This is a genomic window from Corynebacterium sp. HMSC05C01, assembly GCF_001807155.1.
Taxonomy (GTDB): Bacteria; Actinomycetota; Actinomycetes; order Mycobacteriales; family Mycobacteriaceae; genus Corynebacterium; species Corynebacterium coyleae.
The window spans coordinates 58122-98915 of the sequence record NZ_KV787947.1 but is presented as its reverse complement, the minus strand read 5'-3'; the positions used below and the strand labels follow the sequence as shown (position 1 = coordinate 98915).

Annotated in this window: 38 protein-coding genes and 1 tRNA gene (1 of these 39 cut by a window edge); 10 read left to right on the top strand and 29 right to left on the bottom strand. The window is 61.1% G+C overall.

The window, feature by feature from the left end; genetic code table 11:
• Positions 1-101 precede the first annotated feature (101 nt).
• The 19 genes from HMPREF3145_RS03450 to rho all read right to left on the bottom strand — a co-directional run bounded on the left by HMPREF3145_RS03450 (position 102) and on the right by rho (position 16554).
• Positions 102-926, bottom strand: a complete 825-nt coding sequence (locus tag HMPREF3145_RS03450; RefSeq protein ID WP_070421852.1) for a tetratricopeptide repeat protein — start codon at positions 924-926, stop codon at positions 102-104.
• A gap of 1 nt (position 927) precedes the next feature.
• Positions 928-1230, bottom strand: a complete 303-nt coding sequence (locus tag HMPREF3145_RS03445) for an MTH1187 family thiamine-binding protein (protein ID WP_070421851.1) — start codon at positions 1228-1230, stop codon at positions 928-930.
• A 21-nt stretch (positions 1231-1251) separates the two neighbouring features.
• Positions 1252-1539: a hypothetical protein gene (locus HMPREF3145_RS03440; RefSeq protein WP_070421850.1), complete on the bottom strand. Its 288-nt coding sequence runs from the start codon at positions 1537-1539 to the stop codon at positions 1252-1254.
• A complete protein-coding gene (gene nucS / locus HMPREF3145_RS03435) occupies positions 1540-2232 on the bottom strand; it encodes an endonuclease NucS (RefSeq protein WP_070421849.1) in 693 nt (230 codons plus the stop codon). It lies immediately after the preceding gene.
• 31 nt (positions 2233-2263) lie between these two features.
• The gene (locus HMPREF3145_RS03430; protein ID WP_083279365.1) at positions 2264-2725 is read right to left on the bottom strand and encodes a DUF2550 domain-containing protein; all 462 of its coding nucleotides are present in this window, start codon (positions 2723-2725) and stop codon (positions 2264-2266) included.
• Between the two features lie 164 nt (positions 2726-2889).
• Positions 2890-3258, bottom strand: a complete 369-nt coding sequence (locus tag HMPREF3145_RS03425) for a F0F1 ATP synthase subunit epsilon (RefSeq protein WP_070421848.1) — start codon at positions 3256-3258, stop codon at positions 2890-2892.
• 8 nt (positions 3259-3266) lie between these two features.
• Positions 3267-4784 carry a F0F1 ATP synthase subunit beta gene (gene atpD, locus HMPREF3145_RS03420; protein ID WP_224212800.1) on the bottom strand — a complete coding sequence of 506 codons (1518 nt, stop codon included), beginning with the start codon at positions 4782-4784 and terminating at the stop codon, positions 3267-3269.
• 3 nt (positions 4785-4787) lie between these two features.
• Positions 4788-5756, bottom strand: coding sequence for a F0F1 ATP synthase subunit gamma (locus tag HMPREF3145_RS03415; protein WP_070421847.1), 969 nt, complete (start codon positions 5754-5756; stop codon positions 4788-4790).
• Between the two features lie 47 nt (positions 5757-5803).
• Entirely contained in the window at positions 5804-7468 is a 1665-nt protein-coding gene (gene atpA / locus HMPREF3145_RS03410) for a F0F1 ATP synthase subunit alpha (RefSeq protein WP_070421846.1), read from the bottom strand.
• Between the two features lie 8 nt (positions 7469-7476).
• Positions 7477-8310 carry a F0F1 ATP synthase subunit delta gene (locus HMPREF3145_RS03405; protein WP_070421845.1) on the bottom strand — a complete coding sequence of 278 codons (834 nt, stop codon included), beginning with the start codon at positions 8308-8310 and terminating at the stop codon, positions 7477-7479.
• Positions 8311-8315: 5 nt separating this feature from the next.
• On the bottom strand, positions 8316-8888 hold the full coding sequence (locus HMPREF3145_RS03400; protein WP_070421844.1) for a F0F1 ATP synthase subunit B: 573 nt from the start codon (positions 8886-8888) through the stop codon (positions 8316-8318).
• 46 nt (positions 8889-8934) lie between these two features.
• Entirely contained in the window at positions 8935-9180 is a 246-nt protein-coding gene (locus HMPREF3145_RS03395) for an ATP synthase F0 subunit C (RefSeq protein ID WP_042406503.1), read from the bottom strand.
• Positions 9181-9281: 101 nt separating this feature from the next.
• The gene (gene atpB / locus HMPREF3145_RS03390) at positions 9282-10076 is read right to left on the bottom strand and encodes a F0F1 ATP synthase subunit A (RefSeq protein ID WP_070421843.1); all 795 of its coding nucleotides are present in this window, start codon (positions 10074-10076) and stop codon (positions 9282-9284) included.
• 356 nt (positions 10077-10432) lie between these two features.
• A complete protein-coding gene (locus tag HMPREF3145_RS03385) occupies positions 10433-10864 on the bottom strand; it encodes a Cg1360 family ATP-synthase-associated protein (protein WP_070421842.1) in 432 nt (143 codons plus the stop codon).
• 6 nt (positions 10865-10870) lie between these two features.
• On the bottom strand, positions 10871-12064 hold the full coding sequence (locus tag HMPREF3145_RS03380) for an MraY family glycosyltransferase (RefSeq protein WP_070421841.1): 1194 nt from the start codon (positions 12062-12064) through the stop codon (positions 10871-10873).
• An 18-nt stretch (positions 12065-12082) separates the two neighbouring features.
• Positions 12083-12739, bottom strand: a complete 657-nt coding sequence (locus HMPREF3145_RS03375; protein ID WP_070421840.1) for an L-threonylcarbamoyladenylate synthase — start codon at positions 12737-12739, stop codon at positions 12083-12085.
• A gap of 23 nt (positions 12740-12762) precedes the next feature.
• Positions 12763-13626, bottom strand: coding sequence for a peptide chain release factor N(5)-glutamine methyltransferase (gene prmC, locus HMPREF3145_RS03370; RefSeq protein WP_070421839.1), 864 nt, complete (start codon positions 13624-13626; stop codon positions 12763-12765).
• Positions 13613-14692 carry a peptide chain release factor 1 gene (gene prfA, locus HMPREF3145_RS03365; RefSeq protein ID WP_070421838.1) on the bottom strand — a complete coding sequence of 360 codons (1080 nt, stop codon included), beginning with the start codon at positions 14690-14692 and terminating at the stop codon, positions 13613-13615. Before prfA ends, prmC begins: the two co-directional genes overlap by 14 nt.
• A complete protein-coding gene (gene rho / locus HMPREF3145_RS03360) occupies positions 14692-16554 on the bottom strand; it encodes a transcription termination factor Rho (RefSeq protein WP_256365572.1) in 1863 nt (620 codons plus the stop codon). The genes prfA and rho overlap by 1 nt, the downstream gene beginning before the upstream one ends.
• Positions 16555-16838: 284 nt before the next feature.
• Between rho and HMPREF3145_RS03355 the strand changes: the two genes are divergently transcribed.
• A complete protein-coding gene (locus HMPREF3145_RS03355; RefSeq protein ID WP_070421864.1) occupies positions 16839-18569 on the top strand; it encodes a long-chain fatty-acid--CoA ligase in 1731 nt (576 codons plus the stop codon).
• Between the two features lie 62 nt (positions 18570-18631).
• Here HMPREF3145_RS03355 and thrB read toward each other — a convergent pair whose 3' ends face one another.
• The 4 genes from thrB to argS all read right to left on the bottom strand — a co-directional run bounded on the left by thrB (position 18632) and on the right by argS (position 24037).
• Positions 18632-19561 (bottom strand): homoserine kinase, encoded by a 930-nt coding sequence (gene thrB, locus HMPREF3145_RS03350; protein ID WP_070421837.1) that lies wholly within the window; start codon positions 19559-19561, stop codon positions 18632-18634.
• Positions 19562-19575: 14 nt separating this feature from the next.
• Positions 19576-20928, bottom strand: a complete 1353-nt coding sequence (locus HMPREF3145_RS03345; RefSeq protein ID WP_070421836.1) for a homoserine dehydrogenase — start codon at positions 20926-20928, stop codon at positions 19576-19578.
• 83 nt (positions 20929-21011) lie between these two features.
• The gene (lysA, locus tag HMPREF3145_RS03340; RefSeq protein WP_070421835.1) at positions 21012-22376 is read right to left on the bottom strand and encodes a diaminopimelate decarboxylase; all 1365 of its coding nucleotides are present in this window, start codon (positions 22374-22376) and stop codon (positions 21012-21014) included.
• Entirely contained in the window at positions 22376-24037 is a 1662-nt protein-coding gene (gene argS / locus HMPREF3145_RS03335) for an arginine--tRNA ligase (protein WP_070421834.1), read from the bottom strand. The genes lysA and argS overlap by 1 nt, the downstream gene beginning before the upstream one ends.
• Positions 24038-24242: 205 nt before the next feature.
• Between argS and HMPREF3145_RS03330 the strand changes: the two genes are divergently transcribed.
• The 9 genes from HMPREF3145_RS03330 to HMPREF3145_RS03285 all read left to right on the top strand — a co-directional run bounded on the left by HMPREF3145_RS03330 (position 24243) and on the right by HMPREF3145_RS03285 (position 33457).
• Positions 24243-25925 (top strand): L-lactate permease, encoded by a 1683-nt coding sequence (locus HMPREF3145_RS03330; protein ID WP_070421833.1) that lies wholly within the window; start codon positions 24243-24245, stop codon positions 25923-25925.
• 88 nt (positions 25926-26013) lie between these two features.
• A complete protein-coding gene (locus HMPREF3145_RS03325; protein WP_070421832.1) occupies positions 26014-26799 on the top strand; it encodes a (Fe-S)-binding protein in 786 nt (261 codons plus the stop codon).
• A gap of 23 nt (positions 26800-26822) precedes the next feature.
• Entirely contained in the window at positions 26823-28346 is a 1524-nt protein-coding gene (locus HMPREF3145_RS03320; protein WP_070421863.1) for a LutB/LldF family L-lactate oxidation iron-sulfur protein, read from the top strand.
• Complete coding sequence (locus HMPREF3145_RS03315) at positions 28347-29027, top strand: LutC/YkgG family protein (protein WP_070421831.1); 681 nt, start codon at positions 28347-28349, stop codon at positions 29025-29027.
• 241 nt (positions 29028-29268) lie between these two features.
• Positions 29269-29342 (top strand) — tRNA-Arg (locus tag HMPREF3145_RS03310).
• Positions 29343-29777: 435 nt separating this feature from the next.
• On the top strand, positions 29778-30698 hold the full coding sequence (locus tag HMPREF3145_RS03300; protein WP_141740792.1) for a CPBP family intramembrane glutamic endopeptidase: 921 nt from the start codon (positions 29778-29780) through the stop codon (positions 30696-30698).
• A gap of 63 nt (positions 30699-30761) precedes the next feature.
• A complete protein-coding gene (locus tag HMPREF3145_RS03295; protein WP_070421828.1) occupies positions 30762-31295 on the top strand; it encodes a YceI family protein in 534 nt (177 codons plus the stop codon).
• Between the two features lie 17 nt (positions 31296-31312).
• Positions 31313-31771: a hypothetical protein gene (locus HMPREF3145_RS03290; protein ID WP_070450152.1), complete on the top strand. Its 459-nt coding sequence runs from the start codon at positions 31313-31315 to the stop codon at positions 31769-31771.
• A gap of 72 nt (positions 31772-31843) precedes the next feature.
• Entirely contained in the window at positions 31844-33457 is a 1614-nt protein-coding gene (locus HMPREF3145_RS03285) for an alpha/beta fold hydrolase (RefSeq protein ID WP_070421826.1), read from the top strand.
• 84 nt (positions 33458-33541) lie between these two features.
• Here the strand turns inward: HMPREF3145_RS03285 and HMPREF3145_RS03280 are convergent, their stop codons facing one another.
• The 6 genes from HMPREF3145_RS03280 to HMPREF3145_RS03255 form a co-directional block, all read right to left on the bottom strand.
• Positions 33542-33757, bottom strand: coding sequence for a PspC domain-containing protein (locus HMPREF3145_RS03280; RefSeq protein WP_070421825.1), 216 nt, complete (start codon positions 33755-33757; stop codon positions 33542-33544).
• Positions 33758-33828: 71 nt separating this feature from the next.
• The gene (locus HMPREF3145_RS03275; protein ID WP_070421824.1) at positions 33829-34302 is read right to left on the bottom strand and encodes a MarR family winged helix-turn-helix transcriptional regulator; all 474 of its coding nucleotides are present in this window, start codon (positions 34300-34302) and stop codon (positions 33829-33831) included.
• Positions 34303-34313: 11 nt separating this feature from the next.
• Positions 34314-36983 (bottom strand): AAA family ATPase, encoded by a 2670-nt coding sequence (locus tag HMPREF3145_RS03270; protein WP_070421823.1) that lies wholly within the window; start codon positions 36981-36983, stop codon positions 34314-34316.
• Between the two features lie 2 nt (positions 36984-36985).
• Entirely contained in the window at positions 36986-38134 is a 1149-nt protein-coding gene (locus HMPREF3145_RS03265) for a metallophosphoesterase family protein (RefSeq protein ID WP_070421822.1), read from the bottom strand.
• 58 nt (positions 38135-38192) lie between these two features.
• Entirely contained in the window at positions 38193-39008 is an 816-nt protein-coding gene (locus HMPREF3145_RS03260) for an SWIM zinc finger family protein (protein ID WP_070421821.1), read from the bottom strand.
• Positions 39001-40794, bottom strand: the 3' portion of a protein-coding gene (locus HMPREF3145_RS03255; protein WP_070421820.1) for a DEAD/DEAH box helicase. 1335 nt of this gene lie beyond the right edge of the window; the window shows 1794 of its 3129 coding nt (coding positions 1336-3129); its start codon lies off the right edge, out of view; its stop codon occupies positions 39001-39003. Before HMPREF3145_RS03255 ends, HMPREF3145_RS03260 begins: the two co-directional genes overlap by 8 nt.

The window sequence follows — 40794 nt, the reverse complement described above, 5'->3', positions numbered from 1 at the left end:
CACTAACACCTCGAACGAATTCATGCCCAAGACGCTAGACCAAACTCGCAACCCACCCCCGCGAGCCTGTGAAATTTGCGAATTCGCCCCTGTGGATAACTCTAAAACAGCGAGCTAGCGAGCCTAGTGCGCGCCGAAATCACGCGCGGGTCGTCGGGAGCAAGCAACGTCAACAGTTCGAGCAGACGCTCCTTCGCACGCGGCTCCGTCTTCACCATGCCGAGCAACAGATCAAAGGCGCCTTCCGGATCTCCACCGACAAACTGCGCATCCGCGGCGAGCAGCTGCTGCTCCACCTCATCCACCGCGTCGCCGTCGCCGTCCTGTTCGTTGAGACGCTTCAACACAGCGACGGTATTTTTGGCTTGTTTGACATCGGAGTTGGTGGGGTCGTCGGCAAGGATGGCGTCGTAAAGCGCAGTTGCGCGATCGAAGTCGCCGGCGTTGAGGGCGGCGGTGGCGTCGTCGAGACGCGGATCCTGCGCAGGCTCCTCGCCACCAAGCCCCTGGAGTTGGCCGCCAAGCTGGGCAACGATCTGGCCGATCCACTGCTCCAACTGGTCGGCCGGCTGATTGCCCTCAAAGTTGGCCACTGGGCGTCCTGCGGCAAGCGCAACCACGGTCGGCAGCACGCGCACGCCGAGCATCTGTGCCACCTGCGGGGTAGCATCCGCGTCGATGTAGGCGACCATAAACTGCTGCTGCCCCGCCGCGAGCCGCTCGAACGTGGCCTTGAGCGCGACAGAATCTTCAGAACGGTCCGTGCCCACCATGAGGATCACAGGGATCTGCTTGGACCGCTCAAACGCAACCGCCTCAACGTTGGTGGCGTTGACGGTGACAAACGGCTGAAAGTCGCCAGGCTCAGGCTGCTGCGACAGCGCGCCTAAGTCAATAGCGCCGCCGGTGAACTGCGGGTTGGTCATGCTAATCCTCCAGGTGCTTGTTCAGCGACTCGATCTTCTGGTGCAACATGTCCGTGTAGCCGGGGCGGATATCAGCTTTGACCACCAGCGACACGCGTGGAGAAACCTCCTCCACCGCCTGGGTGGCACGCTTAATCACGTCCATGACCTCGTCCCACTCGCCCTCGATGGTGGTGAACATGGCGGTGGTCTCGTGCGCCAGCCCGGACTCCCGGACGACCTTCACGGCGCGTGCCACGATGTCGGACATTTCGGCGTTGGAATTTTCCGTCAAGGTCGGTGCGACCGAAAACGCTGCAATCATGCGGCCCAGTCTAACGCCCGCTTATCGACGACCCCAGCAATGCTTATGCCAATGCCTCCGATCATCGACTCCCCTGCCGGAATCCCGCGGCCATGCCACCACATGCGACACACCGGGAGGAATGTTCTGGTTGCACCCTGGACAAATGTAGAACTTCGTTGCGGCTGCCGAGCCGATCTGGCGGACCTTGAATATCTCGCCATTCGTCCACTTCGGCCCCTCCATCTCCTGGGTGCCGATAAAGGTCGACCCGTCACGCGGCAGGACGTAGCGCGGCGACTGGTACTGGCGGCGATTCTTGCGTGGCATTTAGAACAATCGCAGTTCGTTCGATTCGATGCCGCGCAGTTCGTCGTAGTCGAGGGTCACGCAATCGAATCCGCGGTCGCTGGCAAGCGTGCGCGCCTGCGGCTTGATCTCCTGGGCGGCGAACACGCCACGCACAGGCCGCAGCAACTCGTCGCGGTTGAGCAACTCGACGTAACGGGTGAGCTGCTCGACGCCGTCGATGCCACCGCGACGTTTCACCTCCACCGCAACCGTTCCGCCACGCGGGTCACGGGCCAAAATATCGACCGGGCCGATCGCAGTTGGGTACTCGCGGCGGACAAGTTCGTAGCCCTCGCCGAGCGTCGAAATGTGCTCAGCCAACAACTCCTGCAGGTGTGCCTCGACGCCATCCTTGACCAGGCCGGGATCGACGCCGAGGTCACGTGATTCGTCGAGAAGCACCTCTGCGATGGTGATACGCAGTTGCTCGCCCTTCGAATTCTCGACGATCCACAGCTCTTCGCCCGTATCCTCGCCATCCATATCAACAACGTTTTCCACCCGCAGCGTGCACGGCGGCATCATCCAATTCAACGGCTTATACGCGCGGTCATCGGCGTGGACGGACACAGAGCCGTCCGCTTTCACCAGGATGAGACGCAGCGCTTCAGGCAGGTGGGCATCGAGGCGACCCACATAATCAACAGAACAACGGGCGATGACTAGACGCATGCGCCCAAGGGTACCGTTGCGACGAACGCCTCTAACGCTCGGTCTCTCGCTGGGCGCGCTCCTCAAGTGAGCGCATATCGGTGCGCTCGGCGCGTACGTCCGGGGCCGATTCAATCCACGAGATAAAACCCATCTGCGTGCGACGATCAGCAGCAAATTCGATACCGCCATCGGGCGAATCGACCTGCAGAATCTTCGCAATATCGGGCATAAACTGGCGCTCATCTGCCGTCACGTCCCGCAAGCCTGTGAATTGCAGCAGGCGTCGGTCCGCGACCATATCGTGCGTAAACGACAAAGAGCGCAGCTTGTAAAACAGCATGCGCTCCCCGTCGTACCTCAAGACACCATGGCGCCAGCCATGGATGCCTTCAGCCGGCATCTGGCGGATCATGGCACGGGAACCGCTACCGCGGACCATGCTGAACCGCCAAATGGCAGACGCCGCAAACGTGGCCACCACAAGCACAGCCACGGCAACGACGAACACCATTGTTTCAACCTCCAGACAGCGGGTAATGCGCAATATCTTAACGCCCTTTGTGTCTTTTATGCGCACGCTGCGCGAGTGGGGGCATAGAAAAACGCCCCCATCCGAATGTGTATCCGGATGGGGGCGCTGGTCAGGCCGGCGTTACGCCTTCCTCGGCGCAGCGACTAGTGCGCGTTGCGACGAACGGCCGCCAGCTCCGCCTCCGAGCGAGCCTGTACGACCCTGTCCTCGTTGTCGAGGTTGGACTCTGCGACGGCGGAGTCAACCTCGTCGGCGAAGATGGCGTAGTCCGCGAGGACTGTCACCTTGTCGCCGACAACGGAGAGGAACCCACCCTGTACGGCCGCGACGATACGCTCGCCGTCGATCGGGCGGATGGTTACCACACCGTTGTCCTTGAGCTGCCCCAAGAGCGGCTCGTGCCCAGGAAGGATACCGATCTCACCCTCCGTAGTCTGAGCGGTGACGATGCTTGCCGGACCTTTCCAGAGCAGGCGGTCAACCGAGACCAGTTGAGCGGTAAGTTCAGCCATGTTTCCTCCTACGCCTGCAGCTTCTTGTATGCAGCCTCGACGTCGTCCAAGCCACCCAGGCCGTTGAATGCCTGCTCTGGGTAGTGGTCGAACTCGCCCTCGCAGAGCTTGTCGAATGCGTCGATCGTCTCTTCGAGCGGGACGTAGGAACCCTCGTCGCCAGTGAACTTCTTTGCGACGAAGAAGTTCTGGCCCAGGAAGCGCTGGATCTTACGTGCGCGCTGCACGGTGATCTTGTCTTCCTCAGAGAGCTCGTCCATACCGAGGATGGCGATGATGTCCTGCAGTTCCTTGTTCTTCTGCAGAATGCCGATCACCTTCTGAGCGACGTTGTAGTGACGCTCGCCAACGATGCCCGGCTCAAGGATGCGCGACGTGGAGGTCAGCGGATCCACTGCCGGGTAGATGCCCTTCGACGCGATCGAACGGGAAAGCTCGGTGGTCGCATCGAGGTGGGCGAAGGTGGTTGCCGGAGCCGGGTCGGTGTAGTCGTCAGCCGGCACGTAAACAGCCTGCAGCGACGTAATCGAACGGCCCTTGGTCGAGGTAATGCGCTCCTGGAGCACACCCATCTCGTCGGCAAGAGTCGGCTGGTAACCCACGGCGGAAGGCATACGGCCCAGAAGGGTCGATACCTCGGAACCTGCCTGGGTGAAGCGGAAGATGTTGTCGATGAACAGCAGCACGTCCTGGTTCTGCACATCGCGGAAGTACTCCGCCATGGTCAGGCCGGACAGGGCCACGCGCATACGGACCCCTGGCGGCTCATCCATCTGGCCGAAGACAAGCGCGGTATCCGGAAGCACGCCCATGTCCTCCATCTCGAGGAACAGGTCGGTGCCCTCACGGGTGCGCTCGCCGACGCCGGCGAAGACCGAAGTACCGGAGAACTCGCGTGCAATACGCGTAATCATCTCCTGGATCAGAACGGTCTTACCAACACCTGCACCACCGAACAGGCCGATCTTGCCACCCTTAACGTACGGGGTGAGCAGGTCGATGACCTTAATACCGGTTTCGAGGATCTCGGTCTTACCTTCGAGGTCCTTGAAGGCCGGCGGCTCGCGGTGGATGCCCCAGCGCTCACCGGTCTGACCGACCGACGGGTCGTCCAGGCACTGGCCGAGTGCGTTGAACACGTGGCCCTTGACCTGGTCGCCGACCGGGACAGAAATCGGGTTGCCGGAGTCCGACACCTTGGCGCCACGGACGAGGCCGTCCGTCGGGGCCATGGCGATCGTGCGGACGAGGTTGTCACCCAGGAACTGGGCGACCTCGAGCACGATGGTGCGGGACATCTCGCCGAGGTCAATGTCGACCTCGAGAGCGTTGTACAGAGCGGGCAGCTCGCCACGCGGGAACTCCACGTCGACGACTGCACCAATGACGCGCACGACACGGCCGTTCTCAGAACCGCGCGGGTTCTGAGTGTTCTCGACCCGATCTGCGGTCTGGGTGTCGGCCTCAGGAAGCGCCGCACCCGCCAGATCGTCGTTGCGCTCATCAAAAGAGTGAGCAGTAGTCATGATTTAGTCACTTTCTCCACTCCCGGACAGCGCACCAGCGCCGCCGATAATCTCGGTGATTTCCTGGGTGATCTTCGCCTGACGGACCTGGTTTGCCTCGCGAGACAAATCGTTGGCCAGTTCGGTGGCGTTATCGGTCGCATTCTTCATTGCCGTGCGGCGCGATGCCGACTCGGCGGCCGCTGCTTCCAGGAAGATCGAGTAGAGCAACCTGGAAACGTAGACCGGCAGCAGCTCATCCATGAGCGTGTCCGGGTCCGGCTCGAAGTTCATGTCCGGGCTGACTTCACCAGAGTTGGTCAGCATGTCTTCCTGTTCGTACTTGAACTCTTCCAGGACCGGCTCGATCGGCAGAAGCTGATCGACGCGTGCCTCCTGGGAAAGCATGGATACGAACTCGGTGTAGACAACGTGGACAACATCGAACCCGCGGACAGACTCGCCCGTTTCGCCGTTCTGGCGAAGCGGGACGGTGGCTTCGGAGCCAGCCATGTAGCCGTCGATGATCTGGTGGCGCACGTCGTGCGTGTCCTCCCAAGACGGCTGCTGCGAGAATCCGGTCCATGATCCCGCGACATCCATGTCACGGAACTTGAAGTGCGTCACGCCCTTATTACCGGTGACGTAACGAACCACCTCGTAACCTGCCTCGGTCAGCATGCGCTCAAGCTGCGCAGCCTTCTTCAGCACGTTGTGGTTGTAGCCGCCGGCCATACCGCGGTCAGAGGTGACCACGAGGATTGCCGCGACCCGGCCGTTCTCACGCTCGTGGAGCATGGGGTGGGCCAGGGAGCTCGCGGACGCGAGGCGTTCCATGACGTCTTTGAGCTCGTCGGCGTACGGCTTAGCCGCCTCGACGCGCTGCTGGGCCTTGGTGATCTGCGCGGTGGCGATCAGTTCCTGGGCCTTTGTAATTTTCTTCGTGGAGTTGACGGACCTGATGCGGTCACGCAATTCGCGAAGCGTTGCCATGGTGTTTCCTCCCTTCCTTTATGTAGTAGTCCTAGAACCGACTGGCACTAGGAGCGGCTGACGTTGAGCTGGTTCTTCGCAACCTGGCCGGAGTCGAGCGGCTCGTGCTCGGCCTCGCGGACAATGCGCTCGCCGGAGGATGCCTGGAAGTTACGTGCCAGGTCCTCGTTGACGCGGCGGATTGCGGCCTGCGAGTCGTCGTCAAGCTGCTTGCCACCAGCGATCTGGTCATAGACCTGCGGTGCATTGGCCTTGATGGCCTCGTGCAGCTCGGTCTCGTAGCGGCGGACGTCCTCAACGGGAACGACGTCGAAGACGCCTTCGTTGGCAGCCCAGATCGAGATGATCTGGAACTCCACCGGCTGCGGCGCGTGCTCGGACTGCTTGAGCAGCTCGACCAGGCGCTGGCCGCGCTCGAGCTGCTTCTTGGAAGCGGCGTCGAGGTCGGAAGCGAACGCTGCGAAGGCCTCAAGGTCACGGTATGCCGCGAGGTCCAGACGCAGGTTACCGGCGACCTTCTTCATACCCTTGGTCTGTGCGGCGCCACCGACACGGGACACGGAGATACCCACGTCAATAGCCGGGCGCACGCCCTGGTTGAAGAGATCGGACTGGAGGAAGACCTGGCCGTCGGTAATCGAGATGACGTTGGTCGGAATGAAGGCACCGACGTCGTTCGCCTTGGTCTCGATGATCGGCAGTGCGGTCAGGGAGCCTGCGCCGAGCTCGTCGTTAAGCTTTGCGGCACGCTCCAGCAGGCGGGAGTGCAGGTAGAACACATCGCCCGGGTATGCCTCGCGGCCCGGCGGGCGGCGAAGCAGCAGCGAAATGGCACGGTATGCCTCTGCCTGCTTGGTCAGGTCATCGTAGATCACCAGGACGTGCTTGCCCTGGTACATCCAGTGCTGGCCCAGTGCTGCACCGGAGAACGGTGCGAGCCACTTAAAGCCTGCGGAGTCGGATGCCGGAGCAGCCACGATCGTGGTGTACTCCAGGGCACCGGCCTCCTCCAGCGTCTGGCGAACGCCAGCGATGGTGGAGCCCTTCTGGCCGACGGCGACGTAGATGCAGCGCACCTGCTTCGACGGATCGCCGGTCTCCCAGAACTCCTTCTGGTTCAAAATGGTGTCGATGCAGACCGCGGTCTTACCGGTCTTGCGGTCACCAATGACGAGCTGGCGCTGGCCGCGGCCGATCGGGGTCATGGCGTCAATCGCCTTCATGCCCGTCTGCAGCGGCTCTTCGACCGGCTGGCGGTCGAGAACGCCTGCGGCCTGGAGTTCCAGTGCACGCTCTTCGTCAGATTCGATTGGGCCAAGGCCGTCAATCGGCTGACCCAGGGGGTTAATCACGCGGCCGAGGAAGTTCTCGCCGACCGGGATGGAGAGGACCTCGCCGGTCCGCTTGACTTCGTCGCCCTCGGAAAGGGTCTCGAAGTTACCCAGCACCACGACACCGATGGAATCGGTCTCAAGGTTCTGGGCGACGCCGATGACGCCGTTGGGGAACTCGAGCAGCTCGTTCGTCATGCAGCCCGGCAGCCCAGAAACCTGGGCAATACCGTCTGCGGCCGAAGTCACCACGCCGACCTCCTCACGGGAGGCCTCCGCAGAGTAGCTCGAGGTGTAGTTCGCTATCGCGCTACGGATCTCATCGGAGGAGATCGTCAGCTCCGCCATGTTCTTCCTGCTCTCGGTAGTTTTATCCAGCATATTGTTAATTATTTAGCCGCCTGGGCTGCCATATCGGTACGGAGACGCTCGATCTTGCCGCGCGTCGAACCGTCGATGACTTCATCGCCCACGCGAACCACCATTCCGCCGAGGAGGCTGGGGTCAACCTCAGAGTGGATGGCGATCTCGCGGCCGTAAATCTGCTCCAGCTTGCGGGCCAGTGCGTCACGCTGAGTGTCGTTCAACGCCTCAGCGGTCTTCACACGTGCAACCGACTTGCCGCGCATCTCTGCAACGTTCTCCGCCAGTGCGGCGAGATCGTCGACAGGGTTGTGGTGCGGCCGGCCGATGACCTGCAAGGCCAGGGCCTCGGTGAACATTGTCACCTTGCCGTAAATCACGCTAGCTAGCAGTCCGCGCTTCTGCGCAGCGGTTGCGGTGCGGTCGGACAGGAGCTGGGTGAGCTCCTTTTCGTCCTCAAGGAGGATCGACAGTTGGTAGAGCTCGTTTTCGACCTGCTCCAACTGGCCCTGTTCCTGTGCACCCTTCTGCAGTGCGAAACGGCCCAGGTTGATCAGACCTGCGCGGAATTCGCGCGGGGTCGACCACTCCTGCTCCGCTGCTGCGGTGAGGATGTTCAGGGTGGGCTCCGCCACCTTGCCGCCGAAAACGTCCTTGACAATGCCGGCGCGCTGGCCTGCTTCAAGCGACGTGTCGGCGATTGCCACGCGCAGGGCACGTTCGGTGTCGAGCTGGTCCACGATGAGGAACAGTTCGGTACCGATCTGTGCTGCGGTGGCGACTGCGTTGTCGGCGCTGCCGATCAGCGATTCGAGCTGACCGGTGACGTGCGACTGTGCTTCGCGACTAGCTGCCTTCATCTCGCCTACTTTCTCGTCGAGACGTGATCGAGCTCGGAGAGGAACTCATCGATCGTGTTCGAGCGACGGGTCGTGTCCGACAGCTCGGTGCCCAGCAGACGCTCTGCCAGCGAGATGGAGTTCTGGCCCATCTCGTTGCGCAGTTCTGCGACAACCTGGTCGCGAGCTGCTTGCAGTTGCTTCTCGCCTGCCTCGATGATGCGGCGGGCTTCTTCCTCGGCACGGGCACGGGCTTCAGCCTCGATTTCCTTGCCGCGGGCACGCGCTGCCTCACGGATTTCAGCGGCCTCGTGGCGCGCCTCCGCAAGCTCAGCGTTGTTCTTCTCCAGGGCAGCCTTGGCTTCCTTTTGGGCGACTTCAGCACGCTCGATGCCGCCCTTGATTCGGTCTTCGCGCTCTGCCAGCACTTCCTGGAACTTCGGAATAACGTACTTCCAGAAAAGTAGGCCGATGATGATGAAAACGACAAGAGACCAAACCACGTCGTACGCGGCCGGGAAGAGAATGGATGGTTCATTCTCGAACGGCAGCTTCTCGGAGCCTTCTGCGGCTGCGAGGAATGCAGTGACGTTAGTCATTGGTTGCTCCTGATCTAAAAATGGACGGGGTTACTCGTTCTTGTTTTTAGAACAGGAAGCCGGCAACGAGGCCGATCAGGGCAAGTGCCTCAACGAAGGCGATACCCAGGAACATGGTGGTACGGAGCTGGCCAGCCATCTCCGGCTGACGTGCCATGCCCTCGACGGTCTTGCCGACGAGGATGCCGATGCCGAGGCCCGGGCCGATGGTTGCAAGGCCGTAGCCGATGGTGCCGAGACCCTCGTAGCGGTTCACGGTCTCCGCTGCCTGAGCAAGAATGATGTCGTTCATGTGAAAGTCGTTCCCTTTCTAGGTGCCTCCCCGCTAGGCCGCGGGAAAGCGTGTGACAGATGTTGGGGGTTATTCAGTTGGCCGTGTGTGGTCGCGCTTTGTTAGTGCGCATCCGCGTGCAGCGACAGCTCGATGTACACCGCAGTCAGCAGCGCGAAGATGTACGCCTGCAGGAAGATGATGATCAACTCGTATGCGGTGAACAGCAGTGCTGCGATCAGGGTCAGGCCACTCACTGTCGTCCATGCGTTCAGCTGCCAGAAGAAGAAGTTCGTGGCGGAGTAGAGCAGGACAAGAATGATGTGGCCAGCCAGGAAGTTCGCCATAAGACGAAGCGCCAGGGTGACCGGACGCAGAATGAACGTCGAGAAGAACTCGATCGGCACCACGAGAATGTGGAGCGCCGGCGGAAGGCCGGGGATGACGGTCGAGTGCTTGAAGTACGCAGCGCCATAACGCTTGACGCCGGCGTAAATCATTGCAATGTAGGCCGCAACTGCCAGCACGACCGGCATGCCGATACGCGCGTTAGGCGAGATGTTGAGGCCTGGGATGATCGTCGCCGCGTTCATGAACAGAATGGAGAAGAAGATGGTGCACAGCAGCGGCAGGAACCGCTTGCCGTCCTTCTTGCCCAAGGTGTCTTCCGCGATGTGAATGCGGACGAAGTCGACGCCGATCTCGGCGAAATTCTGCAGGCCCTTCGGAACCAGCTTCGGGTTCCTAAAGGCGATAACAAAGAGGAGCACCAGGATCGCCGCAATTAGGAGGCGGACGAGCATGATGCGGTCCAGTGCGAACCACCCATTGGCAAATTCCTCACCAATGATATGGCCGTACGTTTGCCCCGGGAAAAATTCTGGACCAAGCGCAGGTGCGTGAAACTCACCCTTCATGGCCAAAGTTGTAACGCTCAGCGTTCTCTCCCGTTCTCGGGCCGCTCCCCGGTTCCCCGGAGGGCGGTGCGATGGACGTCTTCATCAGGCTGCCTCCGCGGCGGACTCCGTCGCACATCTGCTTCCGCGGGGCAGGGGATGTCGTTCCCCGGCCGGTTTCGCCTGCACATCAGGGGTAACGCCAGCCTGGAACAAACCCAGCGGATATCCTAACAGGACATCAGGAGAATGTGGGTTTTACCTGTGCCATTGTCCCCCCACCAAGGTGACTTTTAAGGGTTTTTACCCCTAATCACCCAGCTTGCACGGCTTTCTAGCGGATTGTTAGGTCTGTCACAGGGTCCCCACACTCTGTGTTAGTTGAGGTACGTGGTGCGTGTGGTGAGCACACCCCAGGCTTCGGCGGCGAGTGCAACGACGAGTGCTGCGATCGTCGTCACGCCAAATGCTCGATGGTCGTAGAAGTCGAATCCACGGATCCACAGCAGGAAGATTGCGAGCAGCCCCATCTTCAGTAGCCAGCCGCCGAGGACAACTGCCATGGTGGTGTTTGGGGATGAGTTTGAGGTTGCGAGGACAGACACCGTGGTTGCGAGTACGAACGCACCGCCGACGGCGACTCCCATCAGCGCGGCCCAGATGCCGGGCAGTTCGCGGGTCGCGCCCCATGCCATGAGCGAGACGACCGTAAGCACGACGAGTGCCCATCCCGCGACCTTCAGTGCGCGGATGAGCGGCTGACGATGATCACTGACCTGGGACGTGTCATTGACTTCGAGCGGTTCCATGCTGGGTCATCCTACAGACTGAGCAGGGTTGCTTTTCGACGACGCCACCGCACCGTCCCCACCACGCCGCGGGCCAATCTTGCCTTCCGCAAGTGGAACCAGAGTGAGCACGAAAGAAAAAACAAGCGCGACAACGGTGAAGATCACTGCGATGCGCACCGGCACGACGGAAAAACTGACCGCGCCGAAGGCGACGGCGGAGACCCACAGGTACAGCACCAGAACAGTGCGGCGGTGCGTATGCCCAAGGCGGAGCAAACGGTGATGGATATGGCCTGCGTCTGCCTGGAACGGGCTTTGGCCGCGGGCTGTTCGTCGCACAACGGCCCAAATCAGGTCGAGGACCGGCAGGGCAATCGCGGCGAGCACGACGATGATCGGGCTAATGAGTGCTACCAGGTCTGCGGCCCCGTAGAGCGACATGTTGATCTTGCCCGATGCGGAGATCGACGCTGCGGCAAGCAGCAGCCCGATGAGCATGGCACCGGAGTCCCCCATGAAGATGCGCGCCGGTTCGAAGTTGTGGGGCAAAAAGCCGGCGCAGATACCGACGAGCAACGTGCAGATAATCGCCGGCGGGTACGCGGAGACCGCCCCGCCCTGGTCATGGAGAACTGACAGCGAATAGACGAGGATCGCCATCCCGGCGATCATGCCCAGCCCTGCGGCGAGTCCGTCGATGCCGTCAACGAAATTCACTGCGTTGATCAGCAGCACAGTAAACAGTGCACTCAAGACCATGCCCTGGACTTCATCCAAAATCAGGGTGGTGCCCTCCCCGATTGGAACGTAAAACACCGTAAAGGCAATCCCCAAGATGGACATGATGATCGCAGCAGCGAATTGCCCGATGAGTTTGGGTAACGCGCCGAGCTCGTAGAGGTCATCAACAATTCCGACAGCAACGACGGCGGCACCGCCGACGAGCACTGCAGTCATCTCTGGAGTGACTGGAGCGAACCCGCGGGTCAGTGCGGGCAGTTGCTGCGCGAGAACAAACGCGCCAGCAAACCCTGTAAACATGGCCAGCCCACCGAGCGACGGTGTTGGCTGCGTGTGAACGTCGCGCTGGCGGATCTCCGCGACGCGTCCTGTGCGCACGAGAGCTGAACGCACCACACCTGTGGCCAGGTACGTGATCGCAGCCGCGACGAGTAGCACGAGTGCGAGCTCGCGAAGTGGCACACCAGCTCCGGACATCCCCTGAAAACTCCCCCGCTACTTTCGACGCAACGACTCTGGGTCAAGCCCTAAGACTTCACCAATGCGCTCGACCGGGATCGCGCCTTCGCGCAAAATCACCGGCTGAGGCTTCGAAATATCAATGATGGTCGAAGGAGTGCCAACCTCGGCCTCTCCCCCGTCGAGGTACACACCAATCGCATCGCCGAACTGCGCCTTGGCCTCTGCTGCGGTCTGTGCCGGCGGGTTGCCGGAGATGTTGGCAGACGACACCGCCATCGGTCCGGTTTCTTGCAACAGTTCAAGTGCGAGCGGCTGGTTCGGCATGCGTAGCAGCACGGTGCCACGTGTATCGCCAAGATTCCACGGCAGGCTCGGCGCTTCAGGCACGACGATGGAAAGCCCACCCGGCCAGAACGCCTCCACGAGTGTCTTCGCGGTGTCGGAAAACTCCCGCACGAGCCCCTGGATCGTCGACCAGCTGCCCACGAGCACCGGCACAGGCATGTCGGGGCCACGGCGCTTGGTAGCCAACAGCGTGGCTACGGCGTCGTTGTTGAAAGCGTCGCAACCGATTCCGTAGACGGTGTCTGTCGGCAGGACGACGCAACGGCCGGCTCGCACAGCGTCCGCGGCCGCGCGCACCGCGTCGTCGCGAACCTGCGGATCAAGGCAGTTATAGATCGCGGACATAGTGCTCCTTCATGTTCTGAAAGTTACCGGGCTAGCTTACTCGCCATGACAAACCGGGCTCGGCCGGTCAGGTCCTCGACCACACTCGGCGGGCCGAATGCGCCGTGGTCGCGCACCACATCTTGTACGGCCTCCGACGTGGAATCATCATGCTCAATGCCGAGGTGCCCTCCCGGACGCAGCAGCCGTGCGGCGACCGGAACGAGCCCCCGAATTGCATGCATCCCGTCCGCGCCGGAGAACACCGCCTCATGAGGGTCGGCGTAGACCTCCACATCTAAGTCACCGGTTTCTGGCACGTACGGCGGGTTGGTGACGACGAGGTCAACGGCACCGTCGAGTTCCCGAAGCAACTCCGGATCGGTCATATCCCCTGGGACAATGCGTATCGACGACGCGTAGTCCCCCACATTTCGCTCCAAGTACTTCCGCGCCTGAGGCGAACGCTCGACCGCGATCACCTGTGCGCGCGGGCACGCCCGGGCGATCGTGATGGCCAACGCACCCGAGCCGGAGCCTAAGTCCACGACGGTTGGGGATTCGGGCGAGGTGGTGTCGTCGCTAAGCAAATGCACCGCCCACTGAGCGAGCACTTCCGTTTCTGGCCGCGGGATAAATACCCCGGGCCCGACGGCGAGGTCGATGTCAACAAACGGTGCTGTGCCGATGATGTGCTGCAACGGCTCGCGAGCCGCGCGTCGGGCAATGAGTTTGGCGTAGGCCTCGTCGAAGTCCGTAGGCGCGTCGGCGAACATGAGCTGCATCGGCGGCACCCCGATCAAGTGCGCGGCGAGCAGGCGTGCGTCGACTTCAGGCGACGCAACGCCCGCGCCAGCAAGGGTCTGCGCGGCGCGGGCGATGGTGTCGCGGAGGCTATTCGGCTTCAAGGCGCTCCTGGCGCTCGTGCGTCTGCAGCGCCGTGATCAGATCGTCCATGTTGCCGTCGAGCACCGAGTCAAGGTTGTTGGCCTTGTAGTTAATGCGGTGATCCGAAATACGGTTCTCCGGCCAGTTGTAGGTGCGGATGCGCTCCGAGCGGTCCATCGTGCGCACCTGCGATGCGCGGCCCTCGGCCTCTTCGGCTTCCTGCTTCTCGCGCTCAATCTGGTCGAGACGAGCCTGCAGCACCTGCATCGCACGAGCACGGTTCTGGATCTGAGAACGCTCGTTCTGACAGGTCACGACGATGCCAGTCGGCAGGTGCGTGATACGCACGGCAGAGTCGGTGGTGTTCACGCCCTGGCCGCCCTTGCCCGAGGAGCGGTAGACATCGACGCGAAGGTCCTTCTCGTCGATGTTGACGCTTTCAACCTCGTCTGGCTCCGGGAAGACGTATACGCCTGCGGCCGAGGTCTGGATGCGGCCCTGCGATTCCGTCACCGGAACGCGCTGCACACGGTGCACGCCACCTTCAAACTTCAGCATCGACCACGCACCGTCACGCGACGGGGTCTTCGCCTTCACCGCGACGGTCATGTCCTTCACACCACCCAGATCAGACTCGGCAACGTCGAGGACCTCCCAGGTCAGGCCGTGCTTTTCGCAGTACTTCTGGTACATGCGAGCCAAATCGCCAGCGAACAGCGCGGCCTCTTCACCGCCTGCGCCTGCTTTGAGCTCCATGATGATGTCATCACCATCGTGCTCGTCGCGCGGCGCCAGCAGGTCAGCCAACTCCTCCTCGAGGCGCACAATCTCCTCCTCTAAGCGCTTGGCCTCCTCCGCGAACTCCTTGTCCTCGGAGGCCATTTCGGATGCCGCCTCGTGGTCATCGCGCGCCTGGTTCAGGGCGTTATTGACGTTGATGATCGGCTGCAGCTCCGCGTAGCGCTTGGAGAGCTTGCGGAAGCGGTCCTGGTCACCAGCAACCTCCGGATCGCCCATTTGGGCCTGGATGCCTTCGTATTCGGCGACGTAGTCGTCGACAAGCGAAACATGCGATTTTTCTGCCATTAGGAGTAGTCCTCCTCAGTTTCGGCCTGCGCCATTGGTGCCGAGTTCGCCACACCAATGAGGAACTCGCCGTTCGTCTTGGTCTTCTTCAACTGCTTGATCAGCATGTCAATGGACTGCTGCGGATCAAGCGCAGACAGGATGCGACGCAGCTTGTGCATGACGCGCGCCTCCTCCGGGCTCATCAGCAGCTCGTCCTTGCGGGTGCCGGACGGGTTGACGTCCACAGCCGGGAACACGCGACGCTCCGCGATCTTGCGGTCGAGCTTGAGCTCGGCGTTGCCGGTGCCCTTGAACTCCTCGAAGATGACGGTATCGCCAGCGGAACCGGTTTCTACCATGGCCGTTGCGATAATCGTCAGCGAGCCACCCTCCTCGATGTTTCGGGCAGCGCCGAGGAAACGCTTCGGCGGGTAGAGGGCGTTGGAGTCCACACCACCGGAGAGAATGCGACCCGATGCCGGCGAGGAGTTGTTGTACGCACGGCCAAGACGAGTAATCGAGTCGAGCAGCACCACAACGTCTTGGCCCATCTCCACCAGACGCTTCGCACGCTCGATAGCAAGCTCGGCGACAGCAGTGTGCTCTGACGGCGGTCGGTCGAACGTCGAGGCAATGACCTCGCCGTTGACGCTGCGCTGCATGTCGGTAACTTCCTCCGGGCGCTCATCGACAAGCACAACCATGAGGTAGCACTCCGGGTTATTCGTGGCGATCGCGTTGGCAATGCTCTGCAGAATCGTCGTCTTACCAGCCTTCGGCGGCGACACGATCAGTGCGCGCTGACCCTTACCGATCGGCATGACCAGGTCGATCACACGCGTGGTCAGAATCTTCGGCTCAGTTTCCAGACGCAGACGACGGTTCGGGTACAGCGGGGTGAGCTTGTGGAACTCCTTGCGTCCCTTCGCATCCTCCGGAGTCTGGCCGTTGATCGTGTCGACGCGAACAACCTGGTTGTAGCTACGACGGTTACGGCCGTTGCCCTGCTGGTGCGACTGCCCGTTGGCGCGAACCTGACCGGTTACCGCGTCGCCGGAGCGCAGACCCGCCTGACGGACCAGGCGCTGCGGCACGTACACGTCCGAATTGGACTGACGGTAGCCGGTGGTGCGGATGAACGCGGAGCCGTTGTCCTGCACATCCGCGATACCTGCAACCTCCTGCAGGTCCTCCGGGTCGAAGTGCTGCTCGTTGCCGCCACCTTGGTTGTTGTTGCCGCCGTGATTGTCACGGTTGCGGTTACGGTTACGACGACCGCGACGCCCACGACGACCGCCACCCTGGTGGTCGTCATCGTTATCGTCGCGGTGGTTGTTGCGGCCGCCACGGTTGTTGCCGTTGTTGCCGTTGTTACGGCCACCGCGGTCGTTATTGTCACGGTTGTCACGGTTATCGCGATTGTCGCGGTTCTCGTCGCGGTTGTCCGTGGTCTCGGATTTCTCGGACTTCTCGTCCTTGCCGTCCTTCGCGTCGCTCGCGTCGCCACCCTGCGCATTGTCCTCATGCTGGTGACGCGCACGGTTTCGACGAGCACGGCGCGCTGCGGAACGCGAAGCTCCCCGCGAATCGTCGTCATGAGAATTGTCGGCCGACTTGTCAGCGTTTTCTGCAGGCTTGTCGGTCTTGTCAGCCTTGTCGGCCTTGCGCTCTGCACGCTCAGAAGCAGCTGGCGCCTCCGCGTTATCGGCCTCCACCTTTTGCGGTGCAGCCTTCTTGGGAACCTGGCCGGTAGTAATTGCCTGGATCAACTCCCCCTTACGCAGCCCCGAAACGCCCTTCAGGCCTTTCTCGGCGGCAATTTTGCGCAGCTCCGGAATCTTCATAGCGGCCAAGTCTGCCGCGGTACCGGTGTCGGTCACGTGTGTCCTTTCGTCGCTCAACCAGCAGGTTCTCGCGTAGTTAACACGCGACGGTGCATGCTGGAAGCGGTGCGTTTCATCGGGATTGGACTGAAGTAAAACTTTGTAGCCCTGCCGGATCTCACGGGGTGCGGGAGCAAAAATCGCCGCTGTGCCCGCCATCGCATCCCCACCTGGGACAACCCCTGCCGGGTGCGGTTCGCACGATCCTGCGCAAAGTGTAGCGCATTTGCGTCCGCGGTTTAATCCGGGGCGTGTCGCATTGCTTCGCTAACATTGCCAACATGCTTTCAACGATGCAGGAAGTGCCCTTTTCCGTCGCACGCATTCTCGAATACGGCAGGACTGCGCACGCGACAACGAAGTGCACCACATGGCGCACTGATGGCGCGGAAGAAACGACGTTCGCCGAAATCGGCGCCCGCGCTTCGGCCTTCGCCCACGCCCTGCATGATGACCTCGGCATTGATAGCGATCAACGCGTCGCCACCATGCTGTACAACTGCTCTGAGCACCTCGAGGTGATGTTCGCTGTCGCCGCCAAGGGCGCTGTGTTTACGCCGCTAAATATCCAGTTGATGACGGACCAGATTGCCTACGTTGCCAACCACTCTGAGGCTGAACTGATCGTTGCCGATCCGCGTCTTGCGGAGAAGTTAGGCAACGTTGTGGAGCTTTGCCCCAAGGTTCGCGCGGTGGCATTTACAGGTGCCGAACCGATTACAGACGCCGCGGCGTATCTGCCAGAGCATGTCGCTGTGTACAGCTACGAGGAGCTTCTCGACGGCCGCTCGACAAAGTACGACTGGCCCGAACTCCCGGAGAACACCGCCGCTGCCTTGGTCTATTCAACAGCAACGACCGGCGCACCGAAGGGCGTCGCCTACTCCCACCGCGCGTTGTGGCTAGAAGCGACCGGCCTTCGCGCAACGGACTCACTGGCGGTCACGCACGGTGAGACGTTTTTGTGCTGCATCCCGATCTATCACGTGCTCAGTTGGGGCGTACCGTTCGCCGCATTTCTCGCGGGAACTCCCCTGGTTCTGCCCGATTCGGACGTGTCTGCCCCGACACTGGCAAAACTCATCGCCAGCACGCACCCGCGCGTGGCACACGGCGTGCCCACCTTGTGGATCCAGCTAATGGTCCACTACCTGCACAATCGCCCAGAGCGAATGAGTCTGCAGGAGATCTTCGTCGGCGGTTCCCCTGCCCCACCGGCGCTGATCAAGGTGTGGGAGGAACGCTACGGCGTGGATATCGTCCACTGCTGGGGCATGACGGAAACCACCACGGTCGGCACAGTGGCGCGTCCGCCATCGGGCGCTTCTGGTGAGGCGCGCTGGTCCTACCGCATTTCCCAGGGACGCTTTGCCCCGTCGCTGGAATACCGAGTGGTCAACGATGGCCAAGTCATGGCGTTTAACGACTTGACCCAGGGTGAGATTCAGGTCCGCGGCAATATGGTCGCTGCAGGCTACTACCACTCACCCACGCAAGAACCGGGCGAGATCGCTTCCACCTTCCGTGGCGAAGAAGTCGACGACGTGCGCGCACACTTCACTGCCGACGGCTGGCTGCGTACCGGCGACGTAGGCACAGTCACCAACGCCGGGTTTATGACGCTCTACGACCGTGCCCGCGACGTCATTCGCTCCGGCGGCGAGTGGATCTACTCCGCACAGGTGGAAAACCTCATTATGGAGTCTGAGGAAGTCGTCGAATGCGCAGTCATCGGCATCCCGGACCCCAAGTGGGGTGAGCGACCGCTGGCGGTGACCAAGCTTCTCTCGGGCATTGAGCCGACAAAGGAGACTGCCGCACGACTCCGCGAGTCGCTCGCAGACACGTTGCCGAAGTGGATGGCGCCTGAGTATTGGACGTTTGTGGATTCAATCGACAAAACGTCCGTAGGCAAGTTTGACAAGAAGGACCTGCGCAAGCACCTGCAGCGCGAGGAGTTCGACATCATCGCCTTGCCCGGACCAGGCAGCCGGCCGAAGGCGACATCATAATGCCGCACAAAAACGATGCCCCGGGGTACGCATGTGCACCCCGGGGCATCAAAGCATTTGCACTAATCGTGCAGCAGTTCTGCGGTCACCGGTCCTGCGACGTCGAGTTCGATGACGCGGAGGCCGGCGGCGCGGGCGTCGTCGAGAAGCGCAGGCTCAATGGGCTCAGTGATGAGTACGAGTGCGGTCGGACCTGCGCCAGACAGGTATGCCGCGTAGCCGCGGTTGCGCAGGCGGTTGACCCACTCCGCGGTCACCGGAAGGACGTCGGCGCGGTACGGCTGGTGCAGGCGGTCGCGGGTGCCTTCAAACAGGAGGTGCGGGTGGTGCTGCAGCGCAGCCGTCATCACAGCGGTGCGCGAGACGTTGAACCGCGCATCGGTGTGGGTGACGTGGCTCGGCAGAACCTTGCGCACCGCATTGGTGGATGCGTGGAAGTCCGGGACGAGGGCTACGGCCTTGATGGACTCGTCGACAGGAATGCGCACGGCACGGTAGGAAGGCTTCGAGCGCCCATCGACCGGAATGTCGGTCCAGGACACCACTGCCCCGCCGAGCACGGATGCACCCGCGTTATCCGGGTGGCCCTCAAACTCGGACGAGAGCTGCACGACGGTGTCCTCATCCAGCGGCGAGCCCGCGAGCGTATTCGCAGCGACGACACCTGCGGCTGCCGCGGCAGCAGACGAGCCCAGACCGCGCGATTGCGGGATCTGGTTGTGGCACACCACGCGCAGACCCGGCGCCCGCACATCCGCGGCAATCAGGCCAGAGTTGATCGCTTTGACGATCAGGTTCGAGCTATCGCGCGGCAGATCGTCGGCTCCCTCGCCGAAGATCTCCACTTCGAGGCCAGACTCGATGACTTCTACCTCGAGCGTGTCGTAGATGCTCAGCGCCAGGCCGAGGGTGTCGAAGCCGGGACCAAGGTTCGCGGACGAACCTGGCACCTTCACTCGTGCTTTCAGGCCTACTTCAAGATCGGTTGCCATGACGGAGTGCTCCTTTAAGCGTCGAGGCGGATGACGGAGTTGACGGCCTTCACATCATCGTGGCCGGTGAGCTCTTCGACGATGCCGTTCAGGGCAGCTTCACGTGCGCCGTGCGTGACGACGATCAGGTGTGCCTCGTCGCCAGACTCCTCCTGACGGACCGCGGAAAGCGACACCCCTGCCTTAGCAAAGCGAGCCGTGAGGTCTGCGAGCACGCCGACGCGGTCGTTGACGGTCATGTTGATGTGGTAACGCGTGGTCACATCGTCAAACGCCACAATCGGGTAGTCCGCGTACGGGTTCTCCGCCGGCGCACGGCCACCGTGGACCTTGTTACGGGCTGCACCGACCAGGTCGCCCAACACGGCGGAAGCGGTTGGGGCACCGCCGGCGCCGTTGCCGTAGAACATCAGGCGGCCGGCTGCTTCTGCCTCGACGAAGATGGCGTTGTAGCTCTTGTCCACCGTTGCCAGCGGGTGCTCGTTCTGCACCAGCGTCGGGTGAACACGTGCGTTAATGCCGGTGGTGTTGCCGTTTTCGTCCAAGAGACGCTCACAGATGGCCAGCAGCTTAATCGTCTGGTTGGACTTCTTCGCTGCCGCAATGTCGTCTGCGGTGATCTTGGTGATGCCCTCGCAGTGGACGTCGTCGAACGTCACACGGGTGTGGAAGCCCATGGACGCAAGGATCGCTGCCTTGGAGGCCGCGTCGTGGCCTTCGACGTCCGCAGTCGGGTCAGCCTCGGCGTAGCCCAAACGGGTTGCCTCAGCCAGCGCCTCCTCGTAGCTCGCGCCGGTGGAAGCCATCGCGTCCAGGATGAAGTTCGTGGTGCCGTTAACAATGCCGGAGATGCGCTGCACCTGGTCGCCCGCGAGCGAACGGCGCAGCATGCCGACCACGGGGATCGCGGCAGCGACGGCTGCTTCGTAGTACAGGTCGACGCCGGCTGCGTTCGCAGCATCAGCCAACTCGGAACCGTGCGCTGCGACGAGCGCCTTGTTTGCCGTCACCACCGACTTTCCAGCGTTGAGTGCTTCGAGGACCAGCTGGCGCGGGTAGTCAATGCCACCGATAAGTTCGACGACAATGTCTACGTCGTCGCGTGTGACCAGTTCGCTCGCATCCGCAGTCAAGTAAAGTCCCTGGACTTCAGGCGCGTCCTTGTGCTTGTCCACGTCGGAGACAGCCACGCCACGGACCTCGATCGGGCCACCGATGCGATTTTCCAAGTTCGAAGAGAATTCGCTGAGCAGGCGCAGCACTTCCGTGCCCACGGTGCCCTTACCCAACACGGCAATACCCACCGGGGTGCCGATGCCCTTGCCGGGGTAGTTTCCGTTGATGCCTTCAGCGCTGGCAACTGTCATGGTCAGGATGCTCCTTTTCGTTGCTGCAAAGTACAGGTTTGAACCGCTTGGTCTACTATCGCTTAAGCAAGCACTCAGGTCAATTAATATTCGCGGGCCAACAGGTCTTCCACAGTCTCGCGGCGCACCATCGGGGTGATCTGTCCGCCGCGCACGGACACGACAGCCGGACGTCCAAACGCGTTGTAATTCGAAGCCATGGAGTAGCAGTACGCGCCAGTCGCAGCCAACGCAATGAGATCGCCGGAGGAAATATCATTCGGCCACTTCGCATTCTCTACGAGAATGTCGCCGGACTCACAGTGCGAACCAACCAGGCGGGTATCGGTGTTGTCACCGTCGACGAAGCGGTTGACCACGCGGGCGTCGTAAAGCGCCCCGTAGAGCGCAGGGCGAATGTTGTCGCTCATGCCACCATCGACCGCGATGTAGCGACGAGATGTAGTGAACGAAGTATCGACGTCCTTAATCACACCCGCGGTGTACACCGTCACCGCAGAAGGACCAGCAATCGCACGTCCCGGCTCCACAACCACAGTCGGCGCGGCGATGCCGAGCTCGTCAGCGACATCCTGCACGGAGGCAAGCAGGTCGCGCGCAACCGCTGCGACGTCGAGCGGCTGCTCCCCTGACATATAAGCAATGCCGTAACCGCCGCCCAGATCAAGGTAGCCAAGCGCGACACCGCAGGTCTTCCACACTTCTGCGTACAGGCCGAGCACGCGCTCTGCAGCCAGTTTGAAGCCTTCAGCGTCGAAGACCTGGGAGCCGACGTGGCAGTGCAGGCCGGTCAACTGCAGCGAATCTGAGTCAATTGCTGCCACGGCCGCAGCAAGTGCGTCGCCAGTGGCCAGGGAAATGCCGAACTTCTGGTCTTCGTGGCTCGTCGCAATGAACTCGTGCGTGTGCGCATCCACGCCGGGCTTCACTCGGATGAACACATCTTGGATGACACCGGCCTCGCGGGCGACAGCTTCCAGTTGCGCTAACTCCTGGTGAGAGTCGATGACCACATGCCCCACGCGCGAATCCACGCATAGGCGCAGAAACTCGTCGGACTTGTTGTTGCCGTGAACAGTGATGCGTTCCGGCGGGAAATCGGCTGCAAGTGCGATGCGGAGCTCGTTTTCACTCGCCACATCGAGGGCAAGACCTTCCTCATCCACCCAATGTGCAATGTGTCGGGTCAAAAAGGCCTTCGACGCGTAGTGCACATTTTCCGGCGCACGGAATGCTTCCGCCATGTCGCGGCAGCGAGAGCGGAAATCGTCCTCATCCACGACGACAACCGGGCTGCCGTATTCGGCGACGATCTCAGGCAGTGGCACACCAGCGATGGTCACTACCCCGTCTTCTTCACGCTTGGCGCTTCGCGGCCAAACGTGTGTGGGCAGTTCGTTGAAGTCGCCCTCGTCGGTGCTGTACGGGGTGGATACGAAAACAGTCATTACATCCGCTCCGGGGCGCTCACGCCGATCAGGCCCAGCGCGTTTGCAATCACCTGGCGTGTCGCCATCGCAAGTGCGAGACGTGCCGTGTGGATCGGCTCCGGCGCCTCGCCGGCCTTCGGCAGGATCTGGCAGGAGTCGTAGAACTTGTGGAAGGCGCTGGCCAACTCTTCGGTGTAGCGGGCAATGCGGTGCGGCTCGCGCAGCTCTGCGGCGGCGCGCACGACTGCAGGGAACTCACCGATCGTGCGGATCAGGTCACCTTCCTTCTCGTGGGTCAGCAGGCCCAAGTCGATGTCCGCGACGTCGGGCAGCGTCACGCCGGCTTCCTTGGCCTTACGCTCAATCGAGCACAGGCGCGCGTGGCCGTACTGGACGTAGTAGACGGGGTTGTCGGAGGACTGCTTCGTCCACAGATCTAGGTCGATATCCAGCGAGGAGTCCACAGAGGAGCGCACCAGCGAGTAGCGCGCGCCATCCACGCCAATGGCGTCGACAAGATCCTCAAGCGTGATCACGGTGCCTGCACGCTTGGACATCTTCACCGCCTGGCCGTCGCGCACGAGGTTGACCATCTGGCCGATGAGCACTTCGACGGCGTCCGCGTTGTAGCCCAGCGCCTGCGCCGCAGCCTTCAGACGTGCGATGTAGCCGTGGTGGTCCGCACCCAACATATAAATGGCAAGTGTGTGGTCGCGGTCGAACTTGTCCGCAACGTAGGCGATGTCGCCGGCGATGTATGCCGCGTCGCCGTCGGACTTGATCACCACACGGTCCTTGTCGTCGCCAAAGTCAGAGGAGCGCAGCCACCACGCGTTGTCAGCCTCATACAGGTTGCCGTTTTCCTTCAGGGTGGCAATCGCTTTATCCACCGCACCCGATTCGAACAGCGAGTTCTCGTGGAAGTACACGTCGAAGTCCACGCCGAAATCGTGCAGCGACTGCTTAATCTGCGCGAACATCATCTCCACGCCAGCAGCGCGGAAGGTCTCCTGCACTTCAGCATCAGTGCCTTCGAGAGCATTGGGCTGCTTTTCGACGACCGCCTGAGCGATCTCGCGAATATAATCGCCCCCGTAACCATCCTCCGGGGTTGGATCCCCCTTGGCAGCAGCAACCAACGAACGCGCGAAGCGGTCGATCTGGCCACCGTGGTCGTTGAAGTAGTACTCGCGGGTCACCTTCGCGCCCGAAGCCTCAAGCACGCGGCCCAGCGAGTCACCCACCGCAGCCCAGCGGGTACCGCCGAGGTGAATCGGGCCGGTCGGGTTCGCCGAGACGAATTCCAGGTTCACCTTCTCGCCGGCGTAGATGTCGGAGTTGCCAAACGCGGCACCCTCCTCGAGCACCTTGGCTACCAGCTGGCCCTGGGCGTCTGCGGCGAGGCGCAGGTTAATAAAGCCGGGCCCTGCGATCTCAGCGGCGGCGATGGCTGGGTCCTCTGCCAAGACCTCTGCAAGCCAGCCTGCGAGTTCGCGCGGGTTCGTGCCTGCCTTCTTCGCCACTTGCAGTGCAATGTTGGTGGCGTAGTCGCCGTGCTCCGGATTTCGCGGGCGCTCCACAGTCACGGTGTCGGGGACAACAGAGGCGTCGAGATCATGGTCTGCAAGCACGCGCTCTGCGGCGGCTTTTACGGTGGTGGCAAGTTCTGCTGGCGTCATGGGCATGCAGTGTAATTGAGGGCTTTGACACGGGCGCATACGGATGGTCGTCGATACGCAAAGTGCGCTAATTCACATCCCCCTTGAGGGGCAAATCTTTTCACTTCGCTGCCTTGTTTGGCATATTTAGCCCATCGGGTCTCGCACGCCGAGGCCACGGTCACCCGTTTCTTTTTCCGTTCCTGTCTCGAAAGAGCCCTGTTTTATGGACCAATTCCAAATCTTCACCGACGCAGTCGGTGGCAGCACTGGTCTGTCGGCATTGGTGTCTACCCTGCCGCTGTTAACCTTCTTCATCATGCTGCTCGGCGTGAAAGCTCGCGCTCACACCTCGGGTTTTGTTGCACTTATCGTTGCAATTCTCGTGGCCATCTTCGGCTTCCATATGCCGACCGCGTTTGCCATCTCTTCCGCGTTCCGCGGTGGCCTGTTCGGCCTGTTCCCCATCGTATTCGTCATCCTGACGGCCATCTGGTTCTACCAGATCACGGTCGCTTCGGGTCGTTTCGAGGACCTTCGTCTTGTGTTCGACAAGATGGGCAACGGTGACGTTCGCATCCAGGCGATGCTCATCGCTTTCTGCTTCGGTGGCCTGCTTGAAGCCCTCGCCGGCTTCGGTGCCCCGGTTGCTATTACCGCGACGATGATTCTCGCGCTCGGCATCCCGCCACTGAAGGCCGCCACCGTGGTGCTTATTGCGAACACCGCTCCGGTGGCATTCGGCGCGGTCGCCATTCCGATTACCACCGCAGGTGACGTGGGTGGTCGTACGCTGGAGCAGACCGAGAACATCGCCGCCATCGTCGGCCACCAGACCCCGGTTCTGGCGTTCTTCGTGCCGTTCATCATTGCACTGCTTATCGACGGCTTCCGTGGCGTCAAGGAGACCGCCCCGGCCGCAGGTGTCATCGGTCTGGCTTTCGCGATCGCCCAGTGGTGGACCTCCAACCACTTCGCCTACCAGCTCACCGACGTTATTGCCTGCATCGTCGCACTTGGCGCCGCGTTTGTGCTGCTGCGTTTTTGGCAGCCGCGCGGTGTGGAAGCCATGCGTGAGCGCCTCGGCCTCGAGCCGTACACCGACGAAGATGGCGACACTGAAGCGCTCACCGGCAGCCGCGTCTGGATGGCACTCATGCCGTACGCAATCGTCGTTGTCGTGTTCGGCCTGGCAAACCTGGGCACCACGATTCCGACCTGGCTCAAGCAGTTCAAGATCTCGTTCCCGTGGCCAGTCATCGATGGCCAGCTGCTCAACGCTGCGGGCGAGCCGGTCAACACCGACTACTCATTCGCCTACATCAACAACCCGGGCTCGCTGATGGTCATTTCCGCCATCATCGTCTCCATCGCCTACATGGTGTTCAACGACAACGGTCGCTACAGCCTCACCTGGGGCCAAGTTGGTAAGGAGTTCGTGGACACCGCATGGAAGATGCGCTGGTCTGCCGTCACCATCATGCTGGTGCTCGCACTGGCATACGTGATGAACTACTCGGGTCAGACCGTGACCATTGGTGAGTTCTTTGCCAACCTCGGCCCGGCATTCGCGTTCTTCGCTCCGATGCTTGGCTGGGTCGGCGTGGCTGTGACTGGTTCCGACACCTCGGCCAACGCCCTGTTCGCCAACCTTCAGGTCACCGCCGCGAACAACCTTGGCCTCAACCCGGACCTCATGCTGGCTGCTAACACCACCGGTGGTGTTGTGGGCAAGATGATCTCCCCGCAGTCCCTCGCAATTGCCGCTACCGCGGTGAGCATGGAGGGCAAGGAGTCCGAGATTTTCAAGAAGGTCGTGGGCTGGTCCTTCGGCTTCTTGCTCGCAGTGTGCGTGATAGTCTTTCTGCAGTCGAACGTTCTAGAGGTCCTTGCTCCGGTCGTTCCGTAACTGCCATCCTTTTACGGTGCTCCCGAGGTCCAAGTGACCTCGGGAGTTTCGTCGTTTTCCCTGAGATTTCCCACGATAGGAGCCCGAAATGCGAGTAGCTCTGTTTTCTACTTGTATCGGCGACGCCCTCTTCCCTGACGCGCATAAGGCCTCGGCCATTGTGCTTTCCCGTCTCGGCTATGAGGTTGTCTTCCCCGAGCAACAAACCTGCTGCGGCCAGATGCACGTCAACACTGGCTACAAAGAACAAGCCGTCCCAATCATTGAGACGTACGTCGATGCCTTTGCAGACTCGTCGATTGACTACGTTGTGGCTCCTTCGGGCTCCTGCGCGGGAGCTGTCCGCGAGCAGCACGTCGAGCTTGCGGAGCGTTTCGGCTCCAAGGCGCTTGTCGACGGCGCAAAGATCGCCTCGAAGAAGACCTACGATCTCTCCGAATTCATCGTTGATGTCGCCGGCACCTACGACGTGGGCGCATTCTTCCCGCACCGCGTGACCTACCACTCCTCTTGCCACTCCCTGCGCTTCCTCAAGGTCGGCGACCGTCCGACCGAGCTGCTGCGCCACGTTGAAGGCCTTGAGCTTGTGGATCTGCCGAACTCCGAGGAGTGCTGCGGTTTCGGCGGCACATTCTCTGTGAAGATGCCTGAGGTGTCTTCCGCGATGGTGTCCGACAAGGTCCGCCACATCAAGGAGACCCAGGCGGAGTTTGTCACCGCTGGTGACTCCTCTTGCTTGATGAACATTGGTGGTGCACTGTCTCGCCAGCACCAAGGCATTCGTGCCGTGCACATGGCTGAGATCCTCGCCTCCACCAAGGAGCACCCGCTGACCCCGACGTCTGCGGTGTACACGAAGGAGAAGATGCTGTGAAGGTTGCACTCGGACAGCCCACGATGCCGCCGTTTGCCAACGGCCCGGCTCACCTGCGCGGCAAGGAGAAGTTCCAGAAGGCTGCGCACCACGAACTTAACGACGTCACCAAGCGCCGTAATTACCAGTACGCCACCACGACCATTCGTGTGAAGCGTCAGAACGTTGTCGACGAGCTGGATGACTGGCAGCAGCTGCGCGAAGCAGGCTCCACCATTAAGCGCGACGTTGCGGCACGTATGCCCGAGCTGCTTGAGCAGTTCGAGGAGAACGTGACCAAGCGCGGTGGCCACGTCCACTGGGCTCGCGACTCCAAGGAAGCCAACGAGATCATCCAGGGCCTGATCAAGGAGACTGGTGAGGACAAGGTCGTCAAGATCAAGTCCATGGCAACCCAGGAAATCGCTCTGAACGACGAGCTGGAAAAAGCCGGCATCTTCGCTCAGGAGACCGACCTGGCTGAGCTTATTGTGCAGCTCGGCGAGGACTTCCCGTCCCACATTCTCGTCCCGGCGATCCACCGCAACCGCGCGGAGATCCGCGACATCTTCGCCGCGAAGATGCCGAACACGGACGAGACGCTGACCCAGGAACCTGCCGAACTCGCAGAGGCTGCACGTCAGTACCTGCGCCAGCAGTTCATGGAGGCAAAGGTTGCCATTTCCGGCGCCAACTTCGGTTGCGCCGATACCGGCACCGTCTCCATCGTCGAGTCTGAGGGCAACGGCCGTATGTGCCTGACGCTGCCGGAGACGCTTATCACCGTGATGGGCATTGAGAAGCTCCTGCCGAGCTTCGATGACCTCGGTGTGTTCCTGCAGCTGCTGCCGCGCTCCTCTACCGGTGAGCGCATGAACCCGTACACCTCCCTGTGGTCCGGTGTGACCGAGGGCGACGGCCCGCAGAACTTCCACATTGTTTTGCTGGACAACGGTCGTACCGCCGCAATGTCTAACGAGATCGGCCGCGAGGCACTCAAGTGCATCCGCTGCTCGGCTTGTTTGAACGTTTGCCCGGTCTACGAGCGTGCCGGCGGCCACTCCTACGGCTCCACCTACCCGGGCCCGATTGGTGCAATCCTGACCCCGCAGCTCACAGGTATCGATTCTTCGGACGACCCGAACGGTTCCCTGCCGTACGCGTCCTCGCTGTGCGGTCGCTGCAACGAGGTGTGCCCGGTGAAGATCCCGATCACCGACATTCTGTTGGAGCTGCGCTACCAGAAGGCAAAGAACGAGCCGAACCGCATGGAGCAGGCTGCGTTCGCGTCGCTGGCTCAGGTGTGGGGCCGCAGCAACGTGTGGAACCGTCTGGTCCGCATGGTTGCGCTTGGTCGTGTGCTCGGCGGCTTTAACGGCAAGATCGAGACCATGCCGCCTCCAATCTCCGGCTGGACTGGCTACCGCGATGTTGCGGTGCCGCCGAAGAAGTCCTTCCGCCAGTGGTGGGAGACGGACGAGGCGAAGCGTCTGCTGTCCGAGGCACGTGAGCAGGGCATTCCGAACGGCCAGAAGGTCAACACCAAGCCGATCGAGGAGGAGAAGTAAATGACTACCACTACTGGTAATGCTGCAGGCTCCCCCGCCCGCGACTCCCGTAACGAGGCTGCGAAGCGCGAGATTCTCAAGCGCATCCGCAACGCGCACAAGCTCTCTAACGTTCCGGAGCATGTCGAGGTGGTCCGCGAGTACCGCACCACGTCCGACATCAAGGGCGACGAGCTGCGCGAAATCCTTATCGACCGTCTTGTGGACTACAAGGCTGACGTTGTGGAAACCACCGAGCAGACGCTTGGCGACGACCTGCTGAAGGTGCTTGCAGACCGCAAGTGCAAGGACGTTGTCTACGCACCGGGCCTGGATGCCTCCCTGTTCGACGGTTTCTCCGGCACTGCCCGTCCGGATGACGTCACGTCGGATCCGCGTGCGCTGGGCGATGTGGACGCCGTGGTGACGGATTCCCACGTCACCTCCGCGCAGACCGGCTCGATCGTGCTGGAGGCTGGCGACGTGTGCGGCCGCCGCGCGCTGTCTCTGGTTCCGGACCGCCACATCTGCATCGTGCGTGCAAATTCCGTGGTCTACGGTGTGCCAGAGATGATCGCCCGTATCAACCCGGAGCACCCGGCCACGATGATTTCTGGCCCGTCCGCTACTTCTGACATCGAGCTCGTGCGCGTCGAGGGCGTGCACGGCCCGCGTGACCTCATCGTCATGGTCGTGAAGTAACACTCCCTCTTCCCCGGCGCCTTCGCCGGGGCGAGATACACGAAATGGCCGGTCCCTTTTGGGGCCGGCCATTTCGCTGTCATTGTTTCCCGTGTCACGCCGTTCCCGCGGCGCACAATCATTATGAAACACCGGTGTTGAGAAACCATGGCGTGTGGCTGAGAGTGTCCTGAGGGTTTCGTCGTGAAGCGCTGCACCAATTTCTTCTGCCCACACACGGGGTGCTAGTGTGATCGGCATTGTCTCCGTAGCTCAGTGGATTAGAGCATTGGTTTCCGGTACCAAAGGTCGCAGGTTCGAATCCTGTCGGGGACACGCTGTGTTATCTCGAGACATCGTTCCTTCGGTGTCTCGAGATTTTTGTTTGTGGGGTCGTTCCGGGAGTGCAATTCACAGCCCCCTCTTTTGTCGCGCCCGTTGACACGCGGGCGGTATTAGACTTTTTGTTGTCAGGAGGCTTCGGAATGGGCTCTCGGTTCGAAATGGGCTTTGGCGGCGCACTTGCCGCAAGAGAAGAGAATGGAGCGCCATGGGTTCCGCCATGGTGGCAGAGATTCGTGATCGTCCCCTTGGCCGTCCTGGCCATGTATATCGTGTTTCCTGTTGACAGGGATAATTTCAACCTAAGCAACTTACTCAAACCGGCCGCGTGGACACTGGGGGTCTACTACATCGTCATTTTGCCAATCTTTGACCTCCGCAGGTATCGCTGGGATAAGAAACACGACGAGTAGCAATAAAGGTGACATCTTGAACGCTTCGACATCCATCGCCTACCACCTCCTCGGACGCGCGTATCGACGACCCGCCACACCGCCCAACACTGACAACCCCACTCCACCCCGGCCGGCATGGTGGCGTCCGTTGATTGAACTCGTCATCGCTCTGGTGCTTTTGGTCACGCTAACGAGCGCGGCGATCGGCCTGTTCTACCTGTACGAGAAGATCGCCCATCCTGAGGTCAGCGCGTTCGCGGAATACTCGTTTTTGGAGCATCCGTATCTCGCAGCTGCAACATTTATTGGGTGGGTGGCGATGATCCCCGCGGGGTTCATCGCTGCCCGAGTGACAGGCCGCGACCCCCGTGCGCTGTGGTCCAGGGAACTGCGCTTTAGGTGGCGCAACTTCGGGCTCGCCTTGCTACCCGCCCTGCTGTTCCTCGGCGCCGAGGGCATCTACGCGGTGGTTATCTCGGACCGGTCCCAGGCGACTTTTACTCCTATGAATGTCGCTGCACTGGCCGTCATCGTCGCGATGGCACCGCTCCAGTCGCTGTCCGAGGAACTCTTTTTCCGCGGCTCGCTTGTGCAGATCACCGGCCAGTGGTTCTCCCCCGCCGTGATTGCGTACTTGATTCCGCTGCTGTTTTTCTTGTCAGGCCACCACTACGAATGGCAAGGCATGGTCAGCGTTACCGTGTTCGCGCTGTGCGCCACCTTCCTCACTCACACAACCGGTGGTATTGAAGCGGCGGCTGCGGTGCACGCCGTTGGCAACACGTTCGCCTACGCGCCGGACGCATTCGGTGTGGACGGGGTTGACTTGGCGGTGTCGTCGTCAAGCGATCTTGCGATCTCTGTAGTGGCCACCGTGGCGGCGACCGCCGGAGCGTATCTGCTCATTAAGCGAGCTACTTCTCAACCAGCAAATTGCCGGTCAAACACTTGTTGACGTGTCACCATTACTCCGTTACAGTCGGCGCCACACGTAACGACATCGAATAAAGGAGACGCAATGACTAACCTGACCGGTACTTACAACCTCGACCCTGCCCACTCCACCATCGGCTTCACCGTGCGCCACGCGATGGTGACCAAAGTCCGCGGCGAGTTCACCGACTTCGATGCAACACTAACCATCGCCGAGAACCCGGCCGAGAGCACCGCGACGGGCACTGTGCGCACCGCGAGCGTCGATACGAACAACGCTGATCGTGATGAGCATGTGCGTGGCGACGACTTCTTCGCCGTCGACAAGCACCCGGAAATGACGTTCACCGCCACCGAGTTCAACATCGATGAGTCGGGAAACGGCTCCGTCACTGGCGACCTCACCATCAAGGGCACCACCAAGCCGATCACGTTTGACGTCGAGACGTTTGGCGTCGAAGAGGATCCGTTCGGCAACACACGCATCGGCTTCGAAGCTCGCACCACCATTAACCGCACGGACTTCGGCATCGACTTCCAGGCACCGCTGAACTCCGGCGGCATGCTGGTCAGCGAGAAGGTCGGCATCGAGATCGAAGGCTCCGGCATCAAGCAGTAGCCCTTATACTCGCCGCCATGGAGCGGAAAGTGTTTACCCGCCATCCAGGCGGTCTACCCGCGGCATTCGTCGCGGGTTTCGTCATTGTGGCAGTCGTCGTTGCAGCGTTGAGCGGCGAACTCTACGGTGCGCTGTTGTTTGGATTCGTGGTGGTGCTTTGGGGGCTCTGGATTTTCTCCCGCAAAGTGGCGCTGGTTCTTGACCACGACTCCCTCACCACCACCCTTGGCAGCCGATCCAGAACCATCTCATATTCGGACATCAAGGACGTGCGCCCCGGAGAAGAACCCAGCCTGATCCACTTCACCGGTATTGCCATGCTGACCGACCAGCCGGACCGCTACGCCGATGCGGACGCGTTCACCCTCGGCGGGCCCACGGTGCGCATCTGTGTCCGCAATGCAGATGACTGCCTCGTTGCCGTGGCGGATCAAGACCACGTGCAGCGTGCAATTCGCGAAAGAATCGGCGCGTAGCGTGGCGATAGCTGACAACTCCGGTAGATTCGGTTAAGCGAAACCTTAGGTATGGAGAAAAGGAGCCTGGCTATGTTGAAGTCGGTCACGAGACGCGTCGTCAAGCGAAGTGCTGCAGCACTCGGCGCGCTGGCACTCACCTTGTCACCACTGACCGCAACCCCTGCTCACGCGCAGCCGACTTCCCCTGTCATTACGTGGGAGTCGTGCCCGTTCTACGTTGATGCCAAGGGCGCACAGTGCGGCCGCATTTTGGTGCCCATGCACTACGACAACCCCACGGCTGGCGACATCTCCGTTGGCTTTATCAAGATCCCGGCTCAAAATCCGGGTGCACGTCGTGGCGCGATCTTCGGCAACCCAGGCGGGCCTGGTGGCGATGCTTACAGCTTCTTCGGCATGAACGAAGGCATGAAGTGGCCGCAGGAGATGCGCAACGAGTGGGATCTCGTAGCGGTACAACCGCGTGGCCTGATTGGTTCTACTCAGTTGAAGTGCGCTGACCCTGCAATGAACGGCCCTGCCGACATAGCGAAGCTGACATGGGACGCCACGGTCACCCAAGGCGGACTCACCCGCGAACTGTGCGAGAAGCCTCGTCCGGGCTACACCAAGACGATCACCACCTACAACAACGCCCGTGACTGGGACATGGTCCGCTGGGCGCTTGGATACGACACCATCTCAATCATGGGCTTGTCGTACGGCACGTACTTGGGCTCGGCGTACGCGTCGATGTTCCCCAACCGCACCGACAAGGTCGTCCTCGACTCCGCGATGAACCCGAACGACCAGTGGTCGAAGATCCTGCTGGACCAAAAGGGCGGCTACGAACGTGCACTAAACGAGTACTTCGCGTGGGTCGCCGCAAACGACGCAAAGTACCGCATGGGCAATACCCCACTGAAGGCGTACCAGTACTGGTCGAACGTGGTCGTCGCACAGTCCGGCACTAACCCGACCGTGACCCCACCGCCAGCCCGTGTGGGCGACCTTCCGCCTGCACTCGCGTTTGCCGGCCAAGCGGGCGCAGACGCTATGTCGGCTGCCGGCAAGGCCCGTGTAGAGGGCGAAGGCATTATCTCCCGCATGCTCAACCCGGGTGCGAACCAGGTGTCATCACCGCTGCTGCTGGCCACTCGCAATGTGCTGCCCTCGCCAGCGGACTGGGACTCGCTTGCACGGCTCACCAATGGCTCGCTAAAGCAAGACCAGGCCAAGCCGGCGCCTGAGTTGATGAAGTTCCTCCAAGACGAGTCCATCGCCCGCAACGAGTTGCTCGCCGTGCAGACCTGCAACGAGAACATCGCTGCGCCGGACTACGGCCTTATTCCGGAAGCGTTTTGGGCCAACCAGACCGGCGAGGTCATCACCGCCCCTGCTCTGCAGTTCGGCTCTGGTGTGACCTGCAACGGCGCAGCGCCAGTCACGGGCAAGGTGGCGCTCAACGGTTCGAAGCTGAAGACTCGTCCACTGCAGATCAACGCCACGCGTGATCCGCAAACCATGTATGCGGGACGCTTCGGCATCGCCCAGCCGATGGGCTCGCACGTGGTGACGGTTCACGGCCCGGGCCACGGTCACGTCGGGCGCGGCAACCAGGCTGTCGACCGTCAGGTTGTCGAATACCTGCGCACCGGCAACCTTGGACCGGTTGATCAGCCGGGGTACTTCAACCAGGGATAGCCCCGCGCATAGGCGTCAGCCCGTGATGGAGTTCGTAGCGACGAACCACATCACGGGCTGCATTATTTTCTAAAACTCTGTGTTTTAGAACTCTGCCGGCATGATCATCCAAGCAACGATGTATGCCAACAGGCCCGGCATTACCCCGGCGAGTACCAGCAGGATGAAGACCACGCGAACGAGGGTGGAGTCCACCCCGAAGTATTTCGCGATGCCACCGCATACGCCCGCGATGTACTTATCAGTCATCGACCGTTCAAGTCGTTTCGGAGTGTTACTAAAGTTCTGGGAGCTATTCATATAAGACATGCCTCCATCAAACTCCGCTTCCCTCGCTCCGGCAATGGTTCTGGAAACATGTTGCGAGATTTTTACGAACCGTCAGGGGTACGTGGGTCGACTGCGATGACATCGTTCAGCCAGGTTTGAAGTACGTGCCTTTGTTCGTCTGTCAGTTGATCAAAGATCAGACGGCGGACGGTTTCGACGTGATCCGGCACTGCAGATTCCAGGCGTGTGAAGCCTTCATCGGTGATAGTCACCAATACGCCGCGCGCATCGCCCGGACACACCTTCTTCGACACCAATCCGCGCTTTTCCATTCGTGTGACCTGGTGCGACGCACGCGAGCGGTCCCATTGCAGCTCGGCACACAGTTCGCGCAGTCGCATTGTCCGTTCTGGGGCTTCGGAAAGCACCACCAGGATTGAGAACTCGGGAGCAGACATGGCTGCGGTTTCCTGCAGCCGCTCATCGATGGCGTTATTTACCTTCTTCGAGGCAGCCAGGATCAGTCGCCAGAGGTGTTGCTCGTCCTCAGTAAGCCAGCGCGGTTGAGTAGCCATAACCGATGATGTTATCCAATCCCCTTATGAATCCCCTTTAAGTCATCCACTGCGTAGGTCCGTGCAGCCGATACGCGGTCGAATCGTTGCGGGAAACACGTGAGCACGAGCACCTGTGAGTGCTTGCCTACCTGGCTAAATAGCGAGTTCATGCGAGCGAGGCGCTCCGGGTCGGTCGCACCCAACGCGTCATCAACAACTACCGGCACAGGAGCACCTGTCCCCTCTCCGGACACCAGGTCTGCGATGGCAAAGCGGGTCAGGATCGCTAACTGCTCCTTGGTGCCTCCCGAGAGTTGATCGAGTGGCACCGTGACGCCATCGACGGTGCGGTCCGTAATCGTCAGGTCATCGCCATAGTTGAAATCTACGCTCGGGCCGAACAGGATTCGGGCACGCTCGCGCACTGCGGCATTAAACGGCGCCGCGTAGCGCGAACGGGCAACGTCGCGGTGGCGGTGCATAGTCTCGCGTAGGAGTTTCACCGCCTCTGCCCGTCGCGTTGCACGGTCAAGGGCGGCTTGGGCGATCTCGAGCTCCGCAGCAGCATGGTCGGCTTGCTCGGCAGTACCGGTGGCCATGTCGATGTATCCGGTGAGCTCGCGGATTCGGTTCTGTGCATCGTTCTTGCGCTTCTCCAGATTGCTCAGACGTGTGGTGGCTCCCTCCAGCAGGGATGCGGCGAATTCGGGATCCGCTTCCGCCAATTCCGCCTTTAGCGCGTCAACAACCTGTTGGGATTCGGTTTCGTCTTCACACGCTTGCTGGAGAGTTTTGTCCAAATCTTCGGCACGTGTTGTTTCCTCCGCACGGGACAGTTCCGCGGCTGCTGCAGAGGCTTCTGCTGTTTTTGCCTCCAGACGGGTCTCCAGGACGGTCAGCGTGTGTGCTGCGGTTTTGTCTACGTAGGGTTTCAGTGCGGCTTCGGCAGCGTCCACGTCACGTTCTGCGTTAGCGAGCGCCTTTTGCGTCTCGCGCAACGCTTCCTCTGCGTCGGCTTCGTCCACCTCCGCTACGACATCGGATGCAGCAGTGTCTTTCAGCGCTGCCGCAAGCTCTTCAGCCTGTGCCGACAGTTTGGTCCGCTCGGCACGCAGTTCGTCGGCGGATGCACCGGCGAGGGTGTCGTCGAGACGCTGGCGCGCCACCTTGAGTTCGGAGGCGTACTCCTGAGAGGCGTCGCGGGTGGCACGGGCCTCATCAACGCTGTCGCAACCGGTGGCGGCAAGTGCATCAGCAAATGCGCGTTCTGCCTTCTCTACGGCGCTTTGGGGATCTGCGGTGCCTTGGGCTGCGCGGAACACCACGCCGAATTCACCCAACTGCAACGTGGAGCCCTCGAAGACCGCGACGGTTTCCGTGCCGTTGATGGGGCGATCATCGCCATCGACAGTGATCGTCGCATTATCTGCGGTGATCTCTAGTTTTGCCGAGGATGCGTCGCGCAGACGGCGCTGGAGTGTGACCTCGTTTTCTGCCTGTTCAAGGTCCCGAATGTGTTTGTCGGTGACGTCGCGCTCTGGCGCGTTGGAAAGCAGTTCTTTATATGCCTGCTCTACCGTGCCAATGCGTTCGAGCTGCTCGTCGATGGTCTTGAGGCGACGCTTCGCCCGTGCAAGATCCCGCAAGGTCTCTGCATGTTTGGATGCAGTGCGTGCGTCTGTAAGTCGTGTCTTCGCGCCCTCGACATCCGCAAGAAGGGTTGCTATCTTCTCCCCTTCCTCGTTACGGGCTTTTCGTGCAGGCTCAATCTCTTCACGGAGCTGAGCTTCCTCATGTTTGACCAACTCCACGCGCTTCTTCAGGGCGTTGCGGTCTGCTACATCCTGCTCAGCACGTTTGCGAGTGATCGTCGCTCGCTCGAGGCGCTCCTGGGCGGTAGCTGCCTTATCGCGGACCTGGTTCGCCGCAGCGCTTGCCTGCTCGCGCTCACGCAACTCTTGCTCGGCATCAGGCAGTTCCTTGTCGATGCTGTCGATTTCACTCTTGCGTCGCTCAACCTCATCGACGTACTGCGACAGCTGCTGTACTTCCGCTTCGTGTGTTCGCAGCTTCTCGCGGGCATCCTCTACGGCGGTAAACAACGCCGCATAGGGTGCTTTCTTCTTCGGTGGTTGCGCGTTGGTCCAGTATTTTTCGTATTCGGCATCGATGGCGCGGGCAAGGTCCGAATCTTCCTCACCGGTTTCGCCTTCTCCGGCTTCCGCGTCAAGGGCACGGGAGATCGTTGGGATACCGGCAGCAGCGATCGCTGGATCGAGGTCCCCCTGGCGGAGAAACAGCGTCTGAGTAAGCGCTGTATCCAGGTGCTCGTCCAGGATCCGCAAAAGCTCATCATCGGCTTCGCGGCCGGTGAAGTTAGCGCGGACCGGCGTGTGCACCGTCAATTCCGATTTCTTGCCCTTGAGCCAACGCTTGCGCACGGTAAAGGTCGTCTCACCGATAGTGGCGTTGAGTTCCACCTCGGGTGATTCGTCCCGCCCAGCCGGTGCGAGGGCACGAATCTTTTTGCCGCCGCCAGTGTGACGCTCGTTGAGTACTGCATCAAGCGCGTCCAAGATGGTCGACTTGCCGGCCTCGTTGCGTCCGTGGACAACGATGACGCCTGTATCCGGCAGGTCACGCAGCTCCAGGTGCTCAATCGCACGAACATTGTCGAGGGTCAGCGAATGGATACGCATGATTAGTGGACCTCCTTAGACAGACGGAACAACAAGTTCACGGCATCGCGCGCTGTAGCCTCATCGCCAGCAACACCAATAAGCTCGCGCATCGCCTCCTTGGCGTAACCCGTCAGCGGCAAATTCTCTAGCTCTTCCTCGTCTGGCTCGAGGTGCAGGCTCATCAACCGCTCCCGCTCGTAGAGAGCGGCAAAGACCGGCTCTAACTCGTCTAACTCTCGTTGCAACGTACGGGTTGCTTCCAGGCCAAGCGTGCCGGAGAGCGCATACTTGATCACAGTCCGATCCTTCGCAGGATAGGCCTTCAGATCGTCGATAACCGCGGCAACATCGTCGGCATCGTTGACCTCCCAGAAGCGTGCTTCGAACGTCCAGGTGCCAACCGGAACCTTCTCAACCTCGACTGTGGATGTCAGACTGTCCTTCTCCACGGTCACGACTAGCGCGTTGCCGGAATCCACTTCCCCGCCCTTCGCGCCAGGTGAACGGTCGAAGTAGTCGGTGGTTTCCGGGGAGCCGGAGAACCACACTCGACCTGAGTCCGACAGTGATTGCGTGGAGTGGGTATCTCCCAACGCCACGTAATCGATCACGCCGCGATCGATTGCCGCATCTAGTTTGGCAATGTCGATAAGCGCCGCCGTCTCCTCGGTGCCATAGCCTTCTGCCTGGCCGTGGCCGACCAAGATGCGCACGTTTTCTGTCGGCTCCAGATTCCGAATCCCCTTCGCGCACAAATCCTCGGAGGCATGCTTGGCCAGCAGTGGCGCACCGACAATCTCCACGCCTTCGCGGACCTCCACGGGCGTGGAGTCTCCCAAGACCGTCACCCCATCAATGTCAGAGGTGAAATTAAAGATGGAATCCGCCACCAACGGGTCGTGGTTTCCCGGCAACAGATACACCGGCACCGGGAGATGCCGCAATGCTTCGAGTGCGCGCCCCCGCGTTTCGCGCTTGAGCGAATTGTGTTCGAACACGTCGCCTGCAACCACGATAAATTCAGCTCCGCGCTCTTCGGCGATCTCGCCGAGGCGCGTTACCGCGCGGAGCCGGGCTTCGTTGAAACGCGATTGGGCGTCGGCGGACAGGAACTTCCTTGTCATGCCCAACTGCAGGTCGGACGTGTGAATGAATGTCGTGCGCGTCATACCCACAACAACTACCACCCCATCACGACACAGCACACAATATATTCGAACATATGAACTATGAACGCGTGAGGTCGTCGTAAAGATCCTCGATATCTGCTACCGCGCGCAATTGGTCGATGTTGGTAAACGACACAGATTGCATCGCACGGTGCAGCAAGTGGATGTCCGAATCTTCGATCATCGGCGCGATCTTCGGGCGTGGCAGATCGGGCAGGTCGTGGCCATCCCAGAAGTACGGCGAACCCGGCGCGGAGTTCTCGAGCGCCATGTTGTGTGATTCGCGCCGTTTGCGGTCTTCGAGCGCGTTAAGTGTGATGCCACGCATGGAGAGGATGAGGCTCGGGTCGTCGTCGATAAGTTCGGCAGCGCACTGTGCGAGCGCGACCGCGTGCTTGCAAACTTGGGCGTTGTCCGGGCAGTCGCAGTAAAACCGCACCTCGTCGGGTGAGGAGCAGAGCAGGATGTCAAGGACGTCGTCATTGAGTTCCCCGGCACGGAGGCGCTCGAGGGAACCTGCTTCGCGCACAAGCGAGCCGATGGCTGTTTCGATGTCTTCGCGGCTGCGGTGTGGCAGGACGAGTGTGGTGCGGAAGGGCTCGTTTTGGCTGCCAGCAACGTCTGCGTGCATGCCGTTGGTTACGGCGGTCAGCCCAAGGACGTGCCCGCCGTCGGCGTAGGTGCGGCCGCGTTTGGCGCGCGCGACGTCGGTTTGGCGCACTGCAGCGTTGAATATGCGCATCGCTGGTGCGGATAGCCTGTTGACGCGCGAGGGTTCGCTGGTCTGCGCCCCGGTTTCGGCTGGGCTGGAGACGCGTGTGCGTGCGCCGAAGTTGGCGTAGATGACGTTGTCTTCGCGTGGGCGTTTAGTCATTTTGCCCCCTGTAGCTGATCAGTTGTGCCAGATCATCGGTGTCCAGTTCGGTGATCCAGCCTTCGCCTTGGCCGACGACGGTGCCTGCGAGTTGGGTTTTGCCGTCGAGGATGTCTTGGATGGATTCTTCCATGGTGCCGCGGGTGATGATTTTGTACACGGTAACGTTTTTGTCTTGTCCGATGCGGAATGCGCGGTCGGTCGCCTGGTTTTCTACGGCTGGGTTCCACCAGCGGTCGAGGTGAATGACCATAGAGGCCGCAGTGAGGTTGAGTCCTGTGCCGCCGGCTTTCAGGCTCAGGATCATGGCGCGCGGGCCGTTATCAGTTTGGAAATCTTCCACCATCTTGTCGCGCGCGGTTTTGCCCACGCCGCCGTGGAGGAATGGGATCTTCCCGCCGAGGCGCTCCGAAAGGTACGGCTGGAGGATGTCGCCGAATGCCTTGTACTGGGTAAAGATCAGGACGCGCTGGTCGGTTTCGATAGCGTTGTCCAGCAGTTCCATGAGTTTTTGTACTTTGCCGGAGCGGTGGACGCCTTTGATGGTGACTGGGGAGCCATCGCCAAGAAAGTGCGCCGGGTGGTTACAAATCTGCTTGATGCGCGTGATGGTGGACAGCACCAGGCCTTTGCGCGCAATGCCTTTTCGGTTCTGCAGTTCTTCCTGCATTGTGTCCACGAGCGCCTTGTACAGTGCGGCTTGCTCGGCTGTCATGTCTACGGCGATGACATGTTCTGCCTTTTCGGGCAGGTCGCTGATAATCGCCGTGTCAGTTTTCAGCCGGCGCATGATAAACGGCGCGGTGAGACGCTGAAGCCGCTCGCTCATCTCGAGCGCGACAGGATCTTCGCTGCGGGCCTCGATGACCTTGGCAAAGTGGTTGCGGAAAAACGACTGGGAGCCAAGCATGCCGGGGTTAACAAAGTCGAGGATGCTACGCAGCTCCGACAGTTTGTTTTCAATCGGCGTGCCGGTCAGCGCGATGCGGTGGCGTGCTGGCAGGGCGCGCACGCTTTTCGACGCCTGCGTGCCCGAATTCTTAATCGCCTGCGCCTCATCCAGCACCACGTGATCCCAACGCACCTTGGCCAGGTCTTTCACGTCGCGGGCGACCGTGCCGTAGGAGGAAATGACAATGTCCGCTTCTTCGGCCGCAGCGAACAACTCGTCACCTTTGAGCCGTCCCGTGCCGTGGTGGACCCGCACCTTCATACCCGGCACGAAGCGGGCTGCTTCGCGCGCCCAGTTGCCCACTACTGAGGTCGGCGCAACCACAAGCGTCGGTCCGGTCTTCCTGCCGTTCGCCTCTTCCACCGCGAGCAGGGACAACAGTTGGAGGGTCTTGCCGAGCCCCATGTCGTCCGCAAGCACAGCCCCAAGGTTGTTGCGGGACATGTAGTACAGCCAGTCCACACCGCGGCGCTGGTACTCGCGCAGCTCGGCGTTGACAGTCTCAGGGACCTCTACGCGCTCAGGCGCGGAGCGGTCGGTGCCGCCGACAAGCGAGGTAAACCAGGGTGAGCCGGTAAACGCGATCGGGCTATCGTCGCCAGTTTCCAAGGCGAGCTGACGCAGCTCCGCAGCGGAGACCACACCCTCGCCCTGCGCTTCTTTTAGCCGTTCGTACTCCACGCGAGCCGCACGTGCGATCTCTGCAAGTTGTTCGGCATCTTCGCTGCCACCGGCTTCTGCAAGACGCGCGTGGATCTCGGCGGCTTCCGCCTCGGCGAGCGCGTTCTTCAGCGTGCTTTCCTTGAGCTTGTTCAGATACTTCGCGGACTTAGA

Excerpts from the sequence above, each read along its gene's own strand:
- HMPREF3145_RS03415 (WP_070421847.1), bottom strand. The coding sequence starts at position 5,756 with ATGGCAACGCTTCGCGAATTGCGTGACCGCATCAGGTCCGTCAACTCC.
- atpA (WP_070421846.1), bottom strand. The coding sequence starts at position 7,468 with ATGCTGGATAAAACTACCGAGAGCAGGAAGAACATGGCGGAGCTGACG.
- HMPREF3145_RS03400 (WP_070421844.1), bottom strand. The coding sequence starts at position 8,888 with ATGACTAACGTCACTGCATTCCTCGCAGCCGCAGAAGGCTCCGAGAAG.
- HMPREF3145_RS03285 (WP_070421826.1), top strand. The coding sequence starts at position 31,844 with ATGTTGAAGTCGGTCACGAGACGCGTCGTCAAGCGAAGTGCTGCAGCA.
- HMPREF3145_RS03440 (WP_070421850.1), bottom strand. The coding sequence starts at position 1,539 with ATGCCACGCAAGAATCGCCGCCAGTACCAGTCGCCGCGCTACGTCCTG.
- atpD (WP_224212800.1), bottom strand. The coding sequence starts at position 4,784 with ATGACTACTGCTCACTCTTTTGATGAGCGCAACGACGATCTGGCGGGT.
- HMPREF3145_RS03295 (WP_070421828.1), top strand. The coding sequence starts at position 30,762 with ATGACTAACCTGACCGGTACTTACAACCTCGACCCTGCCCACTCCACC.
- HMPREF3145_RS03275 (WP_070421824.1), bottom strand. The coding sequence starts at position 34,302 with ATGGCTACTCAACCGCGCTGGCTTACTGAGGACGAGCAACACCTCTGG.
- HMPREF3145_RS03430 (WP_083279365.1), bottom strand. The coding sequence starts at position 2,725 with ATGGTGTTCGTCGTTGCCGTGGCTGTGCTTGTGGTGGCCACGTTTGCG.
- argS (WP_070421834.1), bottom strand. The coding sequence starts at position 24,037 with ATGACGCCAGCAGAACTTGCCACCACCGTAAAAGCCGCCGCAGAGCGC.
- HMPREF3145_RS03395 (WP_042406503.1), bottom strand. The coding sequence starts at position 9,180 with ATGAACGACATCATTCTTGCTCAGGCAGCGGAGACCGTGAACCGCTAC.
- prfA (WP_070421838.1), bottom strand. The coding sequence starts at position 14,692 with ATGGCAGAAAAATCGCATGTTTCGCTTGTCGACGACTACGTCGCCGAA.
- HMPREF3145_RS03445 (WP_070421851.1), bottom strand. The coding sequence starts at position 1,230 with ATGATTGCAGCGTTTTCGGTCGCACCGACCTTGACGGAAAATTCCAAC.
- HMPREF3145_RS03405 (WP_070421845.1), bottom strand. The coding sequence starts at position 8,310 with ATGAAGGCAGCTAGTCGCGAAGCACAGTCGCACGTCACCGGTCAGCTC.
- HMPREF3145_RS03265 (WP_070421822.1), bottom strand. The coding sequence starts at position 38,134 with ATGACGCGCACGACATTCATTCACACGTCCGACCTGCAGTTGGGCATG.
- atpB (WP_070421843.1), bottom strand. The coding sequence starts at position 10,076 with ATGAAGGGTGAGTTTCACGCACCTGCGCTTGGTCCAGAATTTTTCCCG.
- HMPREF3145_RS03425 (WP_070421848.1), bottom strand. The coding sequence starts at position 3,258 with ATGGCTGAACTTACCGCTCAACTGGTCTCGGTTGACCGCCTGCTCTGG.
- lysA (WP_070421835.1), bottom strand. The coding sequence starts at position 22,376 with ATGACTGTTTTCGTATCCACCCCGTACAGCACCGACGAGGGCGACTTC.
- HMPREF3145_RS03290 (WP_070450152.1), top strand. The coding sequence starts at position 31,313 with ATGGAGCGGAAAGTGTTTACCCGCCATCCAGGCGGTCTACCCGCGGCA.
- HMPREF3145_RS03325 (WP_070421832.1), top strand. The coding sequence starts at position 26,014 with ATGCGAGTAGCTCTGTTTTCTACTTGTATCGGCGACGCCCTCTTCCCT.
- HMPREF3145_RS03260 (WP_070421821.1), bottom strand. The coding sequence starts at position 39,008 with ATGACTAAACGCCCACGCGAAGACAACGTCATCTACGCCAACTTCGGC.
- HMPREF3145_RS03450 (WP_070421852.1), bottom strand. The coding sequence starts at position 926 with ATGACCAACCCGCAGTTCACCGGCGGCGCTATTGACTTAGGCGCGCTG.
- HMPREF3145_RS03330 (WP_070421833.1), top strand. The coding sequence starts at position 24,243 with ATGGACCAATTCCAAATCTTCACCGACGCAGTCGGTGGCAGCACTGGT.
- HMPREF3145_RS03270 (WP_070421823.1), bottom strand. The coding sequence starts at position 36,983 with ATGCGTATCCATTCGCTGACCCTCGACAATGTTCGTGCGATTGAGCAC.
- nucS (WP_070421849.1), bottom strand. The coding sequence starts at position 2,232 with ATGCGTCTAGTCATCGCCCGTTGTTCTGTTGATTATGTGGGTCGCCTC.
- HMPREF3145_RS03315 (WP_070421831.1), top strand. The coding sequence starts at position 28,347 with ATGACTACCACTACTGGTAATGCTGCAGGCTCCCCCGCCCGCGACTCC.
- HMPREF3145_RS03345 (WP_070421836.1), bottom strand. The coding sequence starts at position 20,928 with ATGACAGTTGCCAGCGCTGAAGGCATCAACGGAAACTACCCCGGCAAG.
- thrB (WP_070421837.1), bottom strand. The coding sequence starts at position 19,561 with ATGGCAACCGATCTTGAAGTAGGCCTGAAAGCACGAGTGAAGGTGCCA.
- HMPREF3145_RS03355 (WP_070421864.1), top strand. The coding sequence starts at position 16,839 with ATGCTTTCAACGATGCAGGAAGTGCCCTTTTCCGTCGCACGCATTCTC.
- HMPREF3145_RS03320 (WP_070421863.1), top strand. The coding sequence starts at position 26,823 with ATGCCGCCGTTTGCCAACGGCCCGGCTCACCTGCGCGGCAAGGAGAAG.
- HMPREF3145_RS03375 (WP_070421840.1), bottom strand. The coding sequence starts at position 12,739 with ATGTCCGCGATCTATAACTGCCTTGATCCGCAGGTTCGCGACGACGCG.
- HMPREF3145_RS03280 (WP_070421825.1), bottom strand. The coding sequence starts at position 33,757 with ATGAATAGCTCCCAGAACTTTAGTAACACTCCGAAACGACTTGAACGG.
- HMPREF3145_RS03380 (WP_070421841.1), bottom strand. The coding sequence starts at position 12,064 with ATGTCCGGAGCTGGTGTGCCACTTCGCGAGCTCGCACTCGTGCTACTC.
- HMPREF3145_RS03385 (WP_070421842.1), bottom strand. The coding sequence starts at position 10,864 with ATGGAACCGCTCGAAGTCAATGACACGTCCCAGGTCAGTGATCATCGT.